The 49,716-nt window shown below is 61.3% G+C and carries 49 protein-coding genes (1 of these 49 cut by a window edge); 27 read left to right on the forward strand and 22 right to left on the reverse strand.

What is annotated here, in order from left to right:
- The 4 genes from CWS72_RS06105 to CWS72_RS06120 form a co-directional block, all read right to left on the reverse strand.
- Nucleotides 1–1,577, reverse strand: partial view of a TonB-dependent receptor gene (locus tag CWS72_RS06105; protein ID WP_101249683.1) — the 5' portion only. 700 nt of this gene lie to the left of the window's left edge; the window shows 1,577 of its 2,277 coding nt (coding positions 1–1,577); the start codon lies at nucleotides 1,575–1,577; the stop codon falls past the left edge of the window.
- A 267-nt stretch (nucleotides 1,578–1,844) separates the two neighbouring features.
- Nucleotides 1,845–2,699 carry an SDR family oxidoreductase gene (locus CWS72_RS06110; protein ID WP_101249684.1) on the reverse strand — a complete coding sequence of 285 codons (855 nt, stop codon included), beginning with the start codon at nucleotides 2,697–2,699 and terminating at the stop codon, nucleotides 1,845–1,847.
- Nucleotides 2,696–3,757: a mannonate dehydratase gene (uxuA, locus tag CWS72_RS06115; protein WP_101249685.1), complete on the reverse strand. Its 1,062-nt coding sequence runs from the start codon at nucleotides 3,755–3,757 to the stop codon at nucleotides 2,696–2,698. The genes CWS72_RS06110 and uxuA overlap by 4 nt, the downstream gene beginning before the upstream one ends.
- A gap of 86 nt (nucleotides 3,758–3,843) precedes the next feature.
- Nucleotides 3,844–4,551 carry a GntR family transcriptional regulator gene (locus CWS72_RS06120; protein WP_241911608.1) on the reverse strand — a complete coding sequence of 236 codons (708 nt, stop codon included), beginning with the start codon at nucleotides 4,549–4,551 and terminating at the stop codon, nucleotides 3,844–3,846.
- 235 nt (nucleotides 4,552–4,786) lie between these two features.
- Between CWS72_RS06120 and CWS72_RS06125 the strand changes: the two genes are divergently transcribed.
- The 6 genes from CWS72_RS06125 (at nucleotide 4,787) to CWS72_RS06150 (ending at nucleotide 10,548) form a co-directional block, all read left to right on the forward strand.
- Complete coding sequence (locus CWS72_RS06125; protein ID WP_101249687.1) at nucleotides 4,787–5,824, forward strand: L-idonate 5-dehydrogenase; 1,038 nt, start codon at nucleotides 4,787–4,789, stop codon at nucleotides 5,822–5,824.
- Nucleotides 5,825–5,862: 38 nt separating this feature from the next.
- Nucleotides 5,863–6,351 carry a NanQ anomerase/TabA/YiaL family protein gene (locus CWS72_RS06130; RefSeq protein WP_101249688.1) on the forward strand — a complete coding sequence of 163 codons (489 nt, stop codon included), beginning with the start codon at nucleotides 5,863–5,865 and terminating at the stop codon, nucleotides 6,349–6,351.
- A complete protein-coding gene (locus CWS72_RS06135) occupies nucleotides 6,348–7,334 on the forward strand; it encodes a Gfo/Idh/MocA family protein (RefSeq protein WP_101249689.1) in 987 nt (328 codons plus the stop codon). Before CWS72_RS06130 ends, CWS72_RS06135 begins: the two co-directional genes overlap by 4 nt.
- A gap of 25 nt (nucleotides 7,335–7,359) precedes the next feature.
- Nucleotides 7,360–8,364 (forward strand): 3-dehydro-L-gulonate 2-dehydrogenase, encoded by a 1,005-nt coding sequence (gene yiaK / locus CWS72_RS06140; RefSeq protein WP_101249690.1) that lies wholly within the window; start codon nucleotides 7,360–7,362, stop codon nucleotides 8,362–8,364.
- A 40-nt stretch (nucleotides 8,365–8,404) separates the two neighbouring features.
- A complete protein-coding gene (locus tag CWS72_RS06145) occupies nucleotides 8,405–9,709 on the forward strand; it encodes an MFS transporter (RefSeq protein WP_199175558.1) in 1,305 nt (434 codons plus the stop codon).
- Between the two features lie 362 nt (nucleotides 9,710–10,071).
- On the forward strand, nucleotides 10,072–10,548 hold the full coding sequence (locus CWS72_RS06150) for a NanQ anomerase/TabA/YiaL family protein (RefSeq protein WP_101249691.1): 477 nt from the start codon (nucleotides 10,072–10,074) through the stop codon (nucleotides 10,546–10,548).
- 15 nt (nucleotides 10,549–10,563) lie between these two features.
- Here CWS72_RS06150 and CWS72_RS06155 read toward each other — a convergent pair whose 3' ends face one another.
- A complete protein-coding gene (locus tag CWS72_RS06155) occupies nucleotides 10,564–12,582 on the reverse strand; it encodes a TonB-dependent receptor plug domain-containing protein (RefSeq protein ID WP_158240526.1) in 2,019 nt (672 codons plus the stop codon).
- A gap of 243 nt (nucleotides 12,583–12,825) precedes the next feature.
- Between CWS72_RS06155 and CWS72_RS06160 the strand changes: the two genes are divergently transcribed.
- A complete protein-coding gene (locus CWS72_RS06160; protein WP_158240527.1) occupies nucleotides 12,826–14,139 on the forward strand; it encodes an HD-GYP domain-containing protein in 1,314 nt (437 codons plus the stop codon).
- Between the two features lie 7 nt (nucleotides 14,140–14,146).
- Here CWS72_RS06160 and CWS72_RS06165 read toward each other — a convergent pair whose 3' ends face one another.
- The 3 genes from CWS72_RS06165 to CWS72_RS06175 all read right to left on the reverse strand — a co-directional run bounded on the left by CWS72_RS06165 (nucleotide 14,147) and on the right by CWS72_RS06175 (nucleotide 16,203).
- A complete protein-coding gene (locus tag CWS72_RS06165; RefSeq protein ID WP_101249694.1) occupies nucleotides 14,147–14,461 on the reverse strand; it encodes a hypothetical protein in 315 nt (104 codons plus the stop codon).
- A 4-nt stretch (nucleotides 14,462–14,465) separates the two neighbouring features.
- The gene (locus CWS72_RS06170; protein WP_101249695.1) at nucleotides 14,466–15,170 is read right to left on the reverse strand and encodes a Bax inhibitor-1/YccA family protein; all 705 of its coding nucleotides are present in this window, start codon (nucleotides 15,168–15,170) and stop codon (nucleotides 14,466–14,468) included.
- Between the two features lie 70 nt (nucleotides 15,171–15,240).
- Nucleotides 15,241–16,203, reverse strand: a complete 963-nt coding sequence (locus CWS72_RS06175; RefSeq protein WP_241911603.1) for a TerC family protein — start codon at nucleotides 16,201–16,203, stop codon at nucleotides 15,241–15,243.
- Nucleotides 16,204–16,316: 113 nt separating this feature from the next.
- Between CWS72_RS06175 and CWS72_RS06180 the strand changes: the two genes are divergently transcribed.
- Entirely contained in the window at nucleotides 16,317–17,246 is a 930-nt protein-coding gene (locus CWS72_RS06180) for a LysR substrate-binding domain-containing protein (RefSeq protein WP_101249697.1), read from the forward strand.
- A gap of 18 nt (nucleotides 17,247–17,264) precedes the next feature.
- On the opposite strand, the gene CWS72_RS06185 is transcribed toward CWS72_RS06180, so the two are convergent.
- Entirely contained in the window at nucleotides 17,265–17,657 is a 393-nt protein-coding gene (locus CWS72_RS06185) for a nuclear transport factor 2 family protein (protein WP_101249698.1), read from the reverse strand.
- A gap of 101 nt (nucleotides 17,658–17,758) precedes the next feature.
- Between CWS72_RS06185 and CWS72_RS06190 the strand changes: the two genes are divergently transcribed.
- A complete protein-coding gene (locus tag CWS72_RS06190; RefSeq protein ID WP_101249699.1) occupies nucleotides 17,759–18,667 on the forward strand; it encodes a LysR family transcriptional regulator in 909 nt (302 codons plus the stop codon).
- A 22-nt stretch (nucleotides 18,668–18,689) separates the two neighbouring features.
- Here CWS72_RS06190 and CWS72_RS06195 read toward each other — a convergent pair whose 3' ends face one another.
- Together CWS72_RS06195 and CWS72_RS06200 are read right to left on the reverse strand one after the other, a co-directional pair.
- The gene (locus CWS72_RS06195) at nucleotides 18,690–20,372 is read right to left on the reverse strand and encodes a methyl-accepting chemotaxis protein (protein WP_101249700.1); all 1,683 of its coding nucleotides are present in this window, start codon (nucleotides 20,370–20,372) and stop codon (nucleotides 18,690–18,692) included.
- 676 nt (nucleotides 20,373–21,048) lie between these two features.
- Complete coding sequence (locus tag CWS72_RS06200; protein ID WP_146002643.1) at nucleotides 21,049–21,498, reverse strand: hypothetical protein; 450 nt, start codon at nucleotides 21,496–21,498, stop codon at nucleotides 21,049–21,051.
- 279 nt (nucleotides 21,499–21,777) lie between these two features.
- Here CWS72_RS06200 and CWS72_RS28190 point away from each other — a divergent pair, with 279 nt between their 5' ends.
- On the forward strand, nucleotides 21,778–22,023 hold the full coding sequence (locus CWS72_RS28190) for a helix-turn-helix domain-containing protein (protein WP_146002644.1): 246 nt from the start codon (nucleotides 21,778–21,780) through the stop codon (nucleotides 22,021–22,023).
- On the opposite strand, the gene CWS72_RS06210 is transcribed toward CWS72_RS28190, so the two are convergent.
- From CWS72_RS06210 to CWS72_RS06225, 4 genes are all read right to left on the reverse strand, one after another.
- Nucleotides 21,994–22,962 carry a LysR family transcriptional regulator gene (locus CWS72_RS06210; protein ID WP_101249748.1) on the reverse strand — a complete coding sequence of 323 codons (969 nt, stop codon included), beginning with the start codon at nucleotides 22,960–22,962 and terminating at the stop codon, nucleotides 21,994–21,996. The two genes, CWS72_RS28190 and CWS72_RS06210, sit on opposite strands and share 30 nt — an antisense overlap.
- A 107-nt stretch (nucleotides 22,963–23,069) precedes the next feature.
- Nucleotides 23,070–23,966, reverse strand: a complete 897-nt coding sequence (locus CWS72_RS06215; RefSeq protein ID WP_338056161.1) for an NAD(P)-dependent oxidoreductase — start codon at nucleotides 23,964–23,966, stop codon at nucleotides 23,070–23,072.
- Between the two features lie 153 nt (nucleotides 23,967–24,119).
- Nucleotides 24,120–25,619 (reverse strand): aldehyde dehydrogenase family protein, encoded by a 1,500-nt coding sequence (locus tag CWS72_RS06220; protein WP_101249704.1) that lies wholly within the window; start codon nucleotides 25,617–25,619, stop codon nucleotides 24,120–24,122.
- 36 nt (nucleotides 25,620–25,655) lie between these two features.
- On the reverse strand, nucleotides 25,656–26,042 hold the full coding sequence (locus CWS72_RS06225) for a carboxymuconolactone decarboxylase family protein (RefSeq protein ID WP_101249705.1): 387 nt from the start codon (nucleotides 26,040–26,042) through the stop codon (nucleotides 25,656–25,658).
- Nucleotides 26,043–26,155: 113 nt separating this feature from the next.
- Between CWS72_RS06225 and CWS72_RS06230 the strand changes: the two genes are divergently transcribed.
- The 8 genes from CWS72_RS06230 to CWS72_RS06265 all read left to right on the forward strand — a co-directional run bounded on the left by CWS72_RS06230 (nucleotide 26,156) and on the right by CWS72_RS06265 (nucleotide 35,164).
- Entirely contained in the window at nucleotides 26,156–27,064 is a 909-nt protein-coding gene (locus CWS72_RS06230; RefSeq protein WP_101249706.1) for a LysR substrate-binding domain-containing protein, read from the forward strand.
- A 220-nt stretch (nucleotides 27,065–27,284) separates the two neighbouring features.
- Nucleotides 27,285–28,808, forward strand: coding sequence for an ABC transporter substrate-binding protein (locus CWS72_RS06235; protein WP_101249707.1), 1,524 nt, complete (start codon nucleotides 27,285–27,287; stop codon nucleotides 28,806–28,808).
- Between the two features lie 25 nt (nucleotides 28,809–28,833).
- Nucleotides 28,834–29,751: an ABC transporter permease gene (locus CWS72_RS06240; protein ID WP_101249708.1), complete on the forward strand. Its 918-nt coding sequence runs from the start codon at nucleotides 28,834–28,836 to the stop codon at nucleotides 29,749–29,751.
- Nucleotides 29,748–30,650 (forward strand): ABC transporter permease, encoded by a 903-nt coding sequence (locus tag CWS72_RS06245; protein WP_101249709.1) that lies wholly within the window; start codon nucleotides 29,748–29,750, stop codon nucleotides 30,648–30,650. The genes CWS72_RS06240 and CWS72_RS06245 overlap by 4 nt, the downstream gene beginning before the upstream one ends.
- A gap of 2 nt (nucleotides 30,651–30,652) precedes the next feature.
- Nucleotides 30,653–31,633, forward strand: coding sequence for an ABC transporter ATP-binding protein (locus tag CWS72_RS06250; RefSeq protein WP_101249710.1), 981 nt, complete (start codon nucleotides 30,653–30,655; stop codon nucleotides 31,631–31,633).
- Entirely contained in the window at nucleotides 31,630–32,586 is a 957-nt protein-coding gene (locus CWS72_RS06255) for an ABC transporter ATP-binding protein (RefSeq protein ID WP_101249711.1), read from the forward strand. Before CWS72_RS06250 ends, CWS72_RS06255 begins: the two co-directional genes overlap by 4 nt.
- A gap of 14 nt (nucleotides 32,587–32,600) precedes the next feature.
- On the forward strand, nucleotides 32,601–34,010 hold the full coding sequence (locus tag CWS72_RS06260; RefSeq protein WP_101249712.1) for a M20 family metallopeptidase: 1,410 nt from the start codon (nucleotides 32,601–32,603) through the stop codon (nucleotides 34,008–34,010).
- Nucleotides 34,007–35,164: a M20 family metallopeptidase gene (locus CWS72_RS06265; RefSeq protein WP_241911604.1), complete on the forward strand. Its 1,158-nt coding sequence runs from the start codon at nucleotides 34,007–34,009 to the stop codon at nucleotides 35,162–35,164. Before CWS72_RS06260 ends, CWS72_RS06265 begins: the two co-directional genes overlap by 4 nt.
- Nucleotides 35,165–35,235: 71 nt before the next feature.
- Here CWS72_RS06265 and CWS72_RS06270 read toward each other — a convergent pair whose 3' ends face one another.
- On the reverse strand, nucleotides 35,236–36,687 hold the full coding sequence (locus CWS72_RS06270; protein WP_101249713.1) for a heavy metal sensor histidine kinase: 1,452 nt from the start codon (nucleotides 36,685–36,687) through the stop codon (nucleotides 35,236–35,238).
- Complete coding sequence (locus tag CWS72_RS06275) at nucleotides 36,684–37,355, reverse strand: heavy metal response regulator transcription factor (protein WP_101249714.1); 672 nt, start codon at nucleotides 37,353–37,355, stop codon at nucleotides 36,684–36,686. The genes CWS72_RS06270 and CWS72_RS06275 overlap by 4 nt, the downstream gene beginning before the upstream one ends.
- Nucleotides 37,356–37,485: 130 nt before the next feature.
- On the opposite strand from CWS72_RS06275, the gene CWS72_RS06280 reads away from it, so the two are divergent.
- From CWS72_RS06280 to CWS72_RS06290, 3 genes are read left to right on the forward strand one after another with little or no spacing between them, the layout of a single operon-like run.
- Nucleotides 37,486–38,118, forward strand: coding sequence for a hypothetical protein (locus tag CWS72_RS06280; protein WP_101249715.1), 633 nt, complete (start codon nucleotides 37,486–37,488; stop codon nucleotides 38,116–38,118).
- A gap of 15 nt (nucleotides 38,119–38,133) precedes the next feature.
- On the forward strand, nucleotides 38,134–38,739 hold the full coding sequence (locus CWS72_RS06285) for a cytochrome b/b6 domain-containing protein (RefSeq protein WP_101249716.1): 606 nt from the start codon (nucleotides 38,134–38,136) through the stop codon (nucleotides 38,737–38,739).
- On the forward strand, nucleotides 38,736–39,497 hold the full coding sequence (locus CWS72_RS06290) for a molybdopterin-dependent oxidoreductase (protein ID WP_101249717.1): 762 nt from the start codon (nucleotides 38,736–38,738) through the stop codon (nucleotides 39,495–39,497). Before CWS72_RS06285 ends, CWS72_RS06290 begins: the two co-directional genes overlap by 4 nt.
- Nucleotides 39,498–39,552: 55 nt before the next feature.
- Here CWS72_RS06290 and CWS72_RS06295 read toward each other — a convergent pair whose 3' ends face one another.
- Together CWS72_RS06295 and CWS72_RS06300 are read right to left on the reverse strand one after the other, a co-directional pair.
- Nucleotides 39,553–40,833 (reverse strand): MFS transporter, encoded by a 1,281-nt coding sequence (locus CWS72_RS06295; RefSeq protein ID WP_274540583.1) that lies wholly within the window; start codon nucleotides 40,831–40,833, stop codon nucleotides 39,553–39,555.
- Between the two features lie 120 nt (nucleotides 40,834–40,953).
- Nucleotides 40,954–41,919, reverse strand: a complete 966-nt coding sequence (locus CWS72_RS06300; RefSeq protein WP_101249719.1) for a 2-hydroxyacid dehydrogenase — start codon at nucleotides 41,917–41,919, stop codon at nucleotides 40,954–40,956.
- A gap of 144 nt (nucleotides 41,920–42,063) precedes the next feature.
- Here CWS72_RS06300 and CWS72_RS06305 point away from each other — a divergent pair, with 144 nt between their 5' ends.
- The gene (locus CWS72_RS06305; RefSeq protein WP_101249720.1) at nucleotides 42,064–43,221 is read left to right on the forward strand and encodes a citrate synthase family protein; all 1,158 of its coding nucleotides are present in this window, start codon (nucleotides 42,064–42,066) and stop codon (nucleotides 43,219–43,221) included.
- Between the two features lie 189 nt (nucleotides 43,222–43,410).
- Here the strand turns inward: CWS72_RS06305 and CWS72_RS06310 are convergent, their stop codons facing one another.
- Nucleotides 43,411–44,424 (reverse strand): 1-aminocyclopropane-1-carboxylate deaminase, encoded by a 1,014-nt coding sequence (locus CWS72_RS06310; protein WP_101249750.1) that lies wholly within the window; start codon nucleotides 44,422–44,424, stop codon nucleotides 43,411–43,413.
- A gap of 154 nt (nucleotides 44,425–44,578) precedes the next feature.
- On the opposite strand from CWS72_RS06310, the gene CWS72_RS06315 reads away from it, so the two are divergent.
- From CWS72_RS06315 to CWS72_RS06325, 3 genes are all read left to right on the forward strand, one after another.
- Nucleotides 44,579–45,058: an Lrp/AsnC family transcriptional regulator gene (locus CWS72_RS06315; protein WP_101249721.1), complete on the forward strand. Its 480-nt coding sequence runs from the start codon at nucleotides 44,579–44,581 to the stop codon at nucleotides 45,056–45,058.
- A gap of 33 nt (nucleotides 45,059–45,091) precedes the next feature.
- On the forward strand, nucleotides 45,092–45,775 hold the full coding sequence (locus CWS72_RS06320) for a hypothetical protein (RefSeq protein ID WP_101249722.1): 684 nt from the start codon (nucleotides 45,092–45,094) through the stop codon (nucleotides 45,773–45,775).
- Between the two features lie 697 nt (nucleotides 45,776–46,472).
- Nucleotides 46,473–46,913: a hypothetical protein gene (locus CWS72_RS06325; RefSeq protein ID WP_146002645.1), complete on the forward strand. Its 441-nt coding sequence runs from the start codon at nucleotides 46,473–46,475 to the stop codon at nucleotides 46,911–46,913.
- Here the strand turns inward: CWS72_RS06325 and CWS72_RS27370 are convergent.
- A complete protein-coding gene (locus CWS72_RS27370) occupies nucleotides 46,901–47,389 on the reverse strand; it encodes a RipA family octameric membrane protein (RefSeq protein WP_146002646.1) in 489 nt (162 codons plus the stop codon). The two genes, CWS72_RS06325 and CWS72_RS27370, sit on opposite strands and share 13 nt — an antisense overlap.
- Before the next feature lie 286 nt (nucleotides 47,390–47,675).
- On the opposite strand from CWS72_RS27370, the gene CWS72_RS06330 reads away from it, so the two are divergent.
- Both CWS72_RS06330 and CWS72_RS06335 read left to right on the forward strand, forming a co-directional pair.
- Nucleotides 47,676–47,864 carry a hypothetical protein gene (locus CWS72_RS06330; RefSeq protein WP_101249724.1) on the forward strand — a complete coding sequence of 63 codons (189 nt, stop codon included), beginning with the start codon at nucleotides 47,676–47,678 and terminating at the stop codon, nucleotides 47,862–47,864.
- Nucleotides 47,857–49,161, forward strand: a complete 1,305-nt coding sequence (locus tag CWS72_RS06335; protein WP_101249725.1) for a type II secretion system protein GspD — start codon at nucleotides 47,857–47,859, stop codon at nucleotides 49,159–49,161. The genes CWS72_RS06330 and CWS72_RS06335 overlap by 8 nt, the downstream gene beginning before the upstream one ends.
- Nucleotides 49,162–49,179: 18 nt before the next feature.
- Here the strand turns inward: CWS72_RS06335 and CWS72_RS28040 are convergent.
- Nucleotides 49,180–49,716 (reverse strand): hypothetical protein (locus tag CWS72_RS28040; protein ID WP_199175564.1); only part of this gene is annotated, 537 nt, incomplete at its 5' end.

Consider the following 49,716-nt stretch of genomic DNA (forward strand, 5'->3'; position numbering starts at 1 on the left):
TTGGGCAGGGGTTTGAAGACCAACGCGCCGCGCCAGCTCACCATGTCATCGACGCGGGAGAAGGACAGGGCGCCCGCGCCCCTGCCGGTCACCGGATTGGCGTAGGTCGTCTGGTCGAAACTGGCGTCGAACCTGTCAAATCTGACGCCGCCCATGACTTGCCAATGCTCGTCGAGGGTGATGGTGTCCAGCGCATAGGCGGCCAGTGTATCCGCCGTGGTGCTGGTCATGGAGGAACGATAGGTGTTGGCGTTGTAGGCCTGGGCGGGATCCGGGGAAACCAGCGAGGTGGTGCTGTAGGGACCGATGGTGCTGTTGCGGTTGGGATCCGACGTCTCCTGGCCGACCTCGAAGCCGGTCACCAACGCGTGGGCGATCGGACCGGTCCGCACATTGAGCGTCACGTCGGCCTGGTTTTGCAGAAAGGTTTCCACGCTGTCGCCATAGAGCTGGTTGCGCGACACATTGAGGGAGCCCAGCGACGTGGACGGGCTGACCAGGATCGAGGAGCCGGTGGCCCCGGCCGCCGTGGTACCGTAGATCTGCGGTTCCGTGATCCGGAACTGGCGGGTGTAATGGGCGTAGCGGAACTGATCGCGCAGGACGATCGCCGATCCGACGTCATGCTCCAGTTTCACCGTGCCGACATCGACATTGGTCCGCAGATAATCGCCATGCTCGAAACCATAGAAATTGCTTCCCGATACCGATGCCGGGCGGGCGGTCGCCGATTTGACGCCCGATGCCGATTGGTAGAGCCAGGGAAGCCCATAGTCCGGCACGTCATACTCGGTCTGATGCAGATAGCTAAGGGTCAGGCGGGTCGGCGTGCCCAGGCCGACGGCGAAGGAGGGGGCGAAGCCGAAGCGGTCGTTCTGGGTGACATCCCTGCCGGCGACGTTCGATTCATGACCCATGACATTGAGGCGAATCGCCGTCCCCGGTCCGAGGTCGGGCAGGGCGCGGTTGACGTCGGCGGTCAGCCGCTTGGTGGCATCCGTGCCGAATCCCAGGGTGCCGGCGGTCAAGGGGGCGAGCTGGGGCGACTTGCCGTCCTGTTCGACCACGCCGCCGGTCGAGCCGCGACCGAACAGAATCGACGACGGCCCCTTGAGGACCTGGATGCCGTCGAGATAAAAGGGATCGCGGTAATAGCTGCCGAAATCGCGCATGCCGTCGAGATAGATGTCATTGCGGGCGGTAAAGCCGCGAATGGTCAGATTGTCGCCTTGCGCGCCGTATTCTCCCGCAGCGAGGCTGATGCCCGGAACGTTGCGCAGCGCGTCGCGCATCGTCGCCACCCCCTGGTCGTCCATCAGTTGGCGCGAGACCGTCTCGACGGTCTGCGGCGTATCGCGCAACGGCTGGGTCAGCTTGGGCAGCGAAGGTTGGTCTACCTTGTAGTCGCCCGACGGCGCGGCCTCGACCGAAACCGGTGGAAGTTGAATGGCGCCGCCGTCCGCCGATTGCGCGGCGGCCTCGGGAACGGAGCCGGCCAGCGCCAGGCCGACGGCGGACAGGGCGAGGGAAGGCGTGGAGGCAAGAAGAGGGAAAAGAACGCGCGACGGCGATGCCATGGGTAAGCTCCGGGATGAAGGGGAGAGCTGACCTGGCTGGCATCCGTATTCGAGGGCGGAAAGCTGGCTGGGTGCGAGGTTGTTCTTATCAATAATAAGAATAATTCTTATTTTCAAGACGATTTTATGGATGTTCGATCATTCGCCGCAACCGGCGGTCCTCTCTGGTCCGAAAAAGGAAAACCCCCCGCCCACGGAAACGGGCGAGGGGTTGTATGGCGGTCCTTGTCAGCCCGGAGCCTTTACTCCAGGCTGACAAGGGATGGTTTACACTCCCGAATAAGCGGCGAATCCGCCGTCGATGGGCACGACAATGCCATTGACGAAGCCCGAGGCCGCATCGCTGACCAGCCACAGCAAGGTGCCGACCAGTTCTTGCGGTTCGCCGAAACGGCCCATCGGCGTGTGATCGATGATCTTCTTGGCGCGGGCGGTGAATTCGCCGCTGGCCTCGTCGATCAGCAACTTGTGATTCTGGTTGGTCAGGAAGAAGCCCGGCGCCAGGGCATTGACGCGGATGCCGACCTTGGAGAAATGCACGGCCAGCCATTGGGTGAAGTTGCTGACCGCCGCCTTGGCTCCGCTGTAAGCGGGGATCTTGGTCAGCGGGCAGAAGGCGTTCATCGAGGAGATGTTGATGATCGAGCATCCCTTGCGGCCGATCATCTGACGGGCGAAGACCTGGGAGGGGATCAGGCTGCCCAGGAAGTTCAGGTTGAAGACGAATTCGATGCCCTTAGGATCGAGATCGAAGAAGGTGGTGAGCGACGGATCGTCGAGATCGGCCTCTTCCAGCCATTCCTTGCTGGTGGTGCCTTTCGGATGATTGCCGCCGGCGCCGTTGAGCAGCAGATCGCAGGGTCCGAAGGCCGCCTTGACGGCCTCGGCGGCCGCTTCCAGCGAGGCCCGCTCCAGCACGTTGGCGGCGAATCCCTTCGCGGTGAGGCCGTCGGCCCGCAAGCCTTCGGCGGCGGCTTCGGCGGCTTCGGCATTGAGGTCGAGGATGGCGACCTTGGCGCCGCATTCGGCCAGGGCCCTGGCCAGTTGCGAGCAGAGGACGCCACCGCCGCCGGTGACCACGGCGACGCGATTCGACAGGTCGATGGAGAAGGGAATGCTCATGCCCGTTTCTCCCCGGCTTTCTTGGCTTTGGCGACGCCCTCCCACAGACCGTTGAGATAGACCGCGCCGAGAGCCCGGTCATAAAGGCCGTATCCCGGCTTGCCGGTTTCACCCCAGATCATCCGGCCGTGGTCGGGACGCACATAGCCCTCGAAGCCGGCTTCGTAATAAGCCCGAATGATCTCGCCCATGTCCAGCGAGCCGTCTTCCGAACGATGGCCGGTTTCGAAGAAGTCGCCCCGTTCGTTGTTCTTGACGTTTCTCAGATGGGCGAAGTGGATGCGCCCCTGGCCCGCGAATTCGCGGACCATCGCCACGATGTCGTTCTTGCTATCGGCGCCCAGGGATCCGGAACACAGCGTCAGGCCGTTGGCGGGCGTATCGACGATGGCGAGCAGGCGCTTGAGGTCGGCGCGGTTCTTGACGATGCGGGGCAGGCCGAAGATCGGGCGCGGCGGATCGTCGGGATGGATGGCCATCTTGATGCCGACCTCGTCGGCCGTCGGGATGACGCCCTTCAGGAAATAGGTGAGGTTGGCCCACAGCTTTTCCTCGTCGATGCTGGCGTACTCGGCCAGCAGCGCCTTCAATTCCTCGGGCTTGTAGCTGGCGTCCCATCCGGGCAGGTCGATCCCCTTGCTGAGGTCGATCTTATCGACGACATCGACGTCGAAGCCCAATGTCGTCGAGCCGTCGGGCAGAACCATTTCCAGCGTCGTGCGGGTCCAGTCGAAGACCGGCATGAAGTTGTAGCAGACGACCTTCAGGTCGCAGGCGGCCAGATTGCGCAGGGTCTGGGCGTAGTTGGCGATCAGCCGGTCGCGCGAGGGCTTGCCCAGCTTGATGTCCTCATGCACCGGCACGCTTTCGATGACGTCGAACTTCAAGCCGTGGGATTCGATCTTGGCTTTCAGCGCCTTGATCTTCTCCACCGGCCAGGTCTCGCCCACCGGGACGTCGTAGACCGCCGAAACGATGCCGTCCATCCCGGGAATCTGCCGGATGTAATCGAGCGTCACCGGATCGCTGTCGCCATACCAGCGAAAAGTCATTTTCATGTCGCGTGTCTCCTTAACGATGTTGGTGCCGGTGCCGGTGTCGGGACCGGCGATTTTTCTTGAAAGCGAAGCGTTGGAAAAGGGGGTCAGGAACGGGCGGAACGCCTGCGCGAAGGCGGGAGGTCCTGGCCCGTCTCGCTCAGGCCGAGCTTTTCGACCGTCGTGATGATCTCCCTGAGATGGCATCGCAAAGCCTCCCGCGCTTTCACCTCGTCGCCTTGGGCGACGGCGTCGACGATGGCTTTGTGCTGCCCGGTCAGTTTCGCCATGTGATCCGGCATGCGGAAGCTGACATGACGGACCCGGTCCATATGGACCTTGGATTGCTGGACGATGCGCCATGTCTGGAGGTGACCGGACGCTTTCGCCAGCAAGGTGTGCAGGGCCTCGTCGAGTTCATAGAACTTGTCCCAGTCGTCGTAGCGGACGGCGCGCTCCTGCTGTTCGAGATTGTCCTGGAGAAGACGGAGCGTGGCCTTGTCCATCCGCCGGACGGCGTCCACGATGAGGGCGCATTCCAAATGCTCACGGATGAACTGGGCTTCGTTGACCGAATCGATCGAGATGGGAGCGACGAAGGTACCCACCTGCGGAATGATCCGGACAAGGCCGTCCTCCGACAGTTTGATCAGGGCTTCGCGGACCGGTGTGCGACTGACCCCCAGGCGATCGGACAGTTCCGCCTCGGACAGTTGCGCGTTGGGCGGCAATGCGCCGCTGACGATCTCTTCCTTCACCGTTTCGAAGACCTGGACGGCCAGGCGAAGTTGCTTGTTCGCGGGGAGTATGGCCATCACGTCCCTCAAATCCTCTTCAGGCTGAACGGGATCCATCGGATGCCCGTGCTATAGGCTGGTTAATGGTATACTACCATGGCAGCGTGTCAACGAAATTTGCCGGGACAGCGGAATTTCAGGTGGAATTTCCTTCTCGAAAAAAGGGGCTTGTACGACGCAATAACGTATACTACCATGGCAGCAAATCAATTGAATGCCATGAAAAGCATTCATCTAGAGGATGCGAGTCGATATGGAAGCCTGTGTCATTCACGGGGCGCTTGATCTACGTCTCGATAAAGTAAAAGAACCAGAGTTATCCGATAATTATGTGAAGGTTAGAATTAGAGCCGGAGGAATCTGCGGATCTGATCTTCATTATTTTTCCAATGGAAGAATTGGTGATTTTATTATCCGGGAGCCGCTGATCCCTGGACATGAGGTCGCCGGCGAGGTCTGCGCGGTGGGAGCCAAGGTTTCAACGCTCAAGCCTGGCGACCGGGTCGCCATTCATCCGGGCCGCAGTTGCGGCAGATGCCCCCGCTGCCGGGAAGGGCGCCCCAACCTGTGCCAATCCGTTTTCTACATGGGCAGCGCCAGCCGGTTTCCCCACATGCAGGGCGGCTTCTGCGAGTTCGTGTCGGTCGACGAAAGCCAGTGCCACAAGATTTCGACCGACATCGCCTTTCCCCTGATCGCCTTCGCCGAACCCCTTTCCGTGGCGCTTCATGCGGTACACCGGGCCGGCGACATCATGGGACGGAAGGTGCTGATCACCGGCGCCGGGCCCATCGGTCAACTGCTGTTGCTGGCGGCGCGCCGGGCCGGCGCGGGGGACGTCGTCGTCACCGATCTGCTCGACAGTTCATTGGGCAAGGCCCGCCAGATCGGCGCCGCCGCGACCATCAATGTCGGACGGACGCCCGACGCCTTGACCGAGACATCCCGCGCCATCGACGGCTTCGACGTCGCTTTCGAGGTTTCCGGCGCGGCTCCGGCCCTGAACAGCGCCATCGACGCGGTTCATCCGGGTGCGACCATCGTGCAGGTCGGTTCGCTTCCCGCGGGGCCGCAAGGGGTTACCGCCAATCGGATCATGGCGAAGGAACTGGATGTCCGAGGGGCGTTCCGCTTCGGCAATGTTTTCGCCGATGCCGTCGCCTGTCTGGAGAAAGGCCTTATCGACGTTTCGCCGCTGCTCACCGCGGTGGTGCCGATGGCAAACGCCGGCGAGGCTTTCCTGATGGCCAAGGATCGGGAGCATCACCTCAAGGTCGTCATCGAATTCTGAATGGGCTTCCGCAAAAGTGGAAGCGATAGGAGAGAAACATGCTTTTTGGAAACGTCCATCATGCCGGCGACATGCTTGCCTGGCTCCCGGCTCCCTTGCAAACGGCGATCGAACATCTGCGCACCACCGATTTCAAGGCGCTGCCAGCCGGTAATTACGACCTGCAGGGCAAGGATATCTACGTTCAGGTGATCGATCTGACGACCAAGGCCCTGTCGGAAACCCGGCCGGAGGTGCATCGCAAATATATCGACGTCCAGTTCCTGGTCAGCGGCGCGGAGCGGATCGGCTTTGCCGACGACACCGGCCGCAACGTCGTGGCCGAGGATTTGCTGGCTGAACGGGATCTGCTGTTCTACCAGGGCGCCGAAAACGAATCGATGCTGGAGATGGTGCCCGGCAGCTTCGCCGTTTTCCTCCCTTCCGACGTTCATCGCCCAGCCTGTCAGCTCGACGCTCCCCGAGCGATCCGCAAGGTGGTGGTCAAGGTCCGTTTCGATCTCCTGAAAAAGGGGGACGCCAAGTGAAGACCGTCCGCTGGGGGATGATCGGCTGCGGCGCCGTTACCGAGGTCAAAAGCGGGCCGGGTTTCTACAAGGCCCAACATTCGAGCCTGGTGGCGGTGACCAGCGCCGATTCGAAGATGACGCGTTCCTTCGCCGAGCGCCACGGCGTGGCCAAGGCCCACGATACCACCGAGGCCCTGTTGGCCGACCCGGATGTCGACGCCGTCTACATCGCCACGCCGCCCGCCTTCCATAAGCCGCTTTCCCTGGCGGTGGCGCGGGCCGGCAAGCATGTCTACGTCGAAAAGCCGATGGCGATGCGCTTTTCCGAATGCCGCGAGATCATCACCGAGTGCGAGCGTAACAAGGTGCGGCTTTTCGTGGCCTTCTACCGCCGGGCCATGCCGCGTTTTCTCCAGGTGAAACGCTGGCTGGACGAGGGCGTCATCGGCGATGTGCGGGCCGTGCGGGCCATGCAGCATCAGCCGCCGGCACCCGAGGACCTGTCGCGGGAGACCCTGCCGTGGCGACTGCTGCCGGACGTGGCCGGCGGCGGCAAGTTCCTCGACATGGGTATCCACACGCTCGACATCTTCGACTTCTGGTTCGGTCCGCTCGTCGAGGCGCACGGCATCGCCGCCAATCTCGGCCGGCTCTATGACGTGGAGGATACCGTCACGGCGACCTGGCGCCACAAGGGCGGAGTGCAGGGAAGCGGTTCCTGGTGCTACGTCGCCTCCGATCAGCAGGATCAGGTCGAGATCATCGGATCGCAGGGGCGTATCGAGATGGAATTCTTTTCCGACCGGCCGTTGCGCCTGATCACCGGGAAGGGGCTGGAGGAAGCCGACATTCCCAATCCCCCCCACGTTCAGCAACCCTTCATCCAAAGCATCGTCGACGAGCTGACCGGAACCGGGCGGTGCCCGGGTGATCCCGAGAGCGCCGCCCGCGCCAGTTGGGTCGCCGACGAAATCCTGGCCGGTTTCCGCGGCCACTCCTGATACACGCCGATTTTGGAGCAAAGTCATGCCAAAGGTTCGCTTCGAGGACATGAAAGCGGAATTCAAACGGATCCTGGTGAAAAAGGGATGCGAGGAGGATATCGCCGAGCTTTCCTCCCGGATGATCGCCGAGACCAGCCTCGACGGTGTTTATTCCCACGGCGTCAACCGGTTTTCCCGGGTCGTCGAATATATCGATAAGGGCTACATCGATCTGAACGCCAAACCGACCAAGGTCGATGGAATCGGCGCCTTCGAGCGCTGGGACGCCAACCTCGGGCTGGGAAACGTCACGGCCAAACTGGCCATGGACCGCGCCATCGAGCTGGCCCGCCAGAACGGCATCGGCTGCGTGGCGCTTCGCAACGCCAATCATTGGCTGCGCGGCGGAAGCTATGGACTGCAGGCGGCCGACGCGGGCTGTATCGGCATTTGCTGGACCAATACGCAGCCGAACATGCCGGCCTGGGGAGCCAAGGATCGGCGCATCGGCAACAACCCGTTCATCGTCGCCATTCCGCGGGACGGCGGCCATGTCATCGTCGATGCCGCGATGTCGCAGTTTTCCTACGGTCATATGGAAGGGGCCAAGCTGCGCGGCGAGCAACTCGCGGTTCCCGGCGGCTATGACGAGGCTGGCAATATTTCCACCGATCCGGCGGAAATCGCCAAGACGTGGCGGGTCCTGCCCATCGGCTTCTGGAAAGGCTCGGCGCTTTCCATCGTGTTCGACCTGGTCGCCACGGTCCTTTCCGGCGGCTTGTCGACCTTCCGGGTCGGCCAGTTGGGCGGGGACGAGTACAAGCTTTCGCAAGTGATGATCGCCATCGACGCCAAAAGCATCGCCGGCGAGGAATTCCTGGCGGGGGCCGTCAACGAGGTCCTCGACGATCTCAAGGCGTCCCAGCCCGCCGATGAAAAACAGGCCGTCCGTTTCCCGGGCGAGAAGGGGCCACGGCTGCGCAAACAAAATCAGGAACAGGGCATCCCCGTCGACGACGGCGTCTGGGCGAAGATCACTTCGCTCTAGCTAGCGTCCTGTTCAATAAACGAATTTTCGGAGGAACATCATGCCGAACACGACACAATCGGGCGGCGTCATGCGGGCGGACGCATCTGCGGGCATACCGAATGGACGCTGGTTTCATATCATCGTCCCCATCATGATTCTGTGCATCGTCTCCTACATGGACCGGACCAATATCGGGTTCGCCATTCCGGGAGGGATGAGCAAGGAACTGGCGATGTCGGCCTCGTTTGCCGGCTTCGCCGCCGGTATTTTCTTCGTCGGGTATCTGTTTCTTCAGGTGCCGGGCGGCCATCTGGCGTCGCGGGGCGTGGCCAAGAATTTTCTGACCTGGTCGATGGTGGCCTGGGGCGTGATTTCCATCGCCACGGCCTACATCACCAGCGAAACCCAACTGATCGTCCTGCGTTTCGCCCTCGGCGTCGCCGAGGGCGGCATGCTGCCCGTCGTTCTCACCATGGTCGCCAAGTGGTTTCCCGACGAGGAACGCGGCCGGGCGACCGCCATCGTCATCATGTTCGTCCCGATCGCCAATATCGTCTCGGGACCGATCGCCGGTTCGGTCATTCAGAATTTCGGCTGGCGCGACCTGTTCCTGTTCGAGGGAATCGGCTCGTTTTTCCTGATCATTCCTTGGATTTTCATGGTTCAGGAGGATCCCGAAAAGGCCAAATGGATTTCGCCTGAGGAAAAAGCCTATATCGTCAGCAGACTGAAGGCCGAGCAGGAGGAATTGGCCAGATCGCCGGCCATCAAGAACGCCTCCTTTTCCCAGGTCATGGGCAATGCCTCGATGTGGAAGCTGATCGTCATCAACTTCTTCTATCAGACGGCGATTTACGGCTTCGTCATCTGGCTGCCGACCGTCATCAAGAATCTGACGCAGGCCAATATCGCCGAGGTCGGGTTCCTGTCGATGCTTCCCTATATCGGGACCATGATCGGCATGTATACGATCGGGCGCCTGTCCGACAGCTCAGGTAAACGTAAGAAATACGTTATCCTGCCGCTGCTGGGATTGGCGGCAAGTCTGGCCGGATCGGTGTTCCTGAAAGAGCATATCTGGCTGTCGTTCTCCTGCCTGGTGCTTGCCGGCGGCTTCCTGCAGGCGGCGGCGTCGGTCTTCTGGACCATTCCGCCAATGCTGTTCACCGCCTCGGTGGCGGGCAGCGCCCGGGGGGCGATCAACGCCCTCGGCAATCTGGGCGGCTTCCTCGGGCCCTTCCTGCTGGGCTGGCTCAAGGACATCTTCGGCGGAACCGATTACGGTGTCTTCTGCCTGGTCGGCTTCCTGGTGATCTCCGCCCTGATCACCACGACCTTGCCGGTCACCCAACGGCAGCACTGATCGACAAAAAGGGCTTGAAGCGAAATAATCGCTTCAAGCCCTTTAGCCCGAGCGGCGCCTGAGCCCGCCTAAGCCGGAGGCGCAGGCGTCATTTATAACAGCCCGAGCGGCGCCTGAGCCCGCCTAAGCCGGAGGCGCAGGCGTCATTTATAACAGCCCGAGCGGCGCCTGAGCCCGCCTAAGCCGGAGGCGCAGGCGTCGTTAGGACCTGCCCCCGCGCGTGCAAAACGCCGGGGGCAGGTCCCAATCTTTGGCGATCCTGAAAACTGATATTTTAAGTATATTACCCGCGCGGCGGGGAAACGCCGCCTGACGGGGTGATCAGCATTTCGCCCTTTCAGCATCTTGGTCGGAGGGACATCATGATTTTCGGCAGCGTACATCATCTGGAAAATTTGCAGGGATGGCTTCCCGCTCCCTTGCGGATGGCCTTGGAACATCTGAAGAAGACGGATTTCACCAATGTTCCCGCCGGCCGATACGATCTGCAAGGCAGCGACGTCTATGTGCAGGTGATGGATCTGAGCACCAAGAACGATGCCGATACCCGCCCCGAGATCCATCGCAAATACATCGACGTCCAGTTCATGGTGAAGGGCTGTGAACGCATTGGCGTCGCCGTCGACACCGGCCGCAATGAGGTGGCCGAAGATCTCCTGGCGGAGCGCGATCTGCTTTTTTATCGTGCCGCCGAGAACGAATCTTCGCTTGTCTTGCGGCCCGGGAATTTCGCCGTCTTTTTTCCCAGCGACGTCCACCGGCCTCTCTGCGAGGTGGACGGCCCGCAGGCGATCCGCAAGGTCGTGGTCAAGGTCAGTCTGGCCGCGCTGAAGGGCTGACGGGGCGGGACCCGATCAGTAATTCGCGATGACCGAAAAGAGGATACGGCGCTTTTCGCTGGACACCGGATTGTCGGCGAAGGCGCTGTGTCCCGTCGCCTCAAGCCGTAGCGCTGGATTGATGACATAGGCGAGGCGGGGGTTGAGCGAGACCGTGGTCTTGATGGGGACCAGTTCATAGACGCCGAAAGCGATCTGCTGCGCCATCTCGGTCGCCGAAACGATGCGCAGGGATAGGTCGCTTTCCCAGGATCCGATGTCCCAGCCGATCCCGGCATTCGCCTTGTGCCGCGGAGTGGAACGGCTGAAATCGTGATATTGATCGGGCGTCCCTTGATCGGCGACAGCCTCGAAACTGTAGTTGGCGTTCCAGCGCCAGCCTTCGCCAAGGCGCCCTTTGAGATCGATCTCGACCCCGTTCAGATGGGCGCCGCCCGTATTGACATAAGTCGACAGCAGGGTTGGCGTCGGCAAGGGCTCGATCAGTTGCGTGGCCGAGATATCGCGTAATCCGGAAACAAGCTGATGGTAGGCGGCGATTTTCCCGCTGGTGTTCCATTGCGGCACAGACCGTTCGTAGGACAGTTCGTAATGGGTGATCTTGGTCGGTTGCAGTTGGGGATTGCCGAGAGAAAGAAGCTTCGCCGTCGGAACGGAAGGAGGGGCGAAGGGAACCGTCATCGGATTGGCGACGCCGAGTTCCAGCAGGCTGGGCAGCGTCAACCCCCGCGCTGCCGAAATCTTTACCGAATCGAGCGCTGTCGGACGCCAGACCAGGGCGCTGTTGTAACTCCATGCGTAAATCGAGCGGTTGTAATCCTCGTTTGTCCAGGGTGATCCGTCGATGACCGGACCATCGCGCTGCAGCCAGTAGCGGTCACCGCGTAGCGCCGTCAACAGACTGACATCGTTTGAAAAATCATGATTCCACATGCCACTCAAGGCGGCGTCCTGGGAAAGCAGATGACCGCCCTTCGCGGGAAAGCTGGGCATCTCGTCGCGCCGGTATTCGGTTCCGAAACGCAAGGTGTCGTCGGCACTCGATTTGAAAAGATGCTGAAGCTTGGCGATGGTCACATCGTTGGACAGCGAACCGGTGGCGAGAGAGTTACGGTATTGGCCGACGTCGAAATGGTTGTGCATCAGGCTGGCTTCGATCTGGCCGAAGCCGATGTCGCGGGAATATTCGATCTTGCCGGCGGCCAAGCTGAGATCGATGTAGAACGGCATCAGATAATTGGCGCGCATCGAGCCGTCTGTCGCCGACGTCTGAATGCGTAGCGTGGAGCGGTCGTCGAGCGCCGTCTGTCCATCCAGATTGACCGTTCGGTTGATCGATGGGTCGCTGCCGGCCAGGCGGTCTCCCGCATAGCGGGGATGAAATTCCGACTCGGGATCCTTGTTCCAGCCTCCTGACAGCCGGATGCCGCCAGCCCGCCATTGCGCCGTCCGCACGGCCGATGCCGCCTGCGAACCGTCGCTGCCGATGGTGAGGCGTTCGGCGTTGATCTCATCGAATTGGGGATTGTAGGTCACGATGTTGATCACGCCGGAGGCCGCGTTGAATCCGTAAAGCGCCGAGTTCGGACCCTTGATCACCTCGATCTGGCGAATCTCGTCCAGGCGGACCGGGATGTTTTCCCACAACACCACACCCAGGGCGTCGGTATAGGTTTCCCGTCCATTGACCATCACCAGCAGGCGATTCGAACCTCCCTGGTTGAGGCCGCGAATCGCCACGTCGGCGCTGTTGTTCGACCAGCTATAAACGTCGATGCCGCTCAGGCGTGAGAGGATGGCGGGCAGGGTGGCGGCGCCGGAACGGCGGATATCGTCGGCGGTGATGACATCCATATTGACCGGAGCTGAGGAAAGTCGCTGCGGCGTGCCGGTGACGCTGGTGGTGACCGGTTCGCCGAACAAGTCCTGAGCGGCGCTGTAATCCATCGTTTGACCGAAAGCGGCGGACATCGTGGCCAGCAGACCAACGGTCGTGGCGCAGGCGGCTTTCGAGATCATATTCAGCCCGGTCATACCGTTACGAGCAGTCCGTTCAAATATCCCATGACTTTCGACCAGGGATTGGGGGCGCCTGGGAATATTACGCGAATTTCGGGTTTCTTCCATGCATCAGTGTGGGAGCCACCCCGTAAAGGCGGAGTTGAAGAGGCGAATTTTCAGGTGCATATTCTTTTGATTGATAAACATTTTATTTATCAATCTTATTGCGCGTACTCTTTCGCCGGAAACCGTCCGGCCGTGTCCGAGGAGGCGTCGATGCGCTATCTGATCAGCTTGGATGATGCGGTTCGCGCGTTGGCATCGGCGGTTGATCTGGTCGGTACCGACGAAGTGCATCACGGCAAGCGTGTCGCTCTGATGGCATCGACTTTGGCGGAACGGCTCGGATGGCCGCTGCCGCGCCGCATCGTTGCCCATCGGGCGGCAATGCTCCACGATTGCGGCGTCTCGCGCAGTACCGAACATCATGAACTGATTGCGCAGATGGAATGGCCGGGGGCCGAGGCGCATTGCGTCAGGGGGGCCGATTATCTGTCGGGTGTGCCGGCTTTTCGGGAATTGGCGCCGATCGTGCGCTGGCATCATCAGCGCTGGTGCGAAATGCCGTCGGGGCTCGATAAAACCATCGCCGAAACCGCCAATCTTATTTTCATGGCCGATCGCATGGACGCCCTCAGGGCCCAGTATCAGGTTACTCATCATCCCGCGGGCATCAACCGCCTGATGACGGCTCTCAATGCCGAAAGAGGCCGTCTCTTTCATCCCGATTTCGTCGATCTCGCCGAAGACGTGTCCCGGAGCGAGGCTTTCTGGTTCTCGTTGGAACCGGACGCCATCGAGTTCTCTCTCGATATCGTTCCTCTCCCGCACGACCGGCATGCTTTAAACTGGCATGAGATGCATGCCTTGAGCGTTCTCTTCGCCCGCATCATCGACGCCAAAAGCGAATTCACCGCCGATCATTCACTGCATGTGGGCGCTCTTTCCCGGCTTCTCGCCGCCTTGATGGGGTTGCCCCGTCAGAGGTGCGGGGACGTCGAACTGGCGGGGTTGCTGCACGATCTCGGCAAGCTCCGCGTTCCCGACGAGGTGTTGGACAAGCAGGGATCCCTCGATCTCCGTGAAAAGCGGGTGATGGCCCGCCATTCCTTCGAAACCCATGTACTGCTTCGCCGGCTTTTCGGCGACCATCCTCTCGCCGACTGGGCTGCATGGCATCACGAAAATCTGTTGGGAACGGGATATCCGTTTCGCCGAAAGGAACTGCCGATCGAGGCGAGGATCATCGCGATCGCCGATATCTTTCAGGCTTTGCTGCAGGACCGGCCCTACCGGCGGGGCAAAAGGCCCGACGAAGCGATGGCCATCCTGGCCGATCTGGCGGCAAAGAAGCGGATTGACGGAACCATCGTTCAAATCGTCGCCGCGCATCTCGATGTGTGCGTGCAAGCCGCGACCGGAAAATCGCCCCGTCGGCGCTGGCCTTCCTTCGAACGGAGAACCGCGCCCTTTCTTCTGGCTGGAGAGATTCCCCAGTCGAAGGGCGCGCGCCCCAGACGTCAACCGTGAGTGGCGATCAGTTTTTCCCGCGCCGCCGCCATCTCCGCCAGAGCCGTTCGCCCCGCACCAGCGTCCCGCCGATCGGCGTTTTCAACAGCGGGATGTCGTAGGCCAGCAGAAGCAGACCCAAGGGCAGCATCCAAAGTCCCAGAACGGGAAGAAAGCTGAACACGCCCCCCAGAATGAGAAGCGTGCCTACCGGCACGCGCAGCCATCCCGCCCCCGGAGAGCGTAAGCGGCGAAGCCGCCCGGCCCATTGGCCGGGCAGCCTTCGTTCCAATCTGTCGATTCCCCGTTCGAATCGCTCATGGGAACGATAAACCGGCGCCATCCGGTTATTCCTCGCGCTGTCCCATGAGTTGCAGAAGCATCTGGAACAGGTTGATGAAGTTCAGATAAAGCGTCAGCGCGCCCATCACCGCCAGTTTGGTCGCCGCTTCATGGGCGTAATGCTCGGAGAATTCCTCCTTGATGCGCTGGGTGTCATAAGCGGTCAGGCCGGCGAAGACGACAACGCCGATCACCGAGATGACGAACTGCATCATGCTGGATCCGATGAAGACGTTGATCAGGCCGGCGAGCACGATGCCGATCAGTCCCATCATCAGGAACGAGCCCATTTTCGACAGATCGGCCCTGGTCGTGTAGCCATACAAGCTGGTGCCGGCGAACATGGCGGCCGAGATGAAGAAAACCCTCGCCACGCTGGCACCGGTGAAGACGATGAAGATCGACGCCATCGACAGGCCCATGGCACCGCAGAACGCCCAATAGAGCATCTGCAGGCCGCCGGCCGAGAGCCTTTCGAATCGCCAGGAGAGAACGAAGACGAACGCCAGCGGCGCCAGCATCACCACCCATTTCAAGGGCGAGCTGAAAATCGGGACGTACAGCGCCGGCGTGCCCGCCACCAGTGCCGCGACCAGCCCGGTGACCACCAGGCCGAGAGTCATGAAATTATAGACCCGCAGCATGTGTTGGCGGAGCGCCTGGTCGAAGGCCGCCAGTCCGGCAGCGGTCGCTTGCGGCCCCCAGTTCATCCGGGACGGTGATTGATCGTAAATGCTCATGTGGTTCTCCTTTTCCGCTATTCGACGGATTGTCCGCCTATCAGTGAGACGCCTCCGGAACCGCCTTCCGAGGCGTCGTTTCCTCCCGCCGCGTCTTGACCAGGGAGGCGATGGCCGCCACGGCCAGGATGAAGGCGGTAATGGCCAGGGCCGGGACGATCGGGATCGGATACAGATCGGCCAGCAGAATCTTGGCGCCGATGAACATCAGAACGAGGGCCAGGCCGTATTTCAGGTAGCGCAACCGTTCGGTCAGCCCGCTCAGGGCGAAGTAAAGGGAGCGCAGTCCCAGAATCGCGAAGATGTTGGACGTGGCGACGACAAAGGGATCGGTGGTGATGGCGAAGATCGCGGGAATGGAATCGACCGCGAACATCAGATCGGCAATCTCCACGGAAATCAGGACCAGAAAGAGTGGCGTCACCATCCGGCGTCCATCGATCTTCACGACAAAACGGCCGTCGTGCGGCGTATCGGTGAGCGGAAGGTGACGGCGAAGCCAACTCATCGGGAACCGGTCGGTGATGGGAACCGGGTCCGTCTCCTTGTCGCGGGAGAAGACCATGCGGACGCCAGTCACGGCCAGGAACAGACCGAACAGATAAAGAACCCCGTGGAACTTATCGACCAGCACGCCACCGGCGACGATCATCGCCACACGCATGACGATAGCGCCGATCACCCCCCAGAACAGCACGCGATGCTGCAAGGCGGGAGGGACCGCGAAGCGCGTGAAAAGCAGCAGGAACACAAAAAGATTGTCGACGCTCAAGGAGAGCTCGATCAGATAGCCCGTCAGAAACTGCAACGCGGCTTCGCTGCCGCGCCAGGGGACCAGGGCGAGATTGAAGGCGAGCGCGGTCGCGATCCAGACACCGCTCCAGATCAAGGCCTCGCGCATGCGGACCGGATGGCTGCGGCGATGGAAGATTCCCAGATCGACCGCCAGTAGACCACCGACCAGCACGGCGAAAGCCACCAGGAAATACGCTTGCTGCTCCAAATCCACGATCCTCATTCCGACACATAACGGTTGGATCTGATTTAGAGAGTCGCCTGTAATAAATCCAAAAGATTAAAATTGTCACGGTGATAGGTTTTTTCTATCATGAGACGATGATCACCTTACGACAACTGCAGTGTCTGATCGCCGTATCCGAAACGCTTCACTTCGGTAAGGCGGCCGAACGCTGTCACATCACCCAGCCGGCCTTCAGCAGCCAAATACGTCAACTCGAGGATATGCTGGGCGTATTGCTGGTCGAGCGTACGCGTCATCGTGTCCTGATGACGCCTCTCGGCAGCGAACTGGTTCAGCGGGCAACGAGAATTTTGCGCGAGGTCGCCGATTTCACCGAGGCGGCCCGGGAATCCTCGAAACCATTCAACGGCACCTTGCGGCTCGGCATTCTGCCGACCTTGGGACCTTATCTGCTGCCGCACATCCTACCGGTTTTGCGTCAGCGCTACGGCGATCTCAAACTCTACCTGCGCGAAGAACCGGCGAACCGTCTGCGCGTCGACCTGGCGCGCGGTGACATCGACGCCATGTTGATTTCATTGACGGAAGGCGAGGGGCCTTACGCCCAGGCGTTGTTTCATGAACCCCTGTGGGCGGCCTTGCCGCTCAACCACCGTCTGGCGTCGGCGACCACCCTCGACCCCGGCGATCTGGCCGGCGAGGAACTTTTACTGCTGGAGGAGGGGCATTGTCTGCGCGATCAGGCGCTGGCCCTGTGCGTAAGGGTGGGGGCGGCGGAACATACGAGCTTCCGGGCCACCAGCCTGGATTCCCTGCGCCAGATGGTCGCCACCGGTTTGGGGATGACGCTTTTGCCGGCGCTTTATGTGGCGGCGGAAGCCCTCGACGACGATCAGATCGCCATGCGGCCGTTCCGTGACACGCCGGAACGGCTGATCGGCATGGTCTGGCGGCCGAGTGGCGCCCATGCCGACGAATTCAGGAAATTGGCCGATCTCATTCGCGACAATCTCCCGAAGACGGTCATCCCGGCGGGCGGAGGACCACCCGCCGGGACACGCTAGTGCATTGAATCATCCATGTTACCGTTCGGCGAAGAAAGCGTTCATCCCGTCGACGTCGGAGAGGAAGGTTTCGATCGCGGCGATCTTTTCCCCCTCAATTCGCAGCACGGTGGCGAGATATTCGTCCAGCTTCACGCCGTCGCGTTCAGCCGTGTTGTGCAGATGCAGCGCGACGTCGGTGCGGCTCGACAGAATGTTGAGAAGTTCGAACTTCAACCCATAACCCGCGATTTTTCGTGCGCGTTCCACTACCGCGTCGGCGCCCTGCGCGGGTCCTGAAATGGCGTTGCTGCCGGGCAATGTCCATTCCGCCTGATCCGCGAGCAGAGAGCGGATGGCCGCCCAGTCTCGCGCTGCCAGCGCGGCATGGAACTGGCGGGCGAGAGCGATTTTCGATGCGTGATCCGTCATTTTGGCGAGAGCCTTCCGAGATTGACCATGACTATTCATGCCCTCCTCGCATAGCATAAGCAAAATCGTTTGCTTATATTTGAGGTATAACCAAATTGGATATGTCGGCAGACAGCCTCAAGCTGTTCGTGGCGCTTGACGCCCTGCTCGAGCACGGCAACGTAACAAAAGCCGCACGCCAACTCGGCATCAGCCAGCCGGCTCTCTCGGCGCAACTGGCTCGTTTGCGCGAACTCCTCGGCGATCCGCTTCTCGTGCCGGCCCGGGGCGGGCGAGGGATGGTCCTGACGGCGCAGGCGAGCACGATGAAGGAGCCCTTGCGCACGGCGCTCTCGCAATTGCGCCATGTGTTCGCCCCGCCCGTGCCCTTCACCCCGACCCGGAGCGAACGCACATTTACACTCATTCTGAACGACAACGCCGCGGCCATGCTGGCTGGTCCTCTTATCGCCGCCGCGCAACAAGCGGGCGGCCGGGGGATCAGGATGGCCTTTCTCCACCCTCGCTCCGACATCGGTGGGGCGCTGGAAAGCGGCGAGGCGGATATCGCCATCGGCTCGCCGCCGGAAGCGAAGGAAGGATTGATTTGCCGTGATCTCTTGCGGGATGGGTATCAAGTGGCTTGCCGGCCGGGGCTGTTGCCGGGCCCAATGGATCTGGACGCCTACACCAGCTTGCCGCATGTGATGGTTTCGGCGGCCGGAGGCCACTTCAGCAGCGCGATCGACTTAGCGCTGGCACGGCTGGGGCGCGAACGACGGGTGGCCGTCTCGGTGCAAAGTTACGCCGTGGTGCCGACGGTGGTGGCGCAAAGCGACTGCCTCTGCACCCTGCCGCGCCGGCTTCTCGCCCGCTACCGATCGCAGTTGGAAATCCACGACCTGCCTTTCGCCATGGCCGATTTCTCCCTTTCGGCTATTTGGCACGGGCGCGTAACCGCCGATCCAACTCACATCTGGCTGCGTGAACAGCTTTTCGCCGTGGCCGCGCTTACACCACAATTCAATTAATCAATAAAGTCTGAATCGCCCTCTAGGCGGAACGGATCCGCGCGATGAACTGGTTGACCTCGCTTGCCAAATGCTGGGAATCGCGGACCAGGCTGGTGGCGGCGTCGAGAACCTGTCCGGCGCCTGTTCCGGCCTCGCTCGCCGCCTGGGTGACGCCGGCGATATTGACCGAGACGTCGCGGGTTCCGCCGGCGGCCTGTTCGACGTTGCGGGCGATTTCGCGGGTGGCGGCCCCTTGTTCCTCGACCGCCGAGGCGATCGAGGCGGAAATCTTGTTGATTTCGCCGATCGTTGACGAGATCGCCTGGATGGCCTCTACCGCGTCGCCGGTCGCCCCTTGCACTCCGGCGATATGCTGGGAGATGTCCTCGGTGGCCTTCGCCGTCTGGTTGGCGAGATTTTTAACTTCACCGGCAACCACGGCGAAGCCTTTTCCGGCATCGCCCGCCCGCGCAGCCTCGATGGTGGCGTTCAGTGCCAGCAGGTTGGTCTGGGACGCGATATCGTGGATCAGATTGACCACGGCATTGATGGCTTCGGCCGAGGAGGCGAGGCCGGTAACGATATCGTTGGTTTTGGCCGCCTGGGCGACGGCGTTCGCCGAAATATCGGCCGCGCTGTGGACCTGGCGGCTGATCTCGACGATCGACGCGCTGAGTTCTTCCGCCGCCGAGGCCACCGTCTGCACATTTTCGGCCGCTTCGTCCGAGGCCGTGGTCACCACCGAGGCCTGATGGCTGACCTGTTCGGCTACGGCCGACAGGGATTGTGCCGTTCCCTGCATGCCGGAAGCCGCCGAGCCGACCTTTTCGACGACGCTTTTGACATTGGCCTCGAATGTATCGGCCAGGCGGCTCATCGCCATCCGCTTTTCCTCGGCGGCCAATTCCTTGCCGCGTTCCTGTTCGAGGCGAAGGGCGTCGGCTTCACGGGCGGCATCGCGCAGCACCCGGATCGAGCGGCCTAGAATTCCGATTTCATCGCCACGCTCGACCTCTCCGACTTCCACCGAAAAGTCGTGATGGGCCAGCCGGTCCGTCACCGCGGACAGGCGGGCCAGCGGCTTGGCGATATGGCGGGCCAGAAAGGCGATGGCCAGTGCGGAAATGAGGGTGATGGTCAGGACAATGGCGCTCAGGCGCCAAGCGACAGTCCGGAATTCCGCTTCGACATCGTCGATATAGATACCGGCGGTGATGACCCAGGACCAGGGCTGATAGCTCAATGCGTAGGACACCTTGTCCGTCGGGATGGTTTCACCGGCGCGGGGGAATTTGAAGAAAACGGCCCCGCCGCCTTTCTGTGCGGCCTCGATGAAGCCGCGGACGATCATCACGCCGTCGGAATCGGTGCTGTCGATCCGGGGAACGCCCTCATATTTCGGCACGGCGGGATTGAGCACGCCCATGCCGTCCGTGGTGAAAACGGTGATGTAGTCATTGTTGCCGTGACGGACGACGCGCAACTGCTCGCGGGCCAGCTTTTGGGCCGTCGGCTCGTCGAATTCGCCCTTGGCGGCGCGGTCGTGGAAACTGGCGGCGATGGTGCGGGCCATCTCGGTGAGGCTGCGAACCTGAGTGACCCGGTCTGCGATCATGGCGTCGTGCAGGAAATGCAAGGCCACCCACGCGACAAGGACGAAAGCGATAAAACTTCCCGCCACAATCGACAACAATTTCGGCGCAATCTTCAGTCTTTGAAACATCACGAATGCATCCAGACAATTGATATAGAAATACGGTAGGGGAGAGAAAGGGGAATATCAAACAATAGTTTTTTTAATGAGAGCATTTCGCATATTAATTTTTTGAAATTCCTAAATTTTTATTAAAATAACCGCGGTAATCGGAAATCATCGTTGCCTGCATGACTATTAGTTGATGTTTGTCGGGCATTTGAATGCGCAATTTTGCCGGACCGTCCAGGCAACTTTTGCCGCAGGTGATTTCGTCCGGCAATTTTTGCTGGGGCCGGTCCCGTCATATTCCAGCGGAGGACATTAAACTTCGGACTAAAAATTCATAATAATCAATATATTGGGTGGCAAGTATGATCTGTGGCGGCAACCCTTTTCCAAGGCATGATTTTTGCTTGTCCAAGCGTCGGTGGGTTCGCAACAGGGGCATTTTGGAGACGGAAATGGTTGACAGCGTATCTTCGCAACAATCCCTGAACGCACTACATCGCTACCTGGTTTCCCAGCAGGCGAAGCAGAGCGAGACGGCATCGACGTTGGATTCGGCATCGTCGTCGGCATCGACGTCATCGAGCAGCAGCTCCGCGTCGACGGACACCACCGCCGGCCTGTCGGGGATATCCAGTCCCTTCCAGCAGATTTCCTCGGATCTGCAGTCTCTGCTTTTGCAGCAGAATAGCTCTGATCAGGATTCCTCTTCCGCCGTAACGTCACAGACGGATCTCAGCGGTTCCACTAGTTCCAGCTCGACGACGACGACCAGCACGGCCTCCTCCACATCCACATCCGCATCCGGCGGATCAGCGGGGGGATCCGCGGCGGGCGGATCGTCGTCTTCATCGACATCGACCGTCGTCACGCGAGTCAACCCGGACGGTTCGATTACGACGATCACCACCGACGCCGACGGCACGGAAACGGAGACCACCACCTCGGCGTCCTCCTCGACCTCGACTTCCGCCAGTTCGTCCAGTGACTCGACGAGTTCGTCAAGCGCGGCCGCCTCGGCCAGTTCCACGACCGCCGCCGCCGCCGCCGAACCGACGCAAGCCCTGACCAACGAGATCGCGTCGAGGTTGATGCATGGCCTTCTGTCCGGAATGGGTGGCGGTGGCCCCGCTGGGACATCGAACATCGGTTAGGTTTATCGGGCCTGCGGTCTTGTCGTCGAAGATGCCGGCTTCAGCGGCGTCTTCGGCGCCGCGCGGCCCAAAGACCGAACGAAACGACTAACGGATTCGAAGGTATCCGGCTTGATTTCATGAAGAGCCGAGAGCTGTTCCCGCCATCATAAGCCGGTATAATCCGGCGGAGGCGACTGATCCCGATCCGTTCAGGGAAAGCTATTCTGCGTCTTTCCTTTTGATGATAAAATCCCCTCGATTTGATGATTTTCAGGAGCGGAACCTCCATTATGAAAAAATTATCGATTAGTCAGGAGTGCGCGCTGCGTCATTTGATCGACAACCCATTCGACGTGAGCGATCGAAGCCATCTTTTTCATATGACCAAACCGACGAATACCCTGAAAAGCCTCGTCAACCGAGGATTGGTATCCTACGAAAAGAATGGAGGGTCTTCGGGGGTCGGCAATTATTCCTTAACGGACTCAGGCAAAGCCGCCGCCAAATCACTTTTCGGTGTCAAGGCCGAGGCTTGAAGGCGGCGCCGTATCGGCACCGGCCAGGAACGAGACCACCTTTTCCTCGCACTCCTGCAGATAGGCCAGGAGATGATCGAGAAAAGCGGCGACGGCTTCCGGTAGGCGGCGGCCGGCCATGGTCTGAACTTCGTAGCGTCGCTGGTCGAGGGCCTCGCCGATGATGGGCCGGGCGACCATCAAGCCCTGCCGGATATGGGAGTAGGGCGTCACATAGCCGGCGATGGTCAAACCGCCGCCGGAGGAGACGAATCTCCACAGGGAGGCCATGTGATTGGTGGTGAGCACCGGTTCTACGGAGAGACCTTCCAGACCACAGGCGATATCGAACAATTGACGCGCCGTTGAATTCCGCTCGGGCAGGGCGAGGGGCTGCGCGACCAGATCGGCCAATGTGAGCGCCTCGCGGGAGGCGAAGGGATGGCCGGGCGGCATCAGGGCGATCAGCGGCGCCCGGCGGGTCGCCTCGACCTTTATGCCCGGCTCGGGCGACAGCACGAAGGTCAGGCCGATGTCCAGATCGCCGTCGCGGACGAGCTTAGTGACTTCGGCCGACGGTAATATTTTAAGATCGAAACGAATCCCCGGATAACGGTTGCGGAAATCGTAAATCGCGTCGGGCAACAGACCCGCCGCGAATCCCTCGGTGCCGCCCAGGCGAACGATGCCGGTGGTCAATCCGCGCAGCCGGCGGATTTCGGTGACCACATGTTCAAGATCGAGAAGCGTTCGCCGGGCGTGATGGGCAAGCAGTTCCCCGGCCTGGCTGAGAATCATGCCGCGAGGACGCCGTTCGAACAGCGGAACGCCCAGATCCTCCTCAAGCCGCGAGATCTGGCGGCTGATGGCCGATCCGGCGACGTTGAGCCGTCGTGAAGCCTCGGTAATCGAACCGGTCCTGACGACCTCCAGGAAATAGCGCAGGGCTGTCGATTGCATCTCAACCTCGCCTTGCCGAAGCGGCAACGAATTGTCCTGGATATTATATTTACAGCATTCCTCCCAACATAGAGAATTATCGTCGGCGTCGGTCCTCTTCGCGATGATCATTGACAGTTCGCGGCGGTGCTCCGGAAATTGACGATTCTGTTGAAGTCTTCGCCATCGGCGAGCGCGGACGCGCTTTCACTCCATATTTGGCCGACGCCCCTGGTGACGGGAACGTCGACGCCCAGTTTCTCATACAGCGAAACGGCGAGGGCCACATCCTTGCGCATCAGTTGCATGGTGAAGCCGGAGTCGAAGGTGCCGGACAGTATCCGGCTCGGATAGTTGTACAGGGTGACGCCGCTGCGTCCCGATCCGGCATTGACCGCGTCGAGCAGCTGCCCGGTCTTGACGCCCGCGGCTTCAGCCATGCGGAACGCCTCGCTCGCGGTCAGAAGGTGCGACGCCGTCAGCAGGTTGTTGACGATCTTGGCGATATTCCCCGCACCTGTGTCACCGATATGGAACAGTTTCCCGCCCATCGCCGAAAGAACCGGCCTGGCCGCATCCACGTCCGCCTCGCTGCCGCCCAGGAACATCGTCAACTCGCCGCGAAGCGCGCCGCGGGAACCGCCGCTGACGGGGGCATCCAGCAGAACGATGCCCGCTAGTTTGAGGGCGCTCGCCAGTTCCCGGGTGACCTCGGGATCGGCCGTGGTGGTGTCGATGATCATCAGGCCTCTTTGGGCCAGATCCTGGATCCCCCCGTCACCAACCAGCAATTCCTTGACGATGGACGAGTTGGGAAGAGACAGGACGATCGTCTCGCAACGCCTTACGATCTCGGCGAGATCCGCCGCCAGGTTCACACCGTCCGCATTCGCGCGTTCCGCCGTCTGCGGGTTCTTGTCCAGCCCCAGGACGGCGAATCCGCCGCGCATCAACGAAAGCGCCATGCCGCGCCCCATATTGCCCAAGCCAACGACGCCTATCATCCGTTCTTCAGTCATTTCAATATCCTTTGAGCGTTTGTTGTGGGACTTGTTTCATAGCGATCTGCTGGTGACCCGCCGAAAGGAGGGCCCTTTCCGGCTTACGCCGGATCACCGGCAGGGACGCCGGTGCCACCGAAGGATTGGCCCGGTTGTCCGAAAATAATCGCGTTCTTTTCAGGCTCCATGCGCCGTCGGAACCCAGACGCTCTTGGTCTGAGTGTATTCATAGAGCGCCTCGATACCGCTGGATCGGCCGTAGCCGCTGTTGTCGCAACCGCCGAAGGGCGTCGCGACATGCATGTCCCGGTACATGTTTATCCAGAAGATTCCGGCACGCACCTTGGCGGCCACGCGATGCGCGCGGGCAATGTCCCGGGTCCAGACGGCGCCGCCCAGTCCGAACTCGCTGTCGTTGGCCTGAGCGACGGCGTCGGCCTCGTCATCGAAGGGAATGGCGACCAGCACCGGTCCGAAGACTTCTTCGCGCGCGATCCGCATGTCGTTGCGGACGTTCTTCAGGACCGTCGGACCGACCAGGAAGCCGTCCTGCCGCTTCGGCGCCTCCGCCATGCCGAAGGCGAGCTCCGCCCCCTCGTCCAGGCCCAGCCGGATCATGTCCCAGACCCGTTTGTATTGGGCGGCGTTGTTGATCGGGCCGCTTTCCGAATTTTCGTCCAGCGGCGCACCGATGCGATATTTCGAGGCCGCGTCGACGACACGTTCCATGAATTCGTCATAGATGCCTCGTTGCACGAACAGGCGCGAACCCGCCACGCAGTTTTGTCCGGTATTGGCAAAGGCGGCGACGGCGGCCATTTTGGCGGCGGCCTCCAGATCGGCGTCCTCGAAGACGATGTTCGCCGACTTCCCGCCCAGTTCCAGCAGGCATCCGATGGGGCGCTTGGCGGCGGCGGCGCTCACCTGGCGGCCGGTCCGGATGGAGCCCACGAAGACGACCTTCTTGACGATGGTGTTGGCGATGGCGGCCTCCCCAATGGTTTGACCCAGGCCTCCGACCACGTTCAGGACGCCCGGCGGCAGGCCCGCGTCGATCGCAAGCCGGGCCAGTGCCAGCGCCGTCAAAGGGGTGAGTTCGGACGGTTTCAGGAGCACGGCGTTACCCATCGCCAGCGCCGGCGCGGCATGCCATGCGGCTAGGTAAAGCGGCGAATTCCAAGGCATGATCTGGAGAAACACGCCGATCGGTTCGCGCAGAGTGTAGTTGAGCTGACCGCCCGGCACGGAAATGACGCTACCGCCGAATTTGTCGGCCCACCCCGCGTAGTAGCGGAAGATCTCCGACACCGCGACGAGCTGCGCTCTGGCCCCCTTGATCGCCTTTCCCGACGAAATGGACTCCAGGATCGCCAGATCTTCGGCATGTTTTTTGATCAGGCACCCCACTTCCGCGAGCAGTTCTCCTCGTCTTTGCGCGGACAGATCCGCCCATGCGCGCTGTCCGCGTGCGCAGGATGTCAACGCCCGTTCGACGATGGTGGGGGTCGCGTCGCGGTAGTTTTGCAGCAGCGATCCGTCTGCGGGATATATCAGCGCAAGTTCCCGGCCTTCGCCGGGGACATTGGTGCCATCGATGAACGAACCGACGGTCTGGGCATCGCCGACGAGGCGGTCGCGTAGCGATTCAAAGAGATCGGGTATGTTGGAATGGGGCATGGCGCGGCTGACCTCCGGTGGTTCCCGTCTTTCGCTTCACCTGGTCGACGCGTCGATTTCGGCAAAGGTCTGCTTGGCGATGCGGGTGGCCTCGCTGCCCGCCGGGATGCCGCTATAGAGGGCGACCTGCAGGAAGATTTCGCCGATCTCGTCGCGCGTCAGCCCGTTGTTCAGCGCCGCGCGGATATGAATCTTCAACTCGCCGGCCCGGTTGGTACTGGACAGAATTGCCAGGTTGACGATGCTGCGCGCGCGCCGATCCAGCCCCGGGCGTGCCCAGATGTCGCCCCAGAGGTTTTTGATGGCGAATGCCCGCATGGGCTCGCTGAAGGCATCCGTGTTCGCTGTGGAAGCCGCGACATAGTCCGGCCCCAGGACTTCGGTGCGGATTTGTTCGCCAAGGGCGAAAAGGTCGTCGCTCATGAATAGATCCTTGCTCAAACGTCCAGTCACGAGACGCAATCTAGGGATGGACGGCCGAGTGCATAAGATATGATTATTGTTATCATGATTATCTTTCATACTCGGACTTCCGGATGACCCTGAATCAGTTGAGAGCCTTCGTCGAGGTCGTCGAGCACGGCAGCATTCGCGCCGCCGCGCGCCATCTGAACATGGAGCAAAGCGGGCTGACCCAGCAGATAAAGCGGCTGGAGGACGGTTTGGGCGCCAGACTCTTCATCCGGGCCGCGAAGGGGATTTCGCTGACCTCCGAAGGCACCGAACTCCTGGCGCGGGCGCGCATCATCCTCGGCGAATGCGACCGTGCCGAGCAGATCTTCCGGAATTTGCACGGCGAGCTCTCCGGATCGATCAATGTCGGTGTTTCCTCCGAGCTCTTCGCATTGCTGTTGCCGCCGGTGCTTCAGCAATTCCGCAAGATGCATCCCCGGGTTTCCGTGCATATGAGCGCCGGGCCATCGACCTCCCTGCTTTCCGCCTTGCGGGAGGGAAGGCTGGATTTCGCGTTGACGCTCATCTCGTCCGGTACGGACACCGGCGATTTTCACGCGACATTCCTCAAGAAATCAGACCCCTGCGTACTTTGTCGCAAAGGCCACCCATTGCGTGACGCGCGCTCCATTCACCAGATTCGAGAAGCGGAATGGGTCAACACGCGCCCTTTCGGACGAATCGGCACGCCGTCGAACAGGCTCGCCGACTGGTTCGCCGGCAATGGGTTGGGGATACCCAATATGGTGGGGAGCGTCGAATCCCTCTATGACACGATCGATCTGATATCGAGTTCGGACTACCTCTTCCTGGCGCCGCGCATCATCTTGCGGAAGCTTTCGCTTGGCCGCCACCTCGACTGCATCGATGTGGCGGAACCCATTCCCGAATCGGACATGTGTCTGGTCGAACGGGCGATGATCGAACTCGCCCCGGCGCCGAAAGCCTTTTCCCAGCTATTGCTTAAACATGCCCTTGGCGTGGGGCGATAGGGAAAACAGGCTCAAGGGGGCTCGAAAGCCCGAGGTTCCGTCCAGTCATTTCCTGGAAATAGCGCAAGGTTGTCGGTGGGAAGCGCCCACGCCTTGCCGATTCAGCAATGAATTGTTCTAAATAATATATTTGAAGCACACCGTTCTGCATAATAAATTATCAATTATGGGTGCTGCACAAATTTGGTGCAGATCGATCGACCAACGACAGGAGCGGTAGATGAAGGTGACGAGACTCGGGCCGGCGGTTCTCATATCGGCTCTGCTTGCGGCAAGCAGCCCGGCCTGGGCCGGCAAGGCGAACGACACGCTGGTTTATGCCTCCGACAGCGAATTGGTGAACATCAGCCAGTACCACAACAATGTCCGCGAAGGTGTCATCATCGCCCGGCTGATCTGGGATACCCTGCTCAATCGCGACGTCAAGACGGGCACCTACCAACCCCAACTCGCCACCAGTTGGACCTGGGTCGATCCCCTGACCATCGATCTCGACCTTCGCCAGGGCGTCACCTTCCACGATGGCTCGTCCTTCTCCGCCGATGATGTGGTGTTCACCTTCAATTACGTCCTCGATCCCGACTCCAAGGTCGTCACCAAGCAGAACGTCGAATGGATGAAAAGCGCCGAGAAGCTGGGTGATTACAAGGTCCGCATCCATCTGAAGAAGCCCTTTCCGGCGGCTCTCGAATATCTGGCCGGTCCGCTGCCCATCTATCCCGCCGCTTATTTCAAGAAGGTCGGTCTCGACGGATTTGCCAAGGCGCCGATCGGAACCGGACCCTATCGGGTGGTGACGGTGGAAAACGGCAAGGGCGTCAAGATGGTGAAGTCGCCCACCTATTGGAAAGGCAGCCCCATCGGTCAGCCCACCATCGGCAAGATCGAATTCCTCGTCATTCCCGATGGCGAAACGCGTCTGGCCGAGTTGATGACCGGCGGAATCGATTGGATCTGGCGTGTCCAGGCCGATCAGGCCAAGCAATTGGCCGATGTTCCCAATGTGAGCGTACTGTCGGCCGAGACCATGCGTGTCGGCTTCCTGCAATTCAACAACACCGGCACCAGCGCCGCCGACCAGCCCCTGCATAATCCCCTGGTCCGTCAGGCCATCAGCTATGCCATCGATCGCAAAACCATGGTCGACAGCCTGGTCAGAGGCGGCTCCCGCGTGATGAATTCCGCCTGCTTCATCGATCAGTTCGGCTGTACCGACCAAGGCGTTCCGCATTACGATTACAATCCGGAAAAGGCCAAGAAATTGCTGGCCGAGGCGGGTTATCCCAACGGTTTCGAGACCCAGATTTACGCCTATCGCGAACGGGAATACGCCGAGGCGGTGGTCGGTTATCTGCGTGCCGTCGGTATCCGCGCCAATCTCAACTACATGAAGTACGATACCGTCCGCGAATTGAGCCGGGCCGGCAAGGTGCCGATCTACTTTCAAACCTGGGGCTCGTTCTCGATTTCCGACGCCTCGGCCTTCCTGGGCGCCTGGTTCAAGGGGGGCGACGATGATCTGAGCAAGGATCAGGAGGTCACCAAGCTCCTCGATGTCGCCGATACCTCGACCGTTCCCGAGACCCGCAAGAAGTCCTATGCGGAAGCCCTGAAAAGGATTGGTGAGCAGGCTTACGTTTTGCCGATGTTCTCCTATTCGGCCAATTACGCCTTCACCTCGGATCTCGATTTCACCGCCCAACCCGATGAACTGCCGCGGTTTTATTCCGCTCATTGGAAATAGTCCTCGCCAACTCGGGAGAATAGCGATGCTCGCATTCGGTATAAGGCGGCTGACCATTTCACTTTGCGTCGCCCTGACGGTTTCGATCGTCGCCTTCTTCTTGCTGCACATGTCCGGGGATATCGCGCAAGCCATCGCCGGAACGGACGCGACGCCCGAGCAGGTATCGCAGATCCGCGTCCAATTCGGCCTCGACCGTCCCCTGGTCGAGCAATATCTGAACTGGGCCTGGGGCGTGCTCCGCTTCGATTTCGGCACGTCCTTCTATTTCCGGGACCAGGTCACCACGCTGATCGCCCAGCGCCTGCCGGTCACGCTGGCGCTGGGCGGCATCTCCCTTCTGCTGGCCCTGATCATCTCGGTTCCACTCGGTGTGCTTGCGGCGGTCAAGCAGGGCGGCTGGATCGATCGCGCGGCGCTGATGTTCTGCGTGTTGGGACAGGCGCTTCCCACCTTCTGGCTGGGGCTGTCCCTGATCATCGTCTTCTCGGTGACCTTGCGCTGGTTGCCCGTTTCGGGGAGCGGCACCTGGGCCCATTTCGTCCTGCCGTCGGTGGCTCTCGGCTGGTACGCGATTCCGGCGGTGATGCGGCTGACCCGCAACGGCATGCTCGACGTGTTGGCCTCCGACTATATCCGCACCGCCCGGGCCAAGGGCCTGCGCATGCCCACGGTGCTGTTCAAGCACGCCTTGCGCAACGCGATGATCCCGGTGGTCGCCCTGGCCGCCGTGCAATTCGGTTTCATGCTGGGCGGCTCCATCGTCGTCGAGGCCGTCTTCTCGATGGAGGGGCTCGGCCAGCTGGCCTGGCAATCCATCGCTCGCCAGGATTTCCCGGTGGTGCAGGCGATCGTGCTGGTTCTCGCCGTCCTCTATATCGGGCTGACCCTGCTGGCCGACATTCTCAACGCCATTCTTGACCCGAGGATCCGCATCGCATGACCGCGCAATCTCCATCGATGCAAGCCGTCCTGCCGTCACGGCGCGCGCGCTTCGACAAATTCCGCCGCCGGGCCGCGACCAACCCCAGTTTCATGGCGGGTCTCGTCGTTTTGGTCGTGATCGCCGGCCTGGCGCTGATGGCGCCGCTGCTGGGACTGCACGACCCTTACGCCCAGGACCTTTCCAGGCGCCTGATCCCGCCGATCTGGCATGCCAAGGGAACCTGGGAGCATGTCCTCGGAACCGACAAGCTGGGACGCGATTATCTCAGCCGCCTGATCTGGGGGGGGCGGATTTCGCTGCTGCTGGGCATTTCCACCGTCATTATTTCCGGAGTGATCGGCACCGGTCTCGGAGTCGCCGCCGGCTTTTTCGGTGGACGGGTCGATGCCGTGGTCAGCTATGTGGTCACCACGCGCCTGGCCCTGCCGGTGGTTCTGGTGGCGTTGGCCGGCGCCGCCCTGGTCGGGGGATCGCTCTCGATGGTGATCCTGGTTCTCGGCCTGCTGCTGTGGGATCGCTTCGCCGTGGTGGCGCGGACGGCCACCATGCAGGTGGCCCGCGCCGATTATGTCGCGGCGGCCCAAGCCATCGGCTGTTCGACCAGCCGTATCGTCTTCTCGGAAATCCTGCCCAACATCCTCAACCCGCTGATCGTCGTCGCCACCCTGGAAATGGCCCATGCCATTCTCCTTGAAGCCGCCTTGTCTTTCCTCGGCTTGGGCGTCCAGCCGCCGCTGCCGTCCTGGGGCCTGATGATTTCCGAGGGCAAGCAATACATGTTCTTCAGTCCCTGGGTCATCACCGTCCCGGGTGTGGCCCTGGTGATCCTGGTTCTGGCCATCAACCTGCTGGGCGACGGTCTGCGCGACGTCACCGCGCCCGAGCGGAGGAACTGATCATGGCTCTGCTCGAAATTCAAAATCTCACCATCGACATTCCGACCTCCGGCGGTCTGCTGCATGCCGTGCGCGGGGTGTCCCTCTCACTGGAGCGGGGCAAGACCCTGGCCATCGTCGGCGAGAGCGGTTCCGGAAAATCCTTGAGTTCCCTTGCTTTGATGGATCTTCTGCCCCGCCGGGCGGTGAGGCGGGCCGATGCCCTGCGCTTCAACGGCGTCGACCTGATGTGCGCGACGGAACGCCAGAAACAGGATCTGCGCGGAAACCGCATGGCGATGATCTTCCAGGAGCCGATGACCTCGCTCAATCCGGCTTTCACCATCGGTGACCAACTTTGCGAAGTTCTGCTCCGCCATCGAAAGGTATCCCGGACCGAAGCCCGCGATCGTGCCGTCATGCTCCTCGAAAAAGCCGGGATCACCTCGGCGGGCACCCGTCTTGGCCAATATCCCCATCAATTGTCCGGCGGCTTGCGCCAAAGAGTGATGATTTCCATGGCGTTGATGTGCGAACCCGACCTGATCATCGCCGATGAACCGACGACCGCACTCGACGTCACCATCCAGGCCCAGATTTTACGGGTCCTGCGAGATCTGCAGAGCGAATTCGGCATGGCGATGATTCTCATCACCCACGATCTCGGCGTGGTTGCCCGCATCGCCGACGACGTCGGCGTCATGTATGCCGGCAGGCTGGTGGAAACCGGGCCGGCGGCGAAGGTCTTCACGACCCCCGGACATCCTTATACCCGGGGGCTAATGGACTGCATTCCGACGCCCGGACGCACCAAGCCGGGCGAGCGGCTGGGCGCCATCCCCGGCCAGGTTCCCAATCTGGTCGAGGAGCTTCGCGGTTGCGCCTTCCGTGAACGCTGCGGACAAAGCCGGTCGGCCTGTGGCGAATCCTTTCCCGATCTTTGGCTGGCCGACGATCACCGGGTGGCGTGCCTGTCCGGACAGTCGGCGGAGAATGCGGCATGAGCGAAACCGTTCTCGAACTGAGCGGGGTCTGCAAGACCTATCCCATCTCGCAGGGCATGTTCCGTCCGAAGGCGACCCTGACCGCGGTCAATGGGGTATCGCTGAAGGTCGAGCGGGGAGAGGTGTTCGCCCTGGTCGGCGAAAGCGGATCGGGGAAATCGACCATCGCCCGCATGCTGCTGGGGCTGACCCCGCCGTCCGCCGGAGAAATCCTGATCAGCGGCGTGCCGATCGCCAAGACCAACCGCAGGAAGGTGGCGCGGCGGATCCAGCCGGTTTTTCAGGATCCTTATTCCTCGCTCAATCCCCGCAAAACCATCGCCGACCTGATCGCCTTGCCCCTGGTCGTCCATAAAATCGGCGACCATGCCGAACGGCAATCCAGGATCAGCCATATGCTCGATGTGGTGGGGCTGCCGAAACGGCTGATCGACGCCACGCCCGATCAGCTCTCCGGCGGTCAGCGCCAACGCGTCGCCATCGCCCGCGCCCTGGTCATGCGTCCCGAGGTGCTGATCTGCGACGAACCGACCTCGGCCCTCGACGTGTCGGTGCAGGCGCAAATTCTCAACCTGCTGCTCGATCTCAAGAACGAATTCGGCCTGACCTACTTCTTCATCAGCCACAATCTCGCGGTGATCGAGCATATCGCCGACCGGGTGGCGGTGATGTATCTCGGCCGGGTGGTGGAGGAACGCCGCCGCGCAGGCCTGTTCGAGGATGCCTGCCACCCCTATACCCAGGCCCTGCTCGAGTCCGTCCTCACTCCCGACCCGTCGCTCGGTCTTCCCGAGAACGGATTGGGGGGCAGCTTTCCCAATCCGATCTCGCCGCCGTCGGGCTGCGCCTTTCATCCCCGATGCGCGCGGGCGGAGTCCCGCTGCAAGGTCGATTCCCCGCCGCCGCGGGAAATCGCCGACGGCTTCGCCTCCTGTCTTCTCCTTAATCGTTAGGTCGAAATCACGCCATGACCCGCCAAGACGCCATTGCCATCGCCGCCGCCTATCACGCCTCCGGCGAGTTTCTCGCCGATCTTTCCCGGCGCGTCGCCTTCCGCACCGAAAGCCAGGAGGCTGACCGCATCGCCATTTTGCGCAGTTATCTCGACGAGGAACTGATCCCCACGACCACCGCCCTGGGGTTTACCTCGCGCGTCATCGACAATCCGGTGGCCGGCTTTGGTCCCTTTCTCATCGCCGAACGCAAGGAGGACGCCGCCCTGCCGACCGTGCTCATCTATGGACATGGCGATGTGGTGCGGGGCGATGAGCGTCATTGGCGGGAAGGCTGCGCCCCCTGGACCCTTACCGTCGAGGGGGACCGCTGGTACGGTCGCGGCACCGCCGACAACAAAGGGCAGCACAGCGTCAATCTCGGCGCCCTGGCCTCGGTGCTGAAGGCCCGCCAGGGACGGCTGGGATTCAACGTCAAGCTCCTCATCGAAATGGGCGAGGAGGCGGGATCGCCGGGATTGAAGGCCCTGGCCAAGGCCGAGAAAACCGCCCTGGCCGCAGATGTGCTGATCGCCTCGGACGGACCGCGCCTCAGCGCCGAGCGGCCGACCGTCTTTCTGGGTTCGCGCGGCATGATCAACTTCGACCTCGTCGCCGATCTGCGCGAGGGTGGCCATCATTCCGGCAACTGGGGCGGGTTGCTGGCCAATCCGGGAACCATTCTGGCCAACGCCATCGCCTCGCTGGTCGATCAGCGCGGTCGCATCCTGGTCGACGACCTGCGTCCGCCGGCAATCCCCGAAACGGTTCGCAAGGCCTTGACCGATATTCGCGTCGGCGGCGGACCGAACGATCCGGAGATCGACGCCGGATGGGGTGAGCCCGGCCTGACGCCGGAGGAACGGGTTTTCGCCTGGAACAGCCTGGAAGTGCTTGCGTTCGAGACGGGAAATCCGCGCGCGCCGGGCAATGCCGTGCCGCCGGTCGCCAAGGCGACCCTGCAGTTGCGTTTCGTCGTCGGAACCAATGGGGCAGGGGTGATCGATGCCGTCCGGCGCCATCTCGACGCCCATGGCTTCCAATGCGTCGCCGTTACGGTGGCCAGCGCCGAAACCTTCGCAGCCACCCGTCTCGATCCGGCTGATCCCTGGGTCGATTGGGCGCTTGTCTCGATCGCCGCGAGCACCGGCAAGAAGCCGGCCCTGCTTCCCAACCTCGGTGGTTCTCTGCCCAACGACGTGTTCGCCGAAATCCTTGGCTTGCCGACCATCTGGATTCCCCACTCCTATCCGGCCTGCTCGCAGCACGCGCCGAACGAGCACATGCTGGGATCCGTCGCCGAGGAGGCTCTGCGGATCATGGCCGGGATCTTTTGGGATCTCGGCGAGGACGGCAGCGCCATCATCCGGTCGCGTCAGCCATGACGCCGGCCCCGACGATGATTCCCGCCGAGGCCCATCATTGGCTGTCCGCCCGCGCCGGCGAGATGGAGGATTTTCTGCGTCGCCTCGTCGAGATCGATTCCAACAGCCATGACAAGGTCGGCGTCGATGCGGTTGGCGCCGCGCTCGCCGCCATGCTGGAAGCGGACGGAATCACCGTGCAACGGATTGGCAACGACACCTATGGCGACGTGCTGCGCGCGGAAATTCCGGGGCAGGGAGCGCCCGTGCTGCTGCTCGGCCATCGCGATACGGTTTTTCCCAAGGGAACGGTATCGGGGCGGGGTTATTCGCGGGACGGCGACATCGCCTATGGTCCAGGGGTCGCCGATATGAAGGGGGGCCTGGTGGTCAGCGCCTTCGTCATGCGGGCCTTGAAGGCAGCGGGCGGTACGGGCTTTCCCGTCGTCGCCCTGTTCACCGCCGACGAGGAGATCGGCTCGCCCTCGGGGCGCGCCGTGATCGAAGCCCAGGCCAAGGGCGCGCGCGCCGCCTTCAATACCGAGCCCGGACGGGTCAGCGGCAATGTCGTCACCTCCCGCAAGGGCGGGCTCACCCTCAACCTCATCGCCGAAGGGCGGGCAGCCCATTCCGGGGTCAACCACGCCGATGGCGCCAGCGCGATCGGCGCCCTGGCCGCCAAGATCGTCAAACTGCATGCCCTGACCGATTACCAGAGCGGCATCACCACCAACGTCGGGGTGATCCATGGCGGGCATGCCCATAACATCGTGGCCGATCATGCCGAGGCGGAACTGGACATCCGCTTCATCGCGCTCGCCCAACTCGATGACCTGCTGCCCAGGATCGAAGCCATCCTGGCGGCGCCGGATGTTCCCGATACCAGGGTCAGCTCGGTGCACGGCGCCCAGTTCATGCCGTTGGAGGAGCGCCACAGCGCCGAGCTTTTCGAACGCTACCGGCAGGCCGCCGCGGTGGTGGGCTTCGCCGTCGATGGGGAATTCACCGGCGGCTGTGCCGATTCCGGCTTCACCGCCTCGCTCGGCGTCCCGTCGCTTTGCGGATTGGGGCCGGTCGGCGGCAAGGCTCATACGGACCGCGAGTTCTGCCGGCTCGACACCCTGCTGCCACGGGCCCAGGCGCTGGCCTTGAGTATCGCGACGCTTCCGGTCTGATACCAACTCTCGGTGATCGGAAGCGATCACCGATCCCTCAAGCGCCGGGCGGGCGCATCCGCGCCCTTGGCTTACGCGCCAACGCCCTGTGCGCTTCGCGCACATTCCCGATAATTGCCGGCAAGGCCGGCGGGAAAGCGCAATTCGAAACGGATCAGGTCCGGTTCCCGGCAGGCGACCCCGGCCGTGCCGCCATGCAGGGTCATGATCGTCTTGACGATGGCCAGACCCAGGCCGTTGGATTCGGTGGGGCGGCTGCGCGCCGCGTCCCCGCGGTAAAATCGGTCGAACAGGCGGTCCCGCTGATCGTCCGGGATGGGCACGCCCCTGTTCTCGACGATGATGCTGGCGCCGCAGGCGTCCTGCCGGCCGATCAGTCGCACCGTGGTTCCCTCCCGTCCATAGCGGACCGCGTTGATCACCAGATTGTTGACGGCCCGCTGACAAAGCTGCGGATTGGCCCAGGCCGCGCCCGCCGCGCTGACTTCGAAACGCATACTCCGCTCGTCGGCCAGGCCATCGAAATAGTCGGCGATTTTTCTCAGCTCGGCGTCGAGATCGATCGGGGAACGTTCGATCTCCCGCTCGGTATGTTCGATCCGCGCCAGGAACAGGATGTTCTCGGTGATGGCGCGCAGGCGCCCGAACTCCTCCAGATTGGATGCCAGGACGTCCCGGTACTCGGCGGGCTGGCGGGGCTGGCCGAGCGTGACCTGGGTCTGTCCGATCAGGGCGCCGAGAGGGGTGCGGATCTCGTGCGCCAGGTCGGCGGAAAATTGGTTGAGGCGCTGGTAGCCGGCGGCGATGCGCTCCAGCATGGCGTTGAAGGCGCCCGTCATCGCGCGCAGCTCCGACGGCAGCCTCGTTTCATCGAAGCGGACCGCGAGGGTGATCGGATTGATCTCTCCGGCCCGGGCGGCAAGACGCCCGAGCGGGCGGAGACCGCCCCGCAGCAACAGGAAGGCCAGCAACGCCGAAACCAGCATGCCGCCGAGCGTGGCCAGGATCACCCGCTCGCCATAGGCCTCGAGCATTCCGATCTCGCGGTACATCGGATGGCCGGCGATCACGGTGATCGGTTCGCCTCCGGCGGCGGTCCGGGTGACGGCGGCAACCCAATGGACCGGTACGCCGTCCGGCGGGCTGGTCCGGGTCACGTCGGCCATCCCGGTGATCCGGCCGAACGGTGTCGCCGCCAGCTCGGGGACGGGGAGACCGGCGGGATTGACCCGGATGAAAGGAGCATCCCCGGCGCGCTGGAACAGCAGCACGTCGCGTTCGGCGCCCAGCATGGATTCGAACAATACCGGGCGTCCGGCGAAATCGGCGATCGACGGCATGTCCGCCACCACTCTCCTGAAATGCTCGACCCGGGCAACCAGCAGCCGATCGGTGTTCTCCTCAATGGAGCGCCTGGCCGACTGGAAAAGATAGCCGCCCAGCGAACCGGTGATCAGGCAGGCCGCGAGGCCGGACAGCAGGGCCGTCCGGGTGATCAGCGAGGCGGGCCACCGCCGGCTCACGGTTCCTCGCCGAAGGTGTAGCCGATGCCCCGCACGCTGTGGATCAGCTTGCGCTCGAACGGCTGGTCGATTTTGGCGCGCAGCCGCTTGATCGCCACGTCGACCACGTTGGTGTCGCTGTCGAAGTTCATGTGCCAGACCTCCGAGGCGATCTGCGTCCGCGACAGCACGCTACCCCGGCCCTTGACCAGCAGGCGCAGCAAAAGGAACTCCTTGTTGGTGAGCGCGATCTCGACACCGTCGCGGGTGACCTTGCGATGCAATACGTCGAGCCGCAAGTCGCCGAATTCGAACAGATCGGGCTCGGTGGCGACACCGCGGCGCAGCAGTGTCCTGATCCGGAGCAGCAGCTCGGTGAAGGAGAAGGGCTTCACCAGATAATCGTCGGCCCCCAGTTCGAGGCCGTGAATGCGGTCGTCGAGTTGATCCCGCGCCGTCAGAAAGATCACCCGGACATCCCGGCGTTCACGCAAGGCCCGCATGATCCGCCAGCCGTCGATGCCGGGCAGCATGACGTCCAGGATCACCAGATCATAGGGGCGCTCCAGGGCCATGCGCAGGCCGTCGGTGCCGGTCCGCGCCAGGTCGACCCCATAGCCGCCTTCCTTCAGCCCCTTGCGCAGATAGTCGCCGGTCTTGGGATCGTCTTCGATGACAAGAATGCTCATTTTTTCTTTTTACCATGGCAAGGATGCCAGGCGTCCCTGAATGACATTTTTGTAATTGTAAAGTTGGTATGGCGAAAATCGCCGGTGCGTATAGTCGTGTTTATTCTATAACTTCTTCAGGGATCGCATCATGCCGTCCATTCCGTTCCGTCTTTCTCGCTCGTGGCTGGCCCCGGTTATCTTGGCGGGCACGCTGGCCGTCGGCATCGGCGCCGCCGGGGCCCAGGACGCGCCGCCGGTCGCCGTGCGCGGCACCATCACAACGGTTGGTGCCGACATCTTGAAAATCAAGACCAATCGCGGGACCGACATCGACGTCAAACTCGACGGCGCTACCGGCGTGCGCGGCGTCGCCCTGGCCAATATCGCGGAGATTCAACCCGGCCGCTATATCGGCACGGCGGCCGTACCGCAGCCGGACGGCACCTTGAAGGCGCTTGAGGTCCACATTTTTCCGCCGGAAATGGCCGGGACCGGCGACGGCCACCGCCCATGGGACCTGACGCCCAACAGTTCCATGACCAATGGTGCCGTCGGGGATCTGGTGGTCGCCAACGGGCGGACGATCACCGTCAAGTACAAGCAGGGCGAAAAGAAGGTGGTGGTTCCGGACGACGTGCCGATCGTCGATCTCGAACCGGGCGACCGCTCCCTGCTGGCAGCGGGAACCCATGTGGTGCTGTTCGCTCGGAAGGATGGCGACGGGGCGCTGACCGCCCTGTTCATCTCGGCCGGCCGGAATGGCGTCACCCCGCCGATGTGAGGGAAGGGGAACGCCATGCCGGTCCATCCCTTGCCCATCCGCGTTTTTCACTGGCTCAATGCGTTCGCCATGACCTGCATGGCGACGAGCGGATGGGCGATCTACAACGCCTCGCCCCTGTTCGGGTTCACTTTCCCGGCCTGGGCCACGTTGGGCGGATGGCTGGGCGGGGCGGTCGCCTGGCATTTCGCGGCGATGTGGCTGCTGGCCGGCAACGGCCTTTTCTATCTGGCCTATGGACTGGCCAGCGGCCACTTCCGCAGGCGGTTCCTGCCGTTAAGCCCTTCCGGGATCATGACCGACCTGCTGGCCGCCCTAAAATTCCGCCTGCCGCACGAGGCCGGAACCTATAACGCGGTGCAGCGCCTGCTTTACATCCTGGTGCTGCTTCTGGGCGTCCTGGCCGTCGCCTCCGGTCTCGCCATCTGGAAGCCCGTGCAATTGTGGTGGCTCAGCGCCGCGTTCGGCGATTTCGCCACGGCGCGTTATGTGCATTTCCTGGCGATGGCCGGCATCGTGGGCTTCGTCGCCGTTCATCTGATACTCGTCGTCCTGGTGCCGCGCTCCCTGCTGCCGATGCTGACCGGCCGGCACTCATCATCCCATGAGGTTTCATCATGACAACGCCGCGTCGCCGGTCGCAGCAGGATCTCTCGGTCCATAAAAGACAGGTGGAGAACCTGCAGCGGCGCCTGCTGCTCAAGGAAATGCTGTCGCTGGGCGCGCTCGGCATGCTGGCGGGGTGCGACCTGCAGGACGGCGACGCCGTCGACAAGGTCTTATGGACCATGTCGCGCTGGAACGACCGGGTGCAGGCCAAACTGTTCAGCCGCACCCGTCTGGCGCCGACCTACGAGGCCAGCCGGATCACCCGGCCGTTTCCCTTCAACGCCTTCTATCCGGAATACGACGCCCCGGACATAGATGGGGCAGCCTTCAGGCTTCAGTTGTCGGGCAAGATCGATGACAAGCGCGCCTGGACGCTAGCCGATCTGCGCGCGCTGCCGCAAAGCGGGCAGATCACCCGGCATATCTGCATCGAGGGATGGAGCGCCATCGGTGAATGGCGGGGCGTCGCCTTCCGCACCTTCCTGGAACGCATCGGCGCCGACATGACGGCGCGTTACGTCGGGTTCAAATGCGCCGACAAATACTATTCCAGCCTGGACATGGAAACGGCGATGCATCCGCAGACCCTGCTGGCCCTCGATTTCGGCGCCGATCCGTTGCCGGCCGAATACGGCTTTCCGCTGAAGCTGCGCGTGCCAACCAAGCTCGGGTTCAAGAACCCCAAGCATATCGCCGAGATCTTCGTCACCAACGACTATCCCGGCGGATATTGGGAGGACCAGGGCTACAACTGGTTCAGCGGCGTGTGAGGAAGCCCGCCTGTTATACCAAGTCTCGATGAGGATGACTCATCGAGACTTGGTATTAAGCCTCTCCGACCCGTTCGATCCGACCCATGAACAGCAGGAACACCAGGGCGGCCACGATGCAATGGGCGCCGACGAAGACCAATCCGACATTATAGTCGCCGGTAACCGCGACGATGTAACCGAAGACGATGGGGGTGACGATGCCGGCGATATTGCCGACGCAATTGAAGATCGAACCGGCCAGTCCGATCGCGTCCTTCGGCGCGGTGTCGCTGACCACCGCCCAGGTTCCGGCGCCGGCGGCGATACCCTTGCCGTAAAAGGCGAAGGACATCAAGGAGATCACCAGGACATCGCTGTCGGCGACCGAGGCGATGATCAGGCTGGATGCCATCAGCATGCCGACGATGTAAGGAGCCTTGCGGGCCCAGGACAGCGACCAGCCGATACGGATCAGGTAATCGGAAATGATGCCGCCCGAGATCCCGCCGGCGAATCCGAACAGGGACGGCGCCAGGGTGGCGAAGCCCGCCTGCATGATGTTCATCCCCCGCGCATGCACCAGATAGACGGGAAACCAGGTGATGAAGAAATAGCTGAGAGCGATGGTGCAGTATTGCCCGATATAGGCGCACCACAGCATGCGGTTGGTCAGCAGGCTGTTGACGATATGTCCCGACAGGCGGGATTTGGCCGTGCGCTCCTTCACCTCGTCGATATCGACCAGGGCGCCGCCGGCGACGATGTGAGCGAGCTCGGTCTTGGAAATGCCGGGGTGACGCCGCGGCTCATGCATGCAGAAAAGCCACAGGATCGCCGCCAGGAAACCGGCCGAGCCCAAGACGAAGAACGGCCAGGGCCAGCCGAAACGGGAGACCAGCCAGCCGGAAAGCGGCGAGAAAAGTCCCACGGCGAAATATTGGGCCGAGGCGAACAGCGAAGAGGCGCGGCCCCGTTCCGATTTCGGAAACCACATGGCGGTCACCCGGGCGTTGGCCGGAAAACTGGGGGCTTCGATCAGGCCCAGGACGAAGCGTAAGCCGAACAGGAGCACGACCGTGCCCATGACATTGGCGGCGAAGGCGCCGACGAACCCTTGGACGAATGTCGCCAGCGACCACAGAACCAGGGTCCAGCCATAGACCCTTTTGGTACCGAAACGATCGAGGATCAGGCCGCCCGGCAGTTGCCCCAGGACATAGGCCCAGCTGAAGGCGGACATGATGTAGCCCAACTGGACGACGGACAGCCCGAACTCGCTCTTGATGCCGGGCGCGGCAACCGAAAGGATCGACCGGTCGGCGTAGGCGATGGTCGAAAGAAGAAGGATCAGCATCAGGATCCAGAAACGGGTTTTTGTTTTCTTGTCAGTTACTTGTCCGGTCGTCGGGGCCTCTTCCTCTGACATGGCGGGAGTCCTTCATCCTGGGTTCGTTTCCTTGCCGATTTTTATTTTTCAGACGGGATTGATCGGCGGTTTTCCCGAAAGTACGGCGGCGATGTTGTCGAGCGCGGCAAAGCCCATGGCATCGCGGGTTTCCTCCGTCGCGCTGGCCACGTGGGGGGTCAGGAAGACATTGGGGAGTTCTGCCAGTCTTCCGTTGCGCGTGGGCTCCTCGCGGAACACATCGAGCCCGGCGGCGTAAAGCTGTCCGGATGTCAGGGCATCGATCAGCGCATCCTCGTCGACCAGGGATCCCCTGGCGGTATTGACGAATACCGCCCCTTTCGGCAGCAGGGCGAACATCTCGCGGGTCATCAGGGTTCCCGATCCGCCGGGCAGGTGCAGGGAAAGGATGTCGCAACGGGGGAGCATATGCCTCAGGTCGGCCTCGAACTCGGCGCCCTGTTCCAGCTCAGCCGGCAATCGCGAGCGGTTGTGATAAATGATCCGCATGTCGAAGGCGCGGGCCCGCTTGGCCACCGCGCGCCCGATGCGGCCCATTCCGACGATGCCGAGCGTCCGTCCATGAACCCGTTTGCCGAGCATGTCGGGCATGCCGAGACGGTTCGGCCAGCCCGAGCGCAGGTAGCGTTCGTATTCGGAGGCGCGGCGGCAGGCCGCGAGGATCAGCATGACGGCGAAATCCGCCGTGCAGTCGCTGAGCACGTCGGGGGCATTGGTCACCACGATGCCGCGGGCCCGGGCCGCTTCGACGTCCATATGTTCGAATCCGGCGCTGGGATTGGCAATGATCCGCACGGAGTCGGGAAGCTTGGCGATGTCGGCGGCGGTCAATGCCGCCTTGTGCCCAATCAACACCGCCTGGGCGCGATGGTCTCGCATGGCGGCGATGACCTCCGCCGCGTTCAGGTCGTGATCGGCGAGAACCGTGTCGAAGTCGCGGCGGGCCCGTTCGGCCACCGCGAGGGGAACCCGTCTGGCGACCACAAGGCGCCGGACGTCAGACTCCGGATGCATCTTTCCTCAGACCTTTCCTGTTCGGTGCGCGAATCCGTCCCGTTGACCGGGGAACGCCATGCGCCGGTTGCAAAATAGTTGAGCCAGGAAGGCGAGAATGAGCTATATGGAATATAACGATCAATCTCGATTCATATAATCAACATGACGCACTGGCTTACCCAGGACGAAGCGACAAAGACCCTCGGGGTGAGGGCTCAGACCCTCTATTCCTATGTCAGCCGAGGCCGGATCGAAGTCTGTCCGGATCCGACGGACGCCAGGCGCAGTCTCTATCGGGCCGACGATATCGATGATCTGATCAAGCGGCGGGAACGGCGGAGAAAGCCGTCGGTGCTGGCCGCCAGCACCATGTCCTGGGGCGAACCCAGCATCACCACGACGATTTCCACCATTGCCAAGGGACGCCTTTATTACCGGGGAAGGGATGCCGTGGCGCAATCCGCCGCCGGTACCATGGAGGAGACGGCGGGGTTGCTGTGGGGGATGGCCTCGCCGCCCGATTTTCCATCCGTTTCCGTCAATACATCGCCCGGGGAGACGCCGCGCGAACGGGCGTTTCGCGTACTGGGGCGGGCCGCGGCCTCGGGTATGCCTTCCCAGGGGCGGGCGGGCGCCGTGCTGTACGATGAGGGCGCCGCCCTCATCGGCCTTCTGGCTTCCGCCTTCGGTGACCTGCCGAAAGGGCGGGATCCGTTGCACCGGCGGCTGACGCGGGCCTGGAACGGGAACGAGGCGGCGGCCGATGTCATCCGCCGGGCGCTGGTCCTGCTTGCCGACCAGGAATTGACGTCGTCGGCTTTTGCCGCCCGTGTCGCCGCGTCCACCGGCGCCCCGCTGGCGGCCGCCATGTTGGCCGGTCTGGCGACCCTGTGCGGCCCCTTGCACGGGGATATGACGGTGCGGGTGAGCAGTCTTTTCGAAGAGGTGGCGAGGACCGGCGCCGATCAGACCCTGCGCCGCCACATTTCCTCAGGCCTGCCCATTCCAGGGTTCGGCCATCACCTGTATCCCGATGGGGATCCTCGCGCCGTGGCGCTGCTGGACGCCTTCACGCCTCCTGCCGACGTCACCGAGATGGTCGAGAAGGTGGCGGCGCTGACCGGATTGCGCCCCACCATCGACGTAGCCCTGGCGGCCTTGGTGATCCGCTTCGACCTGCCTTCCGATGCCGCTTTTTCCCTGTTCGCCGTCGGCCGCGCCGTCGGCTGGTTGGCTCACAGCGTCGAACAGGGGGAAACGGGCAGCCTGATCCGTCCCAGGGCCCGTTACGCCGGCCCGCCCGTCACGGCAATCGGCTAAGGACTTGGGACGAAATAATCACGTCCCCGTCCTAAGAGCCCGAGCGGCGCCTCTCGCCCGCCGAAGCCGGAGGCGCAGGCGTCCTATAAACCTTAGGCTCTGGAGCGATTATTTCGCCTCAGAGCTTAAGGGCATCAGCCGCCATGGCCGGAATCCGCTCCGGCCATGGCGAAGAGAGAAGAGGGAGCCTCAGCCGTTACGGAAGGCGTAGCTGTAACCGTTGAGCGCCGGGGCGCCGCCCAGGTGGGCATAGAGGATCTTCGAACCCTTGGGGAAGTATCCCTTTTTCACCAGATCCATCATGCCCTGCATGGATTTCCCTTCATAGACGGGATCGGTGATCATGCCCTCGAGGCGGCCGCACAGGCGAATCGCCTCCTTGGTCTCGTTGGAGGGAACGCCGTAGGCCGGATAGGCATAGTCTTCGACCAGCACCAGGTCGTCATCGGTGAGTTCGCGGCCCAGTTCGACAAGATCGGCGGTCCGCCGGGCGATCTCCATCACCTGGGCGCGGGTCTGAGCGGGCGTGCCCGAGGCGTCGATGCCGATCACCTTGTTGGCCCGGCCGTCCTTGGCGAAGCCGACCAGCATGCCGGCGTGGGTCGAACCGGTCACCGTGCAGACGACGATATAATCGAAGGCGAAGCCCTGCTCGGCCTCCTGGGCGCGGACTTCCTCGGCGAAGCCGACATAGCCGAGACCGCCGTATTTATGCACCGAGGCGCCGGCCGGAATGGGGTAGGGCTTACCGCCCTTGGCCTTAACGTCCTCGATGGCGTTTTCCCAGCTCTCGCGGATGCCGATGTCGAAACCTTCGTCGACCAACTGCACATCGGCGCCCATGACGCGGCTCAACAGGATATTGCCGACGCGGTCATAGACAGCATCCTCGTGGGGCACCCAGCTTTCCTGAACCAGACGGCATTTCATGCCGATTTTGGCGGCGACCGCGGCCACCATGCGGGTGTGATTGGACTGGACGCCGCCGATGGATACCAGCGTGTCGGCGCCGCAAGCGATGGCGTCCGGGACGATATATTCGAGCTTGCGCAGTTTATTGCCGCCGAAAGCGAGACCGGAATTACAGTCTTCGCGCTTGGCGTAGATTTCGACGTCGCCACCGAGATGTTCGCCGAGGCGCGACAGCTTCTCGATGGGCGTCGGTCCGAATGTCAGCGGATAGCGTTCAAATTTCTTAAGCATATCGGTTCCTTTTCGGTCCATCCGATGGGGGAGGAGAGAAACAACCGATAGCATCTAAATAATGAAATGTGCTTTCATATGTTGAAATATTTTTTTATATATATTTCATCCAATATGATATTAGTGTACATATATCTCAGATTTGGCGTAAAATATGGAAGAATCAACCACTCAGAATGAGACGGACAGAATCGACCAGAAAATCCTCCATCTGCTGCAGCAGAATGGACGTCTCAGCAATGCGGAACTGGCGGAAACGGTCAATATCAGCCCGGCGACCTGTTATCGTCGCACTCAACGGCTTTTCGAGAAGGGTTATATCGCGGGTGTCCGGGCGATCATTGCCCCACACAAGGTCGAGCGGGGGACATTGGTCATGGTCGGTGTCGTCCTCGATCGTTCGACACCGGAAAGTTTCGCCCAGTTCGAGCAGGCGGTGGCCGCGCTGCCCTTCGTCATCGACTGCCATCTGGTGGCCGGCGACTTCGATTACTTCCTGAAGATTCGCGTCGGCGACATGGCGGAGTTCAACGTCATCCACGGCAAAGACCTGATCGCCTTGCCCTGCGTACGCCAGACCCGGACCTTTTTCGTCATGAAGGAAGTGGTCGACAATGCGCCGCTGGATTTCTAAAGGGTGGCATTTTTCAGGGAGGCACACCTTACGATGCAGATCATCTCAATCCGCCATCTCGCCATTGCCGCCCTGTTCTCCATCGGATCACCGGTGCAGGCGGCCGACGAGCCGGTCTGGCCGGACAACTTTCTGACCCGGGTCGAGACCTTGGCGCTCATGCAAAGCCTTAACGCCGAGCTGCTGGCCAGCCGCAGCGCGACGCTGACCCTCGAGAAATGGTGTCGGGATCACCATCTGGCCGATCCCGCCAAGATCGTCGCGATCCTCAAGCGGGAAGGTGGGGGCGATAAGCCGCCTTCGGCGGAACAGCGGAAGCGGCTGCAGGTGGAGCCGGGCGAGCCGGTGAAGTACCGCCGGGTGCAGTTGTTGTGTGGCGAGCGTCTCTTATCGGAAGCCGACAATTGGTATGTGCCGGGCCGGCTGACCGCGGAGATGAATCGCCTGCTGGAGACCACGAATACCCCGTTCGGCAAGGCCGTGCTGGCGCTGGAGCCGACCCGCCAAACCTTCGCCGCTTCCCTGTTGTGGTCGCCCTTGCCGGGCGGTTGGGAATCCGCCGCCGTTTCCCAGGCGCCGCAGGCCGCTCCCTTGACGATTCCCGATGCCCTGTTCGAGCACCGGGCGGTCCTCTATACGCGAGACAAGGTGCCGTTCTCCGAAGTGGACGAGGTCTACCAGCGGCAGATTTTGGCCTTCCCGCCGCCACCCCAGTGACTTCAAGGGGCACGGCCTGGGGGAGCGTCAATGCCTCAAAGTCAGCCTGGAAAGAGCGTGCGAGGTGCCCCATGTGCTGTTACCATCGTTTTCACCCCACTTAATCCGCATGCGGCGAAACGTGTTGTTGCCGCCATTCGTACGACCGCACGGCGACTTCGGCGGTTCCCTTATCTCGGTCCATGAGGGTGAGGAGGGGACACGCGAATTGCTAGTGGTTAGGTATCCGTCGTATCTGTTGATTTACGATGTCGATTCAACAGCTTCTCTTGTCACTGTTTTGACCGTTTGGAAACGGTGGCTGCCTTAATATTGTTGGCTTATATTCGGAAAGCCCGTTACCAATACGCGGTAACGTTGATGACTATGTTACTGCATAACGAACGTTGATTCCAAAACTACCGTTCAGACCTTCTGAAGTCTCGCGCAGGCTGCGGGCGTTCAGATCGCCGTCGATTCTGATGACAATAGGCTCCATGGCGGAGACCTTTGTACCACAGGCCCTATGGGGTGGGTAACATCGACTTACCCCAGGTAACAGGGGTGCGGCCTCCGCCAAAGCCTTTTGAACCAGCGTTTTAGCCGGATCCAATTGTCGCATAATGTATATTATGACGAATAAGACTGGCAAGCGAAAAAATAATTCCCATTATATCAATGGCTTATGAAACTCCGTTCCCAGGCAGGAATCCGACGCATGCTAAACGACCTCGATAGTCTCCCTCCGGAATCTCTCCGCGATCTTGCGGCCTATCTGCGCAAACTTGCCGACCAAATCAGCAATCATGCTGATCTGATCGCCAGCAGCGCGAAAAGAGAGCGTCAGGCGAAGACTCAGAGAAGTGAAATCCGGGCGGCGGTTTTAGCGGCCGCCCAAAAGGTCATCGCGCTAATTGACGGAGGCATTCAAACGGATGACGCCTACGCCCAGGTTATGGCTGAAACCGCATATGCCAAGGAAGGTTTGCAAGCGGCCGTTGCCATGGTTCGACGGAAACACCGTGAAGAACGGGATATCGTGATCGCGTGGTTGTCACAGGCTGGCGTCCAGAATACCGCTATTGCAAAGATCGTAAACCTCCATCCGGTTAATGTGTCAAAACTAAAATCAAAATCACATAAATATCAAAGACGATAAAAAAACAAAAATATCACAATGGTCGCACATACCGCCCATATAGATATTGTAAGCGCGCAAACAAGGTTGCTCTCTTTATCATGTAGTAGCGCATTGTTTCCAATTTTTTCGCCGAATAACATTTCTATTTCTTGTGAATATGGGGAAATTGGAAGAAATTTTTCCATATTCAATATAATGTGGATCTGCTTCCGATAGGCTTTTGCCATATGAGAACTGCAATACGCCCACAAGGCACTCGCAATGGCCATAGAGGCAAGTATAAGTAAGATAATCTCTACGTATAGATTAAAATTAATTGATTTTCTAACTCCCCACAGGGACGCTATAGATAGTAGCTGTGCAGATATAATCCACAAATAGAATTTATGAACTTGAAATCGTCCATTTTTTTCATTTTCACTTTTTTGTATGAACAACTTATACTGTTCAAATTTATGGTCAGAAAATTTATCTCCATATTCGTCGGGAGTCATTTTCCCTCTCCATTCAAAGGCAAGTCGTTGTGCATGGTGCGAACCCGCTCGTTCCTCGCGGGACCCCGCACAAGGGGGCGCCGCCCCCTTCTTGACGGTCAAGGGTAAAGTCGCTCCGCTCCCCGCCGGTCCGTTGCGAAACACACGCAAAGCTAAGGTCGTGGACTCCCAAGCTTTGCGGCGTTTCGTACTCCCGGCGGCCCTTGACCTCGGATCCCCCGCCGCTCACGCGGCCCCGGGTTTCATGCCCGCATGAAACCAAATCAATTCTAGCAAAGGAGAAAGCATGACAACCGACGACAAGGACAAAATGCCATCTTCCCGCGAGATCTTCGAGGGCATGCGCAACATGTTGGATTGTTTCGCTATTTATAGCATGCGGCATGGGCCGGGCTTGACCGCCGAGGAAGCCGAATGCATCCGCCAGCTTCGCGTCATCCTCGACGCCCAACTCAAGGTCTCCGGTCATGCGTAGGGCTTGGCTCTTACCTCTGGCCATCGTCTGGCCCCTCGCCGCCCTTGCCGGTACTCCCGATCACCAGAAGATCGAACTGGACGGCGTGCGGGTTTCGGAAGTCGCACGGCTGGTTTATGGCGATGCCCTGCACACACCCTATCTGCTCGACCCCGCTGTGGTGGACGACAGCCGCGCGGTGTCGTTCCGCTGGGAGGGCAAGCCCTCGCAGTTGCATGCCTTCCTGGCCGACTTCTTCCATGCCCTCGGCTATGAGATCGAACGGCGCGGCACGCTCGATGTCGTCGCCAAGGCCAAGGAACCACCTGCGCCACCGGCAGCGGAGCGACAACCGTGGATCTATCGGCCCCGTTACCGTGATCCGGCCTATCTGTCCGAGCTGTTGCGTCCCATGTTCCCCGAAGCCATGCCCCGGCAGACGGCCACCACCGGGCAACCGGGCGCCCTGCCCGCCGCTGCCCTCTCGTCCGGGATCAGTTTTCCGGCGACACGGACCTTGAGCCAGACCAGCGCCGCCGATTTCTCGGCCCCGGCCGTCACCGCGACCAACCAACCGGTAGCCAAGGACGTCCTGGCGTTATGGGTAACGCAGGCCGAAAGGGCCAAGCTCGACGCCATCATTCCGCAGATCGACACGCCGGCCGGCGAAGTCGTGGTGCGCGGCGCCGTCTATGAGGTGCAGACCGACGAGAAGAACGGCTCGGCCATTTCCATGGTGACGGCCTTGCTGGGAAAGAAGCTCTCGCTGTCCTACAACGCCGGCAGCACGCCCCTGGACGGCTTCATCCAGTTGAAGACCTCGACCATCGACGCTGTGGTCAGCGCGCTTTCCAGTGACAGCCGGTTCAAGATCGTCAGCAGCCCGGTCTTGCGCATCGCCAGCGGACGCAACGGGCGGTTCAGCGTCGGCCAGGACGTGCCGGTCCTCGGTTCCGTCGCTTATCCGACCGGCGCCGGTCAGGCCGTGCAATCGGTCGAATACCGCTCTTCCGGCGTCATCTTTGACTTGAGCCCCGAGGTGCGCCAGGACGTGACCGAACTGGTGATCAATCAGCAGCTTTCCAATTTCGTGGCGACCGATACCGGGGTGAACAATTCGCCGACGCTGATCAAGCGCGAGGTGAGGACAGCGGTATCCCTGGGAAATGGGGATATCGTGCTACTCGGAGGGCTGGCCGAGAACAAGACCAGCGAGGCGTCAACCGGGCTGTCGTTCCTTCCGTCGTTTCTCAGGGCCAATACAGACGGAACGACCAAGACGGAAATTTTGTTGGTATTGCAGCTTCAGAGAATTTAGTCGTGCAATAACAACGCATCACTCATCACTCATCCATGGTCTTGGTAATTTTTTCTTACTAGATGATGCAATAATAATTGCTTGCGCTTCTAGTCCATGAGATTTATCACTATTACTTTTTCCCGGCTCAACTTTCCAAGTCATTCGATTTCTGTATCCACCGTCAACCTCGAAACTGGTAAGCCGACACCTCTTGTCCGCCGGGTTTTGAACGATAGCAACGTGGTTTGCTCGGATGCCACGTTGAATAATTAAACAAAATTCCCCCATATAAGGAAAGCCAGCAAGGTGATCGCAATCACCATATTCCTTGCCACAAATTGAACAGATCTGATGGTCCACAATTAATCCAGAACTAACAAATATCTGAGACGGGAATACAATTTTCTCTATCTGCTCAAGCCGTGCAGAATATTCGATAAGATGAGAAAATCCGCGATGAGCCCTAGTGCATTGACTCAAACAGAAGATACAACGGGCAGGCGCTGAAGTTTTGCAAGGATGACGTCGGCCGGCTTTGTCCAAACGAATGGCTTTGAATTTTTGTTGTGCTCG

This window comes from Telmatospirillum siberiense, from assembly GCF_002845745.1.
In the GTDB taxonomy this organism is placed as follows: domain Bacteria; phylum Pseudomonadota; class Alphaproteobacteria; order Rhodospirillales; family Magnetospirillaceae; genus Telmatospirillum; species Telmatospirillum siberiense.

Excerpts from the sequence above, each read along its gene's own strand:
- CWS72_RS06110 (WP_101249684.1), bottom strand. The coding sequence starts at position 2,699 with ATGAGCATTCCCTTCTCCATCGACCTGTCGAATCGCGTCGCCGTGGTC.
- uxuA (WP_101249685.1), bottom strand. The coding sequence starts at position 3,757 with ATGAAAATGACTTTTCGCTGGTATGGCGACAGCGATCCGGTGACGCTC.
- CWS72_RS06120 (WP_241911608.1), bottom strand. The coding sequence starts at position 4,551 with ATGGCCATACTCCCCGCGAACAAGCAACTTCGCCTGGCCGTCCAGGTC.
- CWS72_RS06125 (WP_101249687.1), top strand. The coding sequence starts at position 4,787 with ATGGAAGCCTGTGTCATTCACGGGGCGCTTGATCTACGTCTCGATAAA.
- CWS72_RS06130 (WP_101249688.1), top strand. The coding sequence starts at position 5,863 with ATGCTTTTTGGAAACGTCCATCATGCCGGCGACATGCTTGCCTGGCTC.
- yiaK (WP_101249690.1), top strand. The coding sequence starts at position 7,360 with ATGCCAAAGGTTCGCTTCGAGGACATGAAAGCGGAATTCAAACGGATC.
- CWS72_RS06145 (WP_199175558.1), top strand. The coding sequence starts at position 8,405 with ATGCCGAACACGACACAATCGGGCGGCGTCATGCGGGCGGACGCATCT.
- CWS72_RS06150 (WP_101249691.1), top strand. The coding sequence starts at position 10,072 with ATGATTTTCGGCAGCGTACATCATCTGGAAAATTTGCAGGGATGGCTT.
- CWS72_RS06155 (WP_158240526.1), bottom strand. The coding sequence starts at position 12,582 with ATGACCGGGCTGAATATGATCTCGAAAGCCGCCTGCGCCACGACCGTT.
- CWS72_RS06160 (WP_158240527.1), top strand. The coding sequence starts at position 12,826 with ATGCGCTATCTGATCAGCTTGGATGATGCGGTTCGCGCGTTGGCATCG.
- CWS72_RS06165 (WP_101249694.1), bottom strand. The coding sequence starts at position 14,461 with ATGGCGCCGGTTTATCGTTCCCATGAGCGATTCGAACGGGGAATCGAC.
- CWS72_RS06170 (WP_101249695.1), bottom strand. The coding sequence starts at position 15,170 with ATGAACTGGGGGCCGCAAGCGACCGCTGCCGGACTGGCGGCCTTCGAC.
- CWS72_RS06180 (WP_101249697.1), top strand. The coding sequence starts at position 16,317 with ATGATCACCTTACGACAACTGCAGTGTCTGATCGCCGTATCCGAAACG.
- CWS72_RS06185 (WP_101249698.1), bottom strand. The coding sequence starts at position 17,657 with ATGACGGATCACGCATCGAAAATCGCTCTCGCCCGCCAGTTCCATGCC.
- CWS72_RS06190 (WP_101249699.1), top strand. The coding sequence starts at position 17,759 with ATGTCGGCAGACAGCCTCAAGCTGTTCGTGGCGCTTGACGCCCTGCTC.
- CWS72_RS06195 (WP_101249700.1), bottom strand. The coding sequence starts at position 20,372 with ATGTTTCAAAGACTGAAGATTGCGCCGAAATTGTTGTCGATTGTGGCG.
- CWS72_RS06200 (WP_146002643.1), bottom strand. The coding sequence starts at position 21,498 with ATGTTCGATGTCCCAGCGGGGCCACCGCCACCCATTCCGGACAGAAGG.
- CWS72_RS28190 (WP_146002644.1), top strand. The coding sequence starts at position 21,778 with ATGAAAAAATTATCGATTAGTCAGGAGTGCGCGCTGCGTCATTTGATC.
- CWS72_RS06210 (WP_101249748.1), bottom strand. The coding sequence starts at position 22,962 with ATGCAATCGACAGCCCTGCGCTATTTCCTGGAGGTCGTCAGGACCGGT.
- CWS72_RS06220 (WP_101249704.1), bottom strand. The coding sequence starts at position 25,619 with ATGCCCCATTCCAACATACCCGATCTCTTTGAATCGCTACGCGACCGC.
- CWS72_RS06225 (WP_101249705.1), bottom strand. The coding sequence starts at position 26,042 with ATGAGCGACGACCTTTTCGCCCTTGGCGAACAAATCCGCACCGAAGTC.
- CWS72_RS06230 (WP_101249706.1), top strand. The coding sequence starts at position 26,156 with ATGACCCTGAATCAGTTGAGAGCCTTCGTCGAGGTCGTCGAGCACGGC.
- CWS72_RS06235 (WP_101249707.1), top strand. The coding sequence starts at position 27,285 with ATGAAGGTGACGAGACTCGGGCCGGCGGTTCTCATATCGGCTCTGCTT.
- CWS72_RS06240 (WP_101249708.1), top strand. The coding sequence starts at position 28,834 with ATGCTCGCATTCGGTATAAGGCGGCTGACCATTTCACTTTGCGTCGCC.
- CWS72_RS06245 (WP_101249709.1), top strand. The coding sequence starts at position 29,748 with ATGACCGCGCAATCTCCATCGATGCAAGCCGTCCTGCCGTCACGGCGC.
- CWS72_RS06250 (WP_101249710.1), top strand. The coding sequence starts at position 30,653 with ATGGCTCTGCTCGAAATTCAAAATCTCACCATCGACATTCCGACCTCC.
- CWS72_RS06255 (WP_101249711.1), top strand. The coding sequence starts at position 31,630 with ATGAGCGAAACCGTTCTCGAACTGAGCGGGGTCTGCAAGACCTATCCC.
- CWS72_RS06260 (WP_101249712.1), top strand. The coding sequence starts at position 32,601 with ATGACCCGCCAAGACGCCATTGCCATCGCCGCCGCCTATCACGCCTCC.
- CWS72_RS06265 (WP_241911604.1), top strand. The coding sequence starts at position 34,007 with ATGACGCCGGCCCCGACGATGATTCCCGCCGAGGCCCATCATTGGCTG.
- CWS72_RS06275 (WP_101249714.1), bottom strand. The coding sequence starts at position 37,355 with ATGAGCATTCTTGTCATCGAAGACGATCCCAAGACCGGCGACTATCTG.
- CWS72_RS06280 (WP_101249715.1), top strand. The coding sequence starts at position 37,486 with ATGCCGTCCATTCCGTTCCGTCTTTCTCGCTCGTGGCTGGCCCCGGTT.
- CWS72_RS06285 (WP_101249716.1), top strand. The coding sequence starts at position 38,134 with ATGCCGGTCCATCCCTTGCCCATCCGCGTTTTTCACTGGCTCAATGCG.
- CWS72_RS06290 (WP_101249717.1), top strand. The coding sequence starts at position 38,736 with ATGACAACGCCGCGTCGCCGGTCGCAGCAGGATCTCTCGGTCCATAAA.
- CWS72_RS06295 (WP_274540583.1), bottom strand. The coding sequence starts at position 40,833 with ATGCTGATCCTTCTTCTTTCGACCATCGCCTACGCCGACCGGTCGATC.
- CWS72_RS06300 (WP_101249719.1), bottom strand. The coding sequence starts at position 41,919 with ATGCATCCGGAGTCTGACGTCCGGCGCCTTGTGGTCGCCAGACGGGTT.
- CWS72_RS06305 (WP_101249720.1), top strand. The coding sequence starts at position 42,064 with ATGACGCACTGGCTTACCCAGGACGAAGCGACAAAGACCCTCGGGGTG.
- CWS72_RS06310 (WP_101249750.1), bottom strand. The coding sequence starts at position 44,424 with ATGCTTAAGAAATTTGAACGCTATCCGCTGACATTCGGACCGACGCCC.
- CWS72_RS06315 (WP_101249721.1), top strand. The coding sequence starts at position 44,579 with ATGGAAGAATCAACCACTCAGAATGAGACGGACAGAATCGACCAGAAA.
- CWS72_RS06320 (WP_101249722.1), top strand. The coding sequence starts at position 45,092 with ATGCAGATCATCTCAATCCGCCATCTCGCCATTGCCGCCCTGTTCTCC.
- CWS72_RS06325 (WP_146002645.1), top strand. The coding sequence starts at position 46,473 with ATGCTAAACGACCTCGATAGTCTCCCTCCGGAATCTCTCCGCGATCTT.
- CWS72_RS27370 (WP_146002646.1), bottom strand. The coding sequence starts at position 47,389 with ATGACTCCCGACGAATATGGAGATAAATTTTCTGACCATAAATTTGAA.
- CWS72_RS06330 (WP_101249724.1), top strand. The coding sequence starts at position 47,676 with ATGACAACCGACGACAAGGACAAAATGCCATCTTCCCGCGAGATCTTC.
- CWS72_RS06335 (WP_101249725.1), top strand. The coding sequence starts at position 47,857 with ATGCGTAGGGCTTGGCTCTTACCTCTGGCCATCGTCTGGCCCCTCGCC.